Below are 43,786 nucleotides of genomic sequence, written 5' to 3'. Positions count from 1 at the left end.
CAGAAAGATGGGCAGATCCATTTGATTTAATGGGAGCAGTAGTATTCTTAGCAAGTAAAGCATCAGATTATGTAAATGGACATATTCTAGCAGTAGATGGAGGATGGCTAGTTAGATAGAAGGTTGGTATTATGATAGTAATAGATAATACAGTATCAATTCAAGAAACAATAGATAATTGTAATGAAAAAGAGATAGAAATCTACCTAAAAAAGGGGATATATAAAGAAAAAATATATATTAATAAAGCTAATGTAAAACTTTATGGAGAAGATAAAGAGGAAGTTATAATTCAATGGAATGATGCCTCAGATACTGTAAAAAGAGATGGAAGTGATGGGACATACGGTACTACTGGAAGTGCAACTGTAACAATTTCATCAGAGGCTACTGGATTTAAAGCTAAAAATATAACATTTAAAAATAGTTTTGATTATGATAACAGCTTGTTTAAAAATAAGCAAGCTGTTGCATTAAAAAATGATGCTGACAAGTCTCAATTTGAGGATTGTAACTTTATTGGAAGACAGGATACCCTATATGCAAACAATGGTAGACAATACTACTTAAATTGCTATATAGAGGGACATGTAGATTTTATTTTTGGAGGAGCACAAGCATATTTTGAAAAGTGTATTCTCTTTTCTAAGGATAAAAAAGATGATAAAGTCAATGGATATGTTACTGCACCTTCAACAAAAGAGGATAGAGAGCTTGGATATATTATTGATAATTGCTCATTCCAAAGTGATACTAAGGAAAATACAGTATATTTAGGAAGACCGTGGCATCCAGGAAAAAGACCAGGACATAATCCAAGTGTAGTAATAATGAATTCATATTTAGGAAAACATATTAATAATGAAGGTTGGACAATGATGTCTGGTTTTTCTCCAGATGATGCAAGATTTTATGAATATAATAACTTTGGAGAAGGAGCAAAATCTAATTTAAGAAGGCGTATCTTAAATGAAGAGGAAGTAAAAAAATATAGTAAGGATAATTTATTTAAAGATTGGAAAATTTAATAGTATAGATTCAATAGTTTATTGAGTAAAAGGAGATAAAATGTTAGATAGAAAAGAATTAAATTTACCTAAATATCCAGAAAGAGTAATTCAATTTGGAGAAGGAAATTTTTTAAGATGTTTTTTTGATTGGCAATTAGATATTTTAAACAGAGAGCACAACCTTAATGCTGGAGTTGCAGTAGTAAGACCTATTGATTATGATGCAGTACCTCTTTTAAATATTCAAGATGGACTATACACTTCAATTATTAGAGGGATTAATGAAAAGGGAGAAGTTGTAAAAGATTATAGAATTATATCTTCAATCAACAGAGAGATTCCAGTATATAAAGAGTTTGATGAATATTTAAAACTTGCTCACAACCCAGATATTAGATTTATAGTTTCAAATACAACAGAGGCTGGAATAGTATTTAGCGATAAAGATAGATATGATGATAGACCTCAAAATACATATCCAGCAAAATTAACTAGACTTTTACATGAAAGATTTAAAACATTTAACGGAGCAGAGGACAAAGGATTTATTCTAATGCCTTGTGAACTTATTGATTACAATGGTGAGGAGTTAAAAAGAATAGTTTTAAAATATGTTGAACTATGGAACTTAGAGCCAGAATTTAAAACTTGGTTGGAAAAATCAAATGTATGGTGTTCTACATTAGTTGATAGAATTGTTACTGGATATCCAAGAGCTGAAAAAGATGAACTAGAAAAAGAGTTAGGATATGAAGATAAATTTATGGTAACTGGAGAGTATTTCTATCTATTTGTAATTCAAGGACCTAAAGATATTCTAACTAAAGAGTTACATCTTGAAAATGCAGGATTAAATATTCTTATAGTTGATGATCTAAAACCATATAAGATGAGAAAAGTAGGAATCTTAAACGGAGCTCATACAGCAATGGTACCAGTATCATACTTATATGGAATTGATACAGTGAGAGAAACTATGGAAAATGATGAGTTAAGAGAGTTTGTTGAAAAAGCTATTGATGAGGAGATTATCCCAGCATTAGATATGGATAAAAATGAACTTGTAGAGTTTAAAAATGCTGTAATTAACAGATTTAAAAATCCATATGTAAAACATATGCTTATAGATATTGCTTTAAACTCAACATCAAAATACAAAACAAGAATACTTCCACAAGTATTAGAAACATATAAAAGAACAGGAAAACTTCCAAAAAGACTTCTATTCTCTCTAGCTTGTTTAATTAGATTCTACAAGGGTGTAAGAGAAAATGGAGATGCAATCAATTTAAGAGATGATCAAAAATTCTTAGATATGTATAGAGAACTATGGCAAACATCAGATTATAGAAAGATTGTTGAAACAGTTCTAGGAATGAAAGATCACTGGGAAATTGATTTGAATACAGTTGAAGGAATGACTGATTTAGTAACATCATACTTAGAAAAAATTGATACTAAGGGAGTTAAAGAAGCTTTAAAAGAGTTAAAATAACAGAAGAGGTAAGAGAGATGAAGGAATTTATAAAGATCAATGAGTGTGATAATGTAATTATTGCATTGAGAGATTATAAAAAAGATGAAGTTATAGATTTAGAAGATGCAAAGATAACTCTTTTAGAAGATATTAATAGAGGACATAAAATAGCTATAAAAAATATCAATAAAGGAGAAAATATTGTAAAGTATGGACTTCCTATTGGATATGCTCTTGAAGATATAAAAATAGGAAATTGGGTACATACTCACAATACAAAGACAAATTTAAAGGATCTTAACACATATAGCTACACTCCTAAATTTACAGATAGAAAACTTGATTTAGAAGATATTAAAGTAAATGTATATAAGAGAAAAAATGGAGATGTAGGAGTAAGAAATGAACTTTGGATAGTTCCAACAGTTGGTTGTGTAAATGGAATTGCTCAAAGAATAAAGGATGCTTTCTTAGCTGAAGTTGGAGAGTTAGAGATAGATAATATAAATGTACTTACTCACAACTATGGTTGTTCTCAACTTGGAGAGGACCATATAAATACTAGAATTATACTTCAAAATACAGTAAAACATCCAAATGCAGGGGGAGTGCTTGTACTTGGATTAGGTTGTGAAAATAATCAAGTAGCTGAGTTTGAAAAAACACTTGGAGAATATGACGGGGAAAGAGTTAAGTTTCTAATCTCTCAAGAGGTAGAAGATGAGATAAAAGCTGGGAAAAATATCCTATTAGATCTATATAATAAAATGAAAAATGATAAGAGAGAGGAAGTTAGTATAAGTGCAATTAACTTTGGACTAGAGTGTGGAGGTTCAGATGGACTTTCAGGAATTACAGCTAACCCTATGTTAGGATATTTTTCAGATTATATAATTGCATTAGGAGGAACAACTGTTTTAACAGAGGTTCCAGAGATGTTTGGTGCTGAAACTCTTTTAATGGAAAGATGTAAAGATGAGGAGACATTTGAAAAATGTGTTCATATGATAAATGATTTTAAAGAGTACTTTATCAAAAATGGACAAGAGATATATGAAAACCCATCACCTGGAAATAAAAAAGGTGGAATTACAACACTAGAGGATAAATCTTTAGGATGTACTCAAAAATCTGGTACATCAAAAGTTATAGATGTGTTGAAATATGGAGAGGTTTTAAAGGAGAAAGGGCTTAATCTTTTAAGTGCTCCAGGAAATGACTTAGTAGCTACAACAGCTCTTGCAGCAGCAAAATGTCATTTAGTACTATTTACAACAGGAAGAGGAAACCCATATGGTGGATATGTGCCAACAGTAAAAATCTCAACAAATACGCAATTATATGAGAAAAAAAGAAAGTGGATAGATTTTAATGCTGGAAGAATAGTAACTGAAAATATGAGTTTTGAAGAGATAACAAAGGAATTTATAGATTATATAGTTTCAGTTATAAATGGAGAAAAAACTAATAATGAGAAAAATAGATTCCAAGAGATAGCAATATTTAAATCAGGAGTAACATTATAAAGTAGGAGATGATTTTAAAAATGAGAGAATTTATGTGTGATGACTTTTTATTAATGACAGACACTGCTAAAACTTTATACCATAACTATGCTAAAAATATGCCTATTTATGACTTCCACTGTCACTTAAACCCAAAAGAGATATATGAAAATAAAAAATATAAAAATATCACTGAAGTATGGCTAGGTGGAGATCATTACAAATGGAGAGCAATGAGATCTAATGGTGTAGATGAAAAATATATCACTGGAGATGCTGATGATAAAGAGAAATTTATGAAATGGGCTGAAACTATTGATGAATGCTATGGAAACCCACTTTTCCATTGGACACACCTTGAATTAAAAAGATTTTTCGGAATAGATTTAGTTCTTTCTAAAGAAACTGCTGAAGAGGTTTGGAACTTAACTAACGAAAAACTAGCTACTGACAAATTTACAGCTAGAGAGTTAATCAAAATGTCAAATGTAAAAACTCTATGCACAACAGATGATCCTATTGATTCACTAGAATATCATATAGCTTTAAAAGAAGATAAATCATTTGATGTTGTTGTAAATCCAGCATTTAGACCAGATAAGGGAATAAGAATTGAAAAAGATGAGTTTATCCCTTGGTTTAATAGATTAGAAGATATTTATGGAGAGAAAATTGATAGTATAGATAAATATACTTCAGCTCTTGAAGGTAGAATAGAGTTTTTCCACCAAGTTGGTTGTAGAATCTCTGACCATGCTCTTGACCCTGTTGTTTTTGAAAAGGGAACAAAAGAGGAAGTAAACGCTATTTTATTAAAAAAATTAGCTGGGGAAGAGTTAACTGAAAAAGAGGTTAAACAATTTAAAACTTATGTAATGATATTCTTAGGAAAAGAGTATTCAAAGAGAAAATGGGTTATGCAAATTCATGTGGGATGTATCAGAAACAACTCAACAAGAATGTTCAATAAACTTGGAGCAGATACTGGTTATGATGCAATAGATGATGAACTATTCCTAAGAGCATTATCAAAATTATTAGATACTCTTGATACAACAGATGAGTTACCAAAAACAATAATTTATAACTTAAACCCTAGAGATAATGAAGCAATAGGAACATTAATTGGATGTTTCCAAGATGGAAAAACTCCTGGTAAAATTCAATTTGGTTCTGGTTGGTGGTTCTTAGATCAAAAAGATGGAATGACTAGACAGATGACAGCTTTAGCAAACCTTGGATTACTATCAAGATTTGTAGGAATGTTAACAGATTCAAGAAGTTTCCTATCATATACAAGACATGAGTATTTTAGAAGAATACTTTGCAATCTTTTAGGGGATTGGGTTGAAAGAGGAGAACTTCCTAATAATATAGAAAGACTTGGAAAAATGGTAGAGAATATCTGCTATAACAATGTAAATAATTATATAGTTAAATAGTGAATAAAAAATTCCAGTGAGTAATCACTGGAGTTTTTTATATATACCTATTCCTTTAAACTTTCAGCTAATTTGTCAAAACCTAACTTTTGGAATAACTCCTTCTCAGCAACAGATGGAATTTCCTTTTTTTCAATAGCATTTACAACTCTCTTATCAAAAGGAACTTTTACAGAAACTTCAAATCCTTTATCTTTTAAAAATTCCTCTATTTTATTAGCCATCTCAATTGAAAGATCATATTTATTTATAACAAAATATGGTTTTATTCTAAATCTTTCTATTAATTCCAACACTCTTTCTAAATCATGTAACCCAGAAAGTGTTGGTTCAGTGACAATTACAGCTTTTTTAACCCCAGTTAATGAGCTTATAACATTACAAGCCACTCCAGGAGCTCCATCTAAAAGAATATATTTCCTGTTTTCATCTTGAGCTATCTTTTTAGCCTTTTTTCTTACTTCAGCCACTAATTTGCCAGAGTTTTCCTCACCAGGAAAAAGACAAGCATGAACCATTTTTCCATATTTAGTTTCAGAAACATAGATCTCCCCAGCCTCATTATCTACCATTTTAATAGCTCCCACAGGGCAAACATACTCACAGATGCTACAACTTTCACATTTTTTAGGATTTTCTATTGCATCAAATCTACAAACTTCATAACATTTTCCACAATCAATGCAAAATTCTCTATCTAACTTAGCTTTTTTCATACCATAGAAACTCTCTTTTTCACTATTTTGTGGGTTGAAAAGTATTTGAAGATTAGGAGCATCTACATCGCAGTCACCTATAACTATATCTTGAAAATATGGTATTAATGAAGATGTAATTGTAGTTTTTCCTGTTCCACCCTTTCCTGAAATCACTACTATCTCTTTAATTTCCATAGCTTTTCACCCTCTTTAAAATAGTTTCAAAATTCTCTCTATACTCTGATAAAGCATCTGCTATTATCTCACCTTTAGAGTATGTTTCAGCAATTTTTCTATCAAATGGGATTGTTCCAATAATCTCAATTTTCTCATCATCACAATATTTTTTTACAATATTTTCATCTTCATCAAATTTATTGATAACTACTCCAAAAGGAATTTTCATATCTCTTAACAGTTGAACTACCAGTTTCATATCACTTAAGCCAAAAGGAGATGGTTCAACAACAATGATTGCAAAATCTGCCACTTCAACTGCTGAAACAGTAGTACAAGCTGTTCCAGGTGGACAATCTATTAAGAAATCCTTTTCTTCAGTATTTTTATAGATCTCTTTTATTATTTTAACTCCAGACATCTCACCAATATTTAATTTTCCATATTTATTTACAGAGTTAAAATATGTTTTTCCAGTAAAAATTTTTCCTATCTCCCTTTTCTCCCATGAAATAGCTCCATTTTTACAAACTATTTCACAACCACCACAATCGTGACAAGCCTCTCCAAAGACTATTACACGTTTTTTAGCTGGGATAATAGCATTAAATTTACAAAATTCTCCACACTCTCCACAAAGATTGCACTTTTCCATATTAACTTCTGGAAATCTTGTATAAACAGATTTTACATCTTCAATACCACCTTTTAAGAAAATATGTGAATTTGGCTCTTCAATATCTGTATCTATAAGCAACATTTTTGATATAAAGGCAAGGCTGCTACTTACTGTTGTTTTACCAGTTCCTCCCTTACCACTTAACACAGCTATCTTCATAATTCACCTCACTATGCCATTCTCAACCCTTGTGGCTTAGCTGAAAAATCAAATTTCTCAAGTTTATTTTCTTTATAGTTTTCTAAAACTTCATCTACACTTTTTAATTCCCCTAATTTGTATGTTGGGATATCAAACTCTTCTATTAAAACAGCAGCTTTTGGTCCAATCTCTCCAGCTATTATCTCATCTACCCCTAAACTCATAAGATTTTTTACAACTTTAAGCCCTGCTCCAGTAGCCTCATCTTTTGCTTCATTTTCAATGATCTCATAATTATTATTTTCTGTATCTATTAAAATAAAGAAACTTGCTCTTCCAAATCTTCTATCAACTTGTGATTCGTAACTATTTTCCTCTAAACCTATTGCTATTTTCATTTTTCCTCCTAAAATCTCTTTATAGAAAATAAAGCTGAACTCCAAGAAAACTCTTGTTACTCAGCTTTATCTCATCTTATTTAATAAAATTCAGTATTAGTGTTGGCATTTGTGATCATCGTCGTGATCGTGGTGATGATGTGCACAAGCTGATCCTTTAGAGTATAGACTTCCTTGTAGGTAGATTCCTAATACATCATCAATTTTTCCAGCAGCTCCTAATATAACTTGTCCACCATTTGCTTTAATTAGGTCAATAGCTCTTTGTCCCATTCCACCAGTAATTACTACATTGATATTGTTAGCAGCTATAAATCTAGGGAATACTCCTGGTGCATGTTCTGGAGCTTCAAGAATCTCTTTTTTAACTACATTTCCATTTTCTATTGTATATACTGCAAATTTTTCACAGTGTCCAAAGTGTTCCTCTACTGTTATCTCGTCATTTGTTGGGAATCCAACTCTTAAAATTTCATTACTCATTAAAACCATCTCCTGTGTTTTTTAATTTTATTGCTTTTAGATGTAATAAACCATCTAATATCTTTCTTCTTCCTGAATTTAGCAGTCTTTGAACAGTTCCCCTAGATATTCCCATTATTTCAGCTGTTTCAATTTGACTTTTTCCCTCATAATCACACAATCTTACAGCCTCTAATTCATCTATCTCTATATCTATAATCTCCATTTCAGACAATGGAATTCCAGTAGGTTTAAATATTCTCTCATTTTCCAATAATCTACAACATCTCTGTTTTTTACACCTTGGCATATTTCCTCCCTAACTGCTATTCTGTGCATATGCACATTTAAAGTATACTCCTATTTATTTTTCTTGTCAACAAGTTTTTAATTAAATAAAAAAGATTCAAATCTATTTTCTAAATTTGAGCCTTAATTTAAATTCTATTAAACGTGTAAATATCTCCATCTACCTTTTTTAAATACTCTATATGCTGCTATACTTCTAAATCCTAAGTCAATAGACATAACAACCCAAGCTCCCAATAGTCCTGTTTCCATTTTGTAAAGGAAAAGGTAAGTTAAAGGTATTCTTATTAGATACATTCCTATTGCAGTAATTAAAAGAACAGCTTTTGTATCTCCAGCCCCTCTCAAGCAACCACTCATTACCATTGATACAGCTAGGAAAGGTTGACATATAGATACTAATCTTAAAGCTCCAGTTGCTAACTCTCTAATTTGAGGGTCATTAGTAAACATTGCTATAATTGTTCCTGGCAATATAAAGAAAAATAATCCAAAAGTAGACATAGCCAATAGAGCTAATGTTGTTGTTGCTTTAGCATCTCTCTCAGCATTTTTAGGTGAGTTTTTACCAAGTTGTTGCCCTACAAGAGCAGTTCCAGCAACTGCAAATCCAAATCCCATATTAAATGAGAATGATTCAGCAGTAAGAGCTATTTTGTGAGATGTATAAGCTATTGTTCCTAAAGAAATAACCATCATTTCAAAAACTAACATCCCTATTCTAAAGATTCCTTGCTCAATAGCAGCAGGTATACCAACTTTTAATATTCTTTTTATCATCTCTTTATCTGTTTTTAGACTTTTAATTGGTAGAGATACCCAGAAATTATCTGTAAAGAATGTTAGATAAACAAAGAAAACTGTTATTATTCCCCTTGAAATAGTAGTTGCTATTCCAGCTCCAAGCACTCCCATACCTAAAGTAAAGATAAATAAGTAGTTTAAAATAACGTTAGAGATAACACTTATTATATTTGAAATCATAGGAAGTGACGCTTTGTTTATTGAACGATAAGCAGCAAAAAATACAACGTTAAAACAAAGAAATGGCAATCCTAAAACAACTGCTTGATAGTATTGAGCTGTCATTTCCATGTTCATATCATTTGCCCTTCCAACTAATTTCAGTATACTTCCTTCAAAAATTAACAATAGTGCTGTAATCAGTATTGAGATTGGAATTGATAGTATAACACTTTGTGCCATTGAGTTTCTTCCCTCTTTGGTGTTATTTGAACCAAATGCCCTACTTACAATGGCAGTTGTTCCTATACTTATAGCAAAGAAAACTGGTATTACAGCTTGTACAGGAGCATTTCCAACTCCAACTGAACTTATAGCCACAGGTCCTAACCTACCTACCATCACCATATCAAAAAATCCAAGTAACGTTTGAACAAATAGGTCTGCTATTGCAGGTAATGCTATTGTAAGAATTGCTGCAAAAACTTTTTTATTTCTTCTCCACTCTCTCTTAAAATCCATGTGCACTCCCCCCTGTTATAATGTTTTATACCTAATTATATTATAATATATTTAACTGTTTTTTTCATTACTATTAATTAAATTCTTTTAAAACTATTTCCCCTTACATCAACAGGAATACTTCTCACAACCTCATCATCTTCAACAACTGTATAGTAACTGCATAGATTTGCTGTTGAGCAAGAGTGATTTGGTATTATCTCAATCTTATCTCCAATTTTTAGATTAGTTTCCCCATGAACATGAAGTTTACCCACCTCTTCAGAAAGTCCAGCTACTATAATTTCAGGGTGTCCAATCACTTTACCAAAACCAACTATTGAAGTGTTTTCATGAGCCCCTTGATCTAGTCCAAGGCATTTAGCTCCAGCATCACAAATAAATAGATCCTCTCTTGGATGAGAAATTATTGTTGCATAAACAGTAAGAGCACAATCCTCTTCAGTAGCTCTATTTACTGACATTTGAATAGTATCTAAAAATACATAGTTTCCTGGATGAAATACATTGATATTTTCATCTTTTACAGCTTGAGAAAAAGTAGGAGTTGAACCACTTGTTATATACTCAAGTTCATAACCTGCACTGTTCATTAGCTCTTTTCCTCTTTTTAAAGTTTCACACTCATCTATAATATATTTATCTAAATCAGCCTCACAATTTGCTCCATACACATGTCCTGGGTGAGTAGATATTCCTCTTAATTTTAAATTTTTCATCTCTTTTAGTTGGTTGGCAAAATCTGCAACTTTCTCAACCTCTACTCCAAAACGGTGAAGTCCACTATCAACTATAATTGTATAGCTTATAGTTACCCCCTCTGCTCCTGCTGCCTCATCTACCATTTTAGCACTTTCTACACTGTCTAATCTCAAAATAAAATCAGATTTCTTACTAAGTTCAATAACTCTATCTATGCTCTCTCTGCTTGCAACAGGGTAAGCATACATTATCTTATTAACTCCCATATCACAACACATTTCACACTCATCAAGAGTACCACAAAGAACTCCAGTAGCTCCAGCCTCAATTTGCATCTTTAAAATCTCTCTGCTTTTGTGAGTTTTTATCATTGGCCATAACTCTTTTCCATTTTTATCACACAACTCTTGATACACTTCTATATTATTTTTAATAGCCTTCATATTTAATAAAATTGTAGGTGTTTTTAATTCTGCTTTTTTCATTTTCCCTCCTCAAAATTTATAAAAAAATAGCTCTCTATAATATTATTTTACCATAGAAAGCTATTAAAAACATATTGTTTTAATTTTTTTGTTAATCTCCAAGTTATTTGAGCAATAGCCTTTTTCATTAGGTAATAACTTACTACTAAACACATAAGTTCAGCTATTGGAATAGAAAGCCAAATTCCCTTTGCTCCTATTAGATCAGGAAGTATAAATAGTGGAATAGCTATAAATACTATTGATCTACCTAGAGAAACTACAACAGATTCAATAGGTTTTTCTATTGATGTCAAGAAAGATGTTGATATTATATTTAAGAAAGAGATCAGATAAGCAAAGCTAATATAGAATAGAGCAGTTTTAGCTAAGCTCATTAATTCTTGATTTCCCTTTGAAAATATTCCTATTATAAAGCCACCCCAAATATGACTTCCTATATATGCAATAGCTCCCAATGTTCCTCCAGTTATAAGAGAAACTCTCAATACTTTCTTGATTTTATCCAAATGTCTAGCACCTAAATTGTAAGCAACAAGTGGTTGTAATGCTTGAGAAAGTCCATACAAGCTGATATTTAACATCTGATTTATATAGAAAACTATTGTTAAAGCTGAAACTCCTAATACCCCTATTTTCTTCATAAGAGTTAGATTAAATAGATACATAGCAAAAGTTGAAGATACAACAGATAACATCTCTGAACTTCCATTAAAAAATATATTCTTTATATCTTTCAAATATATTCTCAAAGATTTTTGTGGAAGTTTAAAGTGAAGATTTGGCAACAGAGCTAAAAAACCAAACATACAAGCTAAAAGTGTAGCTGTTGCTCCCCCTACCATTCCCCATTGAAATTTTTGTATAAATAGATAATCTAACAGAGCATTAAAAGTTAAACAGACACTTCCACTTACAAAAACTAAATTAGGTTTCTCCTCTATCTTAACAAAAGTTTCTGTAAAAATAGGCGAAGTATAGAAGAAAGCCCCTATCATCATTGGAATCATATAGGCTCTAACATAGGGATAAACTTCCTCATTTGCACCTAAAAAGTTGATAAAAAAGTCCAAATTAAATAAAACTATGAGAGATAGAAACTCCAAAACCCCAACTAAAAGCATCAAAGTTATAGAAGTAAGCTCCCTAGCCTTATTCAACTTTTTCTTACCAAAGTATATACTTGTGATAACTCCCCCACCTACACATATCATAAGCCCTACACTCATCAAAAAATTTATCAATGGCATAGATAGATTTACTGCTGCTAACCCTAAAGGTCCAACATTTCTACCTAAGAACATACCATCAATCATAATCTCCAATGAAACAATAAGCATTCCAAAGATACTTGGAATTGCAAATTTAAAAAATAGCTTAGTTATATTTTCAGTTTCAAGAGCATTTCTTTTTGACATAAAAAACCCCCTTAAAATATTTTATTTTTTTCTTAACCATGGTATTATAATCTATATACTTAACTATACAGTCAAGAGGTGAAATTAAAATGAAAAATAGATATAAAATTTCTGAAATAGCTAAGATTTTTAATATATCACGTCAAACTCTAATTTTTTACCATAAAAAAAATATTCTTATCCCTGATATAATAGATGAAGAGAATGGTTATAGATATTATTCAAATGAGCAAATATGGGATCTTTTCTTTCTTCTTACATTAAAGAAAGCTGGCTTTTCATTGGAAGAGATAAAAGCTTATAGTGAGATTAAAAATAGTGATAAAAGCATAATTTTTTTAGAGAATAAGATAAGTGAAATAGATAAAAAAATATCTGAATTGAAAAAATCTAAAAAAACTATCTTAAAAAAACTTGAAAATATTAGAGATTTTTCCTCTACTTCCACAAAGGAAGAGGAGTTTAAACTAGAGGAGATTGAAGATATAAAATGGTATTCCATTGATATGAAAGATGAAACAGATGAGGGAGAGATGGCAACAAACTATGAAAAATTAAACTCTTTTGCTAAAAAATATAGTATAGATGATATTGAATATATTACAATGACAGAGATAAAAAATATTGAAACTGTTAAAATTGATGGTGGAATTGTTCCAGTAAAAAAAGTTGGGATAGTGATACCTAAAAATGTGGTAATTGAAAAAAGTGAAGATCTAATTTTAGGAAAAGTTATATCTATAAAATATAATAATCCATACAGTAATTTAGTTAAAACATATCAAAATTTAAAAAGTTATATTGAAAAAAATGGATATACAACTTATGGTTATGCTATTGAAATTGCACATGAGTTGACTATCTCCACAGAAAAGGGTATTGGGGGAATACTAAAAATTGTAGTTCCTATAAAATATAAATTATAGTTGAAATATCAATAGAATTTATGATACCATAAATTGTACTAATTATTTAATCGAGGTGTTTTTTATGCACAAAAAAGTTATGATACAGGGGACAGGTTCTTCAGTAGGAAAGAGCATTATAACAGCAGGACTATGCAGAATTTTTGCACAAGATGGGTATAGAGTTTCTCCATTTAAATCACAAAACATGGCATTGAACTCATTTGTTGATATTGATGGTTTAGAGATGGGAAGAGCTCAAGTTGTTCAAGCTGAGGCTGCTAAAGAGTTGCCAAGAGCTTTTATGAACCCTATTCTTTTAAAGCCAAATTCAGATAATAACTCACAAATTATAATTGAGGGTGTTCCAGCTAAAAATATGAATGCTGTTGACTATTTTTCAAATTCTACAAAATTAAAGGAGATAGCAAAGAGAAATTATAAGATTATAGAGGATAACTTTGATATAGGAGTTTTAGAAGGTGGGGGTAGTCCAGCAGAGATCAACCTTCGTCAATGGGATTTAGTTAATATGGGAATGGCTGAACTTATTGATGCTCCAGTTATTCTAGTTGGAAATATTGAAACAGGTGGAGTTTTTGCTTCACTTTATGGAAACATTGCTCTTCTTGATGAAGAGGATAGAAAGAGAATAAAAGGTGTTATAATCAATAAATTTAGAGGGGATGTTGAGCTTTTAAAACCTGGAATAAAGATGTTTGAAGAGAGACTTCAAGGTGAGGGATTTGATATTAAAGTGTTAGGAGTTGTTCCATATATCAATCTAAATATTGAGGAAGAGGATGTTTTAGCTAAAAAATTAACTACTAATACAAATGAAAAAAAAGAGATAAATATAAGTGTAATCAGGACAAATAAGATGTCTAACTATACAGATTTTGATGCTTTAAGCCAATATCCTGATGTTGCTTTAAACTATGTATATGATGTTAAAGAGTTGGGAAATGAGGATATTATAATACTTCCAGGAAGTAAAAATACCATTACAGATCTTGAGATGTTAAAAGCTAATGGAATTTTTGATAAAATTAAGGAGTTGCATAGTAAAGGAACAACAGTTGTAGGTATTTGTGGTGGTTTCCAAATGTTAGGAAAAGAGATTTTTGATCCTCATCATATTGAAAGTAACTTTGAAAAAACAGCTGGATTTGGAATTTTAGATACTGTTACAACTATGGAGAAGGTGAAATACACTCATCAAGTTGAGAAAACTCTTTCTAAAATAGAGTCACCATTGTTAGAGGGGTGTAACGGTTTAGTTGTAAAAGGTTATGAGATTCATCAGGGGATTACTAAGGGAAATGAAGTTAATTTGACTACTGAAGATAATCTTATTTTTATAGCTAAAGAAGATAGCTTTGGAACATATATTCATGGTATTTTTGATAATGGAGAGTTTACAAGAAAGTTTTTAAATAATGTTAGAAGGAGAAAAGGACTTGCTCCTATTGATGAGAGTTTCTCTTTTACCGATTTTAAAGAGAGAGAATATGATAAACTTGCTGATCATTTGAGGGCAAATCTTAATATAGAAGAGATCTATAAAATTTTAGGTTAATTATAATTAGTTTACAAAGCACAATTAATTTTGTGCTTTTTTCTTTTGTAAAATTAAGTGAATTTCTTTAAAACAAGAGAAATTTTTCAAAATAAAAATCAAATTTTCTCAAGTTTTAAAATTGTAAGAAAAGTGAAAGAATTAGAATAAAGTGTTTGAAAAAAGTAAAGTTGAAAGAGTTGTAAAAATAGTAAAAGTAGAATTAGAGAACATAACAACTTAAAAAATGCTTTACTTTTTTTAGAAAATAAAGTATACTATACCAGAAAAAATTATTTTTAATAGGAGAGAAATTATGAATAAGAAGTTAGTACTATTTATAGGAATGTTTTCTCTATTTTTTATCTTTGGATTTAAAGTTCAAAAGAATTTTTTAAATCAAACAAATATTATTGAAAAAGTTAAAACTGAAGAAGTTAAGAGTGAAGAAAAAATAGTTAGCAATGAGATAGACAACCTTGAAATACCAAAAAAAGAAGTTGCACAAGTTACACAAAAGGAAGAAAAAAATAGTGATTATGTTCAAAAGGAGATAGATTTAAGAGAATTATCTTCTGTTGAAAGAAAAAAAGCCTTTGTTGATATGCTTTTACCTGCTATAAATGAGGTGCATGAGGAGATAAAGGAAAATAAAGCTATTGTTGAAAAATTAGCTATAAAAGAGGAATTGACTCCAGAAGAGAGAGAGTTTTGTGAGGGACTTTTCAAAACATATAAAGTTGAATATGGAAACTGGAAAGAACTTCAAGGAAAGATGGTTATATATCCAGCCTCTTTGATCCTAACTCAAGGAGCATTAGAGAGTGGTTGGGGAACATCAAGATTTTTTAGAGAGGGAAATAACATTTTTGGAATGTGGTCAACTAACCCTAATGAGCCTAGAATAGCTGCTAAAGGGGTAAGAGATAATGGATTTGTTCAACATTTAAGAAAATATGATACAATTGAAGAGTCTGTGAAGGATATAGTTATGACTATCTCTGTTTCAGATGCTTATAAGACAGTTAGAAAATTGTTAAATGAAGATAAGTCACCTAGTGAAGTGGCTTATGGATTGATTAAATACTCTGAAGAGGGGACTAAATATGTAGAGAAAGTTCAAAAAACTTTAGAGTACAATGAATTTGAGAAATATGATATTTAATTTAAAGATAAAAATAGAGAAAAGTTAAAAGAGAGTGTAGGTGTGCACTCTCTTTTAGTTTGGAAGGTTATTTCTTACTTTCAAATACAAACTCTTTTTGAAAGTAAACTTTTATTATTTCATTGTTATAATGTATAGGAGCAAATCTCCATTTTTTCAATGCTGATATAACAGCATCATCAAATCCCAATTTCTTATGAGATTGGACAATAGTTATATTTTGCACCTCTCCTTTTTCATCAACTAAAAACTTAGCCTTAACAATAACTTTCTTTCTATATCTTATAGTTTCAGCTTGTTTAGGATAGATAGGATCTACCTCTCTTATAATCTTATATTTAATCCCATTATTAGAAAGTGCTGTGTAAGTTCCATCACCATTGTTTTGTAAAATTTTATCTCCACTTGGAATGCTAGAACCACTAGTTTTTTCAGTAGGGGCACTTGAAGTTTCAGAAACTGAAGTAGGTTCAATCTCTTGTTTTACAACTTCTTTCTTTGCAGCTTTTTTCTTCACACTTTTCTTAGGTTGTAAACTTTCTTTCTTTATAGGCTCTTTCTTCTCTACAACTTTCTTTTCCACAGGTTTCTCTTTTACAACCTCTTGTTTAGGAGGCTGCTCAACTATTGGAGTAACTATTTCAGCAGGTGGAGTCACTGGAGTGGGTGAGGCTTTTATCTGGTGAAACTCTATTGCTACACTATGTTTTATAGGTGGATTTCCCTTTTCAACTCTATTGATAGAGAGTTTAAGAAAAAGCAATCCATGAACAATTAATGCTAAAATAAAATATCTCATTTTCACACCTTAACTTTTACTCATAGAAATTTATCCCTAAATTTTCTATCCCATGATTTTTGACCTTTGAAACAACATCTATAATATTTTGATATTTCAAATTTTTATCCCCAGTAATAGCAATACTTTTCACCCCTGAAGTTAAGTAACTATCTAATTCTTCAAAAGTAACCTCTCTTTTTTTATCCTCTTTGTAGTTAATAAAATATCTATTATCCTTATCAATAATTATTTCAAGAGCCTCATTTTCTTCAGCTTTTACACTTTCCATAGTAGAAGTTGGTAGTTCAACCTTTATACTTCCATATTTATTGAATGTACTGGAAACTATAAAAAATATTAGAAGAAGAAAAACCACATCTATTAAAGGTGTTAAATCTGGAGTTAAAAGTGCTCTTTTTTTCTTATATCTTGCCATCTTATCCCCTTACAATATTGATAACATTTGTTGTTATCTTGTCAATCTCTTCTTCAATCTCTTCAATTTTCTTAGTTAATAAGTTGTAAACAACAAGTGCTGGAATAGCTATTGAAAGTCCTGCTGCTGTGGTAATAAGAGCCTTAGATATACTATCAGCAACAAGTGTAGGATCACCAGCTCCAAATTGTGAAAGATCTTTAAATGCATCAATCATTCCAGTAACTGTTCCTAAAAGTCCAAGCATAGGTGCAATATGTGCTATAATCCCTAAAATATGTAATCTCTTTTCAAGGGGAGAGATCTCGTCCATCTGTATCTCTTTAATCAATTGTTCATATTTATGAAACTCCTTTGGAATTGGAGAGCATATATCCCCTCTACAAACAAATTGTTTGATAGAACAACCAACAGCATTTTTTTCCTTATCACAAAGTTCAACAATTTTACACATATCCTTGTTAGAAACAGCTAAAACTATATCTCTTCTAAAGTTTCTATTTAAAGATTTTTCACTTTTAAAAAAGAAAAACAATCTCTCAAGAATTACAGTTGTTGAAATTATTGATAAAACTAGAAGAATCCACATCAATGGACCTCCCACTTGAAAATAATACATCATCTTTTTTTCCTCCAAAACTCACTAAAATCTTTCAATAAAATTTTTAAAATAGTTATATGCGTTATCTAAATCATTTTGATCTGGGTGAGTACTAGCATCTGACCATCTTTTGATTCTCTCTGGATTTGGTCCATGTGGATGATCAGGAGAGAATTTAGTTCTCATCATCTCTATTAGTTTAGGATCAATAGCTCCTTGACAGTGATAATGTCCTAAAACTTTGTTTCCATTATCAGTAAATAATTTTGTAATGCTATTAATGCAATCTTGAGCATGTTTTGAATCTGGGTAAGCTCCTAATGTAAAGAAAAATGCTGTATTCTTATCTTTTATTCCATTTATAAATTTAAGAGCTTTTGCATCTGCTGTTCCTTTATCAATCCAAGTTCCTACAATTATTAGATCATAATCTAAATTTTGTACATCTGCTATATCCATAATTTCACTATTTGTAATAGCTTTTGAAATTGCCTCTGCTACCTTTTTAGTATTTCCTGTTTTTGTTGAGTAAGTAATTAATGTTTTCATATTAAGTAACCTCCGTTGATTAAATTTAATTCAGTTAAGTTATATCAGAAAAATAATTTAAAGTCAATTGTTTTTATAACAAAAAACTTTGATACAAAAAATATTTCTCTTGACAATGAAAAAAAATAATATTAATATAGTCACATGTGAGAAAAATAAATGTGATTTCTGTAATAACACAGAAAAATAGGAGGAAACATCTGTAATGGAGAATAATTTATTTTTATATGAAAAGAGATTAAAGTCACATCACGACAGTAATAGTTTGATAAACAAATATATAAAAAGTACACCGTTTTCACCAAAAGAGTTTGATGAGATGCTACAAAAAACACCAGATAATAGAAAGAAAGCTATCTATGTTCACACTCCATATTGTGATAAAATCTGTTCATTTTGTAATCTAAATAGAAAGCAAATCGATGGGAGTTTGGATGCCTATGCACAATATATAGCTGATGAATTTAAAAAATATGGAAAGACAAAATACTTCCAAGAGAGTGAATTTGAGGTTATTTTCTTTGGTGGTGGAACACCTACTGTATATAAGCCTCAACAATTAGAGCTGATTTTAAAAAGTATTCAAAAGAATGTAAGACTTTCAGAGGGATATGAGTTTACTTTTGAAACAACACTTCATAATCTTACAGATGAAAAACTAAAGGTAATGAAAAAGTACGGAGTGAATAGATTAAGTGTTGGAATCCAAACTTTTTCAGATGAGGGAAGAAAATTCTATAATAGAACTTATGGGAAAGAGGAAGTTATAGAGAGATTGAAAAGGTTAAAAGAGATTTTACAAGGGGATCTATGTGTAGATATTATCTATAATTTTCCAGATCAAAAGATTGAAGATGTACTAGAAGATGCAAGAATAGTAAAAGAGATAGGATTAAGTAGTGCTAGTTTCTATTCATTGATGGTACATGAGGGATCTAAACTTTCAAAAGATATTGAAAGTGAAAAGGTTAAGATGAAAACAGATGTAGAGAGAGATTATCTTCTGTATCAACATTTTGTAGATGAGATGCTATTAGATAATAGCTATCATATTTTAGAGCTAACAAAAATAGCTAAAAATAATGGGGATAACTATAAATATATCAGAGTTAGAAATACTGGAGGAGACACCTTCCCAATCGGTGTAGGAGCTGGAGGAAGTGTTCAAGGTATTGGTAAGTTTAATATGAGTAAGGAGATGAGTTTCTGCTCTAAACAGACAGAATACCATGAAAGATTTGCTAGATTATCTGGATATATGCAGTTTCCTGTAATAGAAAAGGCAGTTGTACAAGAGATGTTATCTCAAAAGGAGTATGGATATTTCCATGAAAAGATGAAAGATTATGAGGAAAAGGGATTAGTAGTAATTGATGAAACCTCTTATAATCTTACAAAATTGGGAATTTTCTGGGGAAACAATATTTCAAGTGAAATTATTATCTACATAATGGAAAAAATATTTAATAAATAAAAATTTATCCAATTTTTAGCATATCGCTAGAGTTAAAGCAAAGATACCTTTATATTTATAAAGCTAGATTATTGAGGAAAGTAAAAAGATATTATCCCTAACATCAAGTTGATGTAATTTCCAAAAGTAAAGGAGTGTAAACGACTATTACTTTTGAGACACAGGCGAAGTCCTGTGCTACATTAATTTTTTAGAAGCCCTCAGCGAAATGCAGTTAAGAAAATGCAACGTGTTTGAGCGGAGCTTGCGGAGCGAGTTTTGCATTTTCAACGAAATGAGCAATAGGGATTCTTTATTCACTGACATGGAAGCAACTTGATGTTAAAAAGAAATTTAATTAACTAAGATTGACTAATTAACATAAATACCAAAGGAACTTTGTCAAAATGTAACGATGTGCTGAATAAATAATCTTGTTTAAAGAAAGAGTATATAAATAAATTTAAGATAGGAGAAAGAGAATGAATAAAAGAGTTTTGGGATTGATTTGGGCAGGTTTAACCATAGCAGCATATGGTGAAGAATCAGTGGATTTAGGTAAAAGTGTAGTTTATTCAACAACAGGTTTTGCCACAGAGATGAGAAAAACTGCAAGTACTCCAACAGTTGTTACATCTAAAGAGATAGAGGAAAAGAACTATAAAACAGTCAGTGAGGTTTTAGACTCTATACCAAGTATCAATGTTGTAAAGCAGGGAAAAGACTCAATAATTGACTTGAGAGGACAAGGGGACAAGGCTAAACAAAATGTACAAATTTTAGTTGATGGAGTACAGATCAACTCTCTAGATACCTCAATGACTGCAACTCCAATAGACACAATCTCACCAGATAGCATTGAGAGAATAGAGGTTATTCCAGGTGGAGGAAGTGTCCTTTATGGAAGTGGAACTTCTGGAGGAGTAGTAAATATTATCACTAAAAAAGGTAGTGGTAGAAAAGCTATGGTAGGCTTTGACTATGGAGAGTATGGAAGTGAAAAAACAAATGTAGCAGTGGGAGAAAGTTTTGGAAATTTTGATATAAACCTTGCTTATACTAAAAATGATAGAAAAGGTTATAGAGATAATGATGAATCAGATTCAGATTATTTCCAAGGAGATTTAGGATATAGAATTTCTGATACACAAAATATTAACTTTAAATATAGTAAATACAAAGCTGATGAAGATTACCCTAAAATGTTAAGTAAAAAGGAAGTTGAGGAAGATAGAAAACAAGATGGACTTACTCGTTCTAAATGGGGTACAGGAATAAATGGAACAGAGACAGACAAAGATGAGTATGTATTGACATATAATAATAAACTATCTGAAAGTTTAGATTTTAATCTTACAGGGTTCTATCAAAATACAGAGATGAAAATTAGAACTTGGGATTTTGGAACAATAACTTCTCCTATGCCTGGGTCAGCTATTGCAGATCAAAGAGGATTGTTTGAAGATGAAAAATGGGGAGTAAAACCTAAATTTAGATACTCATATGGTGAGGGAAGTAGCCTGATTTTTGGTATGGATTATATTCAAAATAAAGCTAAAAGAGTTAGTGATATGAGAATTCAACCTATAAAAGCTGCTACTGGTGGACTTAGTTCAATGAGCATAAAATCTATTACAACAAATAATTTAGAAAAAGAAACTATAAGTGGTTATGTAATGAATAACTATGTTTGGGGAGATTTTGAATTTGCTCAAGGTTTAAGATATGAAAAAGCTAATTATGAGGCTGATAGAAATACAAATAGAGTTGTAAGTATGAATGGAAGCCCTATGCAAACAAATAATGAAGGTAGAAAAGTAACTACTGATGAAGACAACTTTGCTTATGAATTGTCAGCTAACTATCTATATTCAGATACTGGAAAGGCTTATGTAAGATATGAAAGAGGATTTACTTCTCCACCACCTGCACTTCTTACAAATAAAGTTACAACAAATGGTTTAGCAAACTACTACTTAAATGATCTAAACTCTGAAAAATATGATAACTTTGAGATTGGATTCTCTGATTATATTGGTTTCTCAAATGTAAGTGGATCTGTTTTCTATACAGTAACTAAAGATGAAATAACACAAGATATGGCATCAGGAATGCCACCTGCTTGGATATATAACTATAATTTAGGTAAAACAGAGAGAGTTGGATTTGAGCTTAAAGCTGAACAATATCTAGGAAAATTAACACTTTCACAATCTTACTCTTTTATCAATGCTAAGATAAAAGATGGTAAAAAAGGTGTTTATGATAAAGATGGAAACAAAACAGGATATGTTGATTTAGAAGGAAATAGAGTTGCTAAAGTTCCTAAAAATAAATTTAATATTGGGGCAAACTATGCTTTCACAGATAACTTTAATTTAGGAGCAGAGGTAGTATATGTTGATAAGATCTACTTAAATAATGAAAATTTAGGTGGAAAAGTTAATTCACACACAGTGACAAATATTAGAGCTAACTATAACTTTAACTCTGGTTTAACTCTATATGCAGGAATTAATAATATTTTCAATGAACAATATTATGAGGCTGTGGACTACTCTTTAAGTGAAGGATATACATATGATCCAGCAGCAGAGAGAAACTATTATGTAGGCTTTAAATATAGCCTATAATTGAAAGTGATGCAGATGGAAAAAATTCTACCATTAATTTTAACAGTGGGAATTTTAGCAGTTGGAATACTCTCTATACCATTAGGGAGTGTTCCTATTCCATTAGAATATATATTCTCTCCTGCTAATGCCCCTGAATATATAAAGACAATTATTTTTAATTTAAGATTGCCAAGAATAGTTATGTCACTATTGATAGGTATGATGCTCTCTTCAAGTGGAGCAGTAGTTCAAACAGTTTTCCAAAACCCATTGGCAGATCCCTATATTATTGGAATTGCAGCAAGTGCAACTTTTGGAGCAGTAATAGCCTATGTTTTAAATTTACCAGATTTTATGTATGGAGTTCTTGCATTTTTTAGCTGCCTTACAAGTACACTTCTAATATTTAAAATGGCTAAGAAAGGGGATAGGGTAAATGTTGCAACTCTTTTAATAATAGGTATAGCAGTTTCCTCTTTTCTTGGGGCATTTACATCATTTGCTATGTATCTTATTGGAGAGGACTCTTTTAAAATTACAATGTGGCTTATGGGATATTTAGGAAATGCAACTTGGGAGCAAGTTATTTTAATATTGATTCCTCTACTATTTTCAGTGACATATTTCTTTTTAAAGAGAAATGAGTTAGATGCTCTTCTCTCTGGAGATGAAGAAGCTCACTCTCTAGGGATAGATGTAAATAGATTGAAGATAAGAGCCTTGACAGTGTCAGCTTTTGTGGTGGCATTCTCTGTGGCATTTTCAGGAATGATAGGCTTTGTAGGGCTTATAGTTCCCCACACAATGAGAATGATCCTCGGTCCCTCTAATAGAAAGATGTTTTTAAGTACAATTTTAGCTGGGGGATTTTTCCTACTTGTATGTGATACCTTTGGACGTATAATTTTAGCTCCAACAGAGATACCAATAGGAGTTATTACTGCATTCTTTGGAGCACCTTTCTTTCTATACTTAGCTTTAAAAAATAAGAGGAGAGATTTTTAATGGAGATTATAAATATAGAGAATTTAAACTTTGGATATGGAGAGAGGCAAATATTAAATAATCTTTCCCTTTCAATAGATGAGAAAAAGTTAGTAGGGATACTAGGTCCAAACGGTTGTGGAAAATCAACTTTACTAAAAAATATACTTGGATATCTTCATAGCTCATCTGGAACTATAAAAATAGCTAACAAAAATTCAAAAGAATTTTCACAGAAAGAAAAATCTAAATTGATCTCTTTAGTTCCTCAAAAATCTCAACTTATATCTGCTATGAGTGTAGAGGAGTTTGTCCTTATGGGAAGATTACCACATCTTGAAAATAGTTGGAAAGGTTATAGTAGAGAGGATAGGGAATTAGCTGAAAAAGCTTTGAACTCTTTAGATCTTGAGAGATTTAAAAAGAGAACAGCTACCACTCTATCTGGTGGAGAGTTCCAAAGGGTATTACTTGCAAGGGCAATTACACAGGATACAGAGATTATACTTTTAGATGAGCCAACATCTGCTCTTGATCTGAATCACGCTATTGAGCTTATGGAAAAGGTAAAGGAGATAGTGAGAAAAGAGGGAAAGACAGCAGTTGCAGTATTGCATGATCTCAATCTTGCTGCTCTTTTTTGTGATGAATTGATTATGCTAAAAAATGGAAAACTCTTTTGTAAGGGGACGCCTAAAGAGGTATTGACTAAGGAAAATTTAAAAGAGGTTTATAATTTGAATTGTGATATCTTTTATGGGGAAAATGATTTTCCATATATTATACCCAAAATCAAATAAAAGTTATTTTTAGTTATCTAATACATTGTTAGTTTTATAGCAAAGATTCCTTTGTATTTAGCTAATATTAGAAAATATATAATTGTTACTAACATCAAGTTGACGTAATTTAGAGGTGAATATTAGAATCCCTTAGCGAAATGAAGTTAAGAAAATGCAACGTGTTTGAGACGAAGTCGAGTTCCAAAAATAGAGGAACTTTAGTGACTACTATTTTTGAGATGCAGAAGTGAAAGAATGGAACTTCTGCGATACCCATAGTCAGATGAGTGCTACTCTCTCTTTATTCTACGACATGGAATTTAGCTGATATTTAAAATCTTAGTTTTGATAACTAAAATTAACTAATAAACATAAATAACAAAGGTACTTTGTCAAAACCTAACGATGTATAATAAATTTAACTAAATTTAAAGAAAGGAAGTATATAAATGAATATTAAAAAAAGATTTTTTTTACTACTAACTTTTTGTTTTATCTCAATAGTTTCATACTCCCTTGAAATAAAAGATGGTATGGTAGTTGATAAATACAATAACTCAGTAGAGCTTAAAGAGTACAATAGAATTGTTTTAGCTGATCCTGCTGGAATAGAAATTCTTTATATGTTGGGAGCAGAGGATAAGATAGCAGCTATTGGAAAAACTTTTATGAGTAAGATAGAGCCTGTTGAGAAAACTAATAAACTTCCAAGTGTAGGAAATATAACAAAACCTAGTATTGAAAAAATACTATCTTTTTCTCCAGATTTAGTAATTTTAAACACTATGTCTGTTTCAACAGGGGATAGTTTAAAGAAATTGAAAATACCATTTATTATAAGTGAAACAGAGAAAATAGATGATATATTTAAAAATTTAGAGATCTATGGGGAGTTTACAGGAAAAAAAGTAGAAGCAGAGGCTATCTATCAAGATGGTAAAAAGAGAGTTGAAACTTTAAAAGCTAAGTTAGAAAAAGAACCACTTAATCTAAAAGGAGCTATTTTATATGTAACTACTCCTATGTTGGCTTTTAATGATGAATCACTTCCTGGGGAGATTATGAGGTTTTTAGGAGTTAAAAATATAGCTGGAGATTTAAAAGGAAGCAGACCAATTATATCTCAAGATCTTCTTATTAGAGAAAATCCAGATTTTTTAGCAGGAGCTATGAGTATTAAATCTCCTGATGATCTGAAGAAATCAGCTGTTTTAAAAACTACTGCTGGGAAAAAGGAAAATCTATTTATAGTTGATTCTAGTAAGATTTTAAGAGGTTCTCCAAGATTATTTGAGGAGATGGAGAAGTTCTATAATGAGCTTGTAATTATAAAGAATAAGTAAAATAAAAAAAGTAGACTGTAATAAATTAATAAGATGAAATTATTAAATTTACAGTCTTTTTATTTGTTTAAAAATCAAATTAAAGTTAATGTTAATTTATAAAAATGAACTTTAAAAAATTCTATATTTTTGTTAAAATAAAATTGAAAAATTAAATAAAAGGGAGGTACAAAATGAAAAAAATATTGATCTTTATATTTTTGAATACAGTATTAGTTGCTTACACCCAAAATAACCTTCCTATTATTGAAGAAAAAATAGATGTAAAGGAAGAATTAACAGAGGAAAAACTATTAGAGATAATTAAAATTGCTGAAAACTCTCCAGAGCCAGAGAGTAGTGTAGAGATAGATGAAAATATTCAAGAGCAACAGTTTTTAACTAGCAATGGTGGAGATAGATTGCATTTTGAAAGTGAGTATAGTGCTTTGGTAAAAAACTACTACGATTTTTTAGATAGTTTAAATAGTGAGATAAAAGAGTATGAGTTTGAGGATAAAACAAAGGTTGTCCCTATAAAAAATGAGATTTCAAAGGAGTTGACATCTGAAAAGTTGATTGAGGATTTTGAAATAGGTGTAGGGGTAAAATATCAAGGACAGAGAGATGAAAGATACCGTTTTGATGAGGAGCAAAGTGGTATAGGGCATAAAAATCGAACTCTTTCAGATGAAAATAGTTTTGGAAATATTCCAGTATATGCAACTGGAAAATATAATTTTTCTACCACAGAAACAGGAGCTAAACCATATTTAAAACTTAACTTAGGTTACTATATTGAAGGGGTAGAAAATAGAGAGAGCGAACTTTCTAAAAGTGAATACACCTCATTAAATAGATCAATGGAGTATGAAAATGGAAGATATTATGGAATTGGTGGGGGAGTAGAGTATAAAAATGGCTTAACCTTCGATGTGATGTATCAGATTAATAAAAATAAGGACAGAGAGGAGAGAGCAGGAAAAGAGGATAGAATCACTTTTTCTGTGGAGTATAAATTGGATTTGTGAAAGGATTATTAAAAAAAGATTATGATTTTTGATATATTGATATTTATTGAAATTTTTTAACTAATTATCAATATAAATTTTCTAAATAAAAAATAAAATGAGCATAAATATTGTATATTATGATAAAAAATAGAACTGTTTATGTATTTAAAATACTTGACTAATGTATTAATAGAATGTATAATTGACATAAGATAAAAATAAAATTTTTAAGGTTTGTATTATACAATTAAAAGGGAAGTTAAGTGCAAAGCTTACGCGGTCCCGCCACTGTAAAGATGATGAAAGCAAGAATACCACTGAATTATTTTGGGAAGGCTTGTGAGTAGGGAGAATCTGAGTCAGGAGACCTGCCTTAAAAACTTTACGACTATCCTGCGGGGACGGGGAAGTGTTAGCAACTTCTCTCCAGTAAATTTTATGGAGGAGAAAAAATTGTTCATCATTAGTAAACAAAAAAATATAAAAATAGATTAAGAATGACTATATATTATTACAATCATCAAATTAAAGTTTAATTTTGATGCTTTTTAATTTATCAGTCATTCTTTTTTTATATAATTATATAATAATATAATATCCTAACATCAACTAAGATGAAGTTCATTGACAAATATTAGAAGCCCTCAGCGAAATGCAGTTAAGAAAATGCAACGTGTTTGAGGCGAAGCCGAGTTCCAAAAATAGAGAAGCTTTAGCGACTACTATTTTTGAGATGCAGGAGTAGAACTCCTGCGATACCCATACGAAATGAGCAATAGGGATTCTTTATTTGACAATACGGAAGCGAGTTGATGTTAAAAAGGAAATTAAATAATAAAAATTGACTAATAAATGTAGATGCAAAGGCACTTTGTCGAAATCTAACGATGAATTAGTTAAAATTATAGTTAGTTAAGTATATATTATAAAATTTTGTGAGGAGCATGAGTATGAAACATAGAAATATTATGATAGTTGGAACATCATCTGGAGCAGGAAAGAGTATAACTGTAACTGGACTTTGTAGAGTTTTCCATAGAGATGGTTACAAAGTAGCACCATTCAAATCTCAAAATATGGCACTAAATTCATATATAAGCAAGACAGGTGGAGAGATGGGAAGAGCTCAAGTTGTTCAAGCTATGGCATCAGGAATAGAGCCAGAGGCATATATGAACCCTATCCTTTTAAAACCTACAACTGCTAGAAAGATTCAAGTTATTGTAAATGGAAAATCTATTGGAAATATGAGTGGACTTGAATATGGAAAGTTTAAAACTTCTTTGAAGCCAGAGATTATAAAGTCTTATGACTATATTAGAGAAAACTTTGATATCTCTGTAATTGAGGGGGCAGGAAGTCCAGTTGAGATAAATATAAAAGAGGAAGATATAGCTAATATGGGAATGGCTAAAATGGCTGATGCTCCAGTAATATTAGTTGCAGATATAGACAGAGGGGGAGTTTTTGCATCTGTCTATGGAACAATTATGCTTATGACTCCAGAGGAGAGAGCAAGGGTAAAAGGGGTAATCATCAATAAATTTAGAGGAGATGTAAATATATTAAAGCCTGGATTATCAAAGCTTGAGGAATTAACAGGGGTGCCAGTTGTTGGAGTAATGCCTTACAGTGATATTGATATAGAGGATGAGGATAGCCTTACAGATAGATTTAAAAATTCTAAGGAAAATAAAGGTATAAAAATATCTGTAATAAAATTAAAACATATATCTAACTTCACAGATATTGATGCTTTAAGTATTCAAGATGATGTAACTATCAACTATGTAACCTCTGCTGATGAGCTAGGAAATGAGGATATGATAGTTATTCCAGGTTCTAAAAACACTATTGATGATTTAAAAGATATTAAAGATAGGGGAATAGCTACTGAAATTATAAAAGCATCGAGAAATGGAACTGTAATTGTAGGAATTTGTGGTGGTTTCCAAATTCTTGGTGAAAGAGTAAAAGATCCTTATGGAATAGAAAGTGACATCAAAGAGATTCCAGGACTTGGAATTTTAGATACAGAAACAGTAATGGAAAAGAAGAAAAACACTATTCAATATACTGGTAAGTTAGTAAATACAAAAGGTATATTAGAGGGGCTTGATGGAACAGAGATCAAAGGTTATGAGATACATCAAGGGGTAACTGTTGGAAATGAATTTTCAGTAACAGAGGATGATCATATAGTGGCAGTTGTTAAGGATAATATTTTTGGAACATATCTTCATGGAATTTTTGATAATGAAAAGGTAACAAGAACTATTTTAAATAGAATTAGAGAGAAAAAAGGTATGGAACAACTTGGTGAGGGAATTACCTTTGATGAGTACAGAGAGAGAGAGTTTGACAAGCTTGAGAAAGTTGTTAGAGAGAATATAGATATTAAAAAGATATATGAGATACTAGGTGATTAAGAATGAATTTTTTAGCAAAATATGGAATAGCTTATATAATGGATCTGATTTTCGGAGATCCCCACTGGTTTCCACACCCTGTAAGATTTATAGGAAAGCTTATTTCAACATTGGAGAAGATATTATACAAGGCTAAAAATAAGAAGCTAACAGGTGGATTATTGATGATAATCACAGTGGGAACAACAGCAGTTGTATCTTACTACTTAGCAAAACTATCACAAGGGCTTGAGGTGTTTTTCCTCTATACAACTTTAGCAACTAAAAGTCTTGCTGATGAGGGATTTAGAGTTTGTAAAGTTCTTACAGATGGAGATTTGGAAAAGGCTAAGAGAGAGCTATCTTATTTAGTAAGTAGAGATACTGGGAATATGGATGTAAGACAGATTACAAGAAGTGTGCTAGAAACAATAAGTGAAAACTCAGTTGATGGAGTGATAGCACCTATGTTTTTTGCCTTTGTAGGAAGTCTGTTCACTGTTGGTGGAGTTTCTCTTGCTCTACCTTTTGCAATGGGATACAAGGCTATAAATACATTAGATTCAATGGTTGGATATAAAAATGAAAAATATATGGACTATGGAATGGTATCAGCAAAAACAGATGATGTGGCAAACTTTATACCTGCAAGATTGGCAGGGGGGGTTATAATTCCAATAGCAGCTATGATGTTAAGAATGAACTATAAAGGGGCATGGAGAGTGTTTTTTAGAGATAGATTAAACCATTCAAGTCCTAACTCTGGTAACTCTGAAGCAGCTTTTGCAGGAGCTTTAGGGGTACAATTTGGGGGTAAAACAAGCTATTTTGGAAAAGTCTATGATAAACCAACTATTGGAGATAGATTAAAGTGCTTTGATTTGAGAGATATAAAAAGAGCTATTAGACTTCTATATGTTACATCTTGGGTTGGACTAGCTCTATTTGTTGTAATAAGATATGCTATTGCTTTAATTTTTAGCTAAGTCTTAATTATATAATTAAGATATTAATATTAAGTTATTGAAAAAAATCTCTAATATCAGCTAAAATGGAATTTGGAGAAGAATATTAGAGAGAGTTATGAAATTTGACGCTAAAAATTCCGACGTGTTTGAGACGAAGTCGAGTTTCGGAATTTTAGTCAAATGAGTGCTACTCTCTCTTTATTCTACGACATGGAATTTAGCTGATATTTAAAATAAATTTCGATAACTAAACTTGACTAATAATCGCCAAATACAAAGGTACTTTGTCAAAACCTAGCGATGTACTAGAGAAGTGAAATTATTAGAAATAATTGATTTTACAGCATTTAAGGAGTGAAAAATGGATTTACACGGTGGTAATATATATAGACTTCAAAGAGAGGGAAAGGACAATCTACTAGATTATAGCTCAAATATCAACCCTTTAGGAGTCCCAGAAAAATTTAAAGAGAGAGTGATTAACAGTTTTTACATATTGGAGAAATACCCAGATCCTGAGTATGTGGAATTAAGAGAGAATATAGCTAAATACAATGGAGTAAAATTGGAAAATATAGTTGTGGGAAATGGAGCAACAGAGATTCTATTTTTACATATGAAAGCTATGAAACCTAAGAAAACTCTTATAGTAGCTCCAGCCTTTGCTGAGTATAAGAGAGCTTTGGACACAATAGAGAGTGAGATTTTATACTATCCACTTTTAGAGGAAAATAGTTGGAATTTAGATGTAGAAAACTTTTTAAAAGAGTTACCACAATGTGATTTAGTAGTGATTTGTAATCCTAATAACCCCACAGGAAGCTTTATACCTCTTGAAAAGATTGAAAGAATAAATAGTGAACTTGAAAAAAGAGGGATAAAACTATTTATAGATGAAGCTTTTATTGAGTTTGTAGAGGATTGGGAAAATCAAACAGCTATTCTTTTAAAAAGCAAAAATATATTTATTATGAGAGCTTTAACAAAATTCTTTGCAGTGCCAGGGGTTAGGCTTGGATATGGAATAACCTTTGACAGTGAAGTTTTAAAGAAGATGGAAAGCTACAAAGAGCCTTGGAGTGTGAACTCATTTGCTGAACTTGCAGGGAAAACAATGCTTTGGGATAGTGAGTATATAGAAACAACTGAAAAATGGATAGCTGAAGAGAAAAAGTGGTTTTTTGAAGAGAGTCAAAAAATAGAAAATATTAGAACTTACAAGACAAATGTAAACTTTATTTTAGTAAAGCTTTTAAAATATAACTCATCATATGTGAGAGAAAAGATGATTGAAAAAGGTGTAGTTGTAAGAGATGCCTCTAATTTTCAATATCTAAATGAGAGCTATATTAGACTTGCAATAAAAAATAGAGAGAATAATATAAAAGTTTTAAAAGCATTGGAAGAGGTGATGAGATGAAAGCATTTATGTTAGCAGGAACAAACAGTGGAATAGGTAAAACTACTGTTTCAATGGGGCTGATGTCACTATTTGATAATGTTTCACCTTTTAAAACAGGACCAGACTATATTGATCCAGGATTTCATCAATTTGTAACTGGAAACAGGAGCTATAACCTAGATCTTTTTATGATGGGAGAAGAGGGAGTTAAATATGGTTTCTATACACATCAAAAAGATATCTCTATAATAGAGGGAGTTATGGGGCTATATGACGGGGTGGACAATACCCTTGACAACAACAGCTCAGCTCATCTTTCAAGAGTTTTAGGAGTTCCTGTGATATTGGTAGTTGATGGAATAGGAAAATCAACAAGTATTGCAGCTCAAGTTCTGGGATATCAGATGTTAGATAAAAGAGTAAATATAGCTGGGGTAATTATAAACAAGGTTTCTAGTGAAAAAACCTATGGAATATTTAAAGAGGCTATTGAAAAATATACAGATGTAAAGTGTTTAGGTTATGTGCCTAAAGATGATAGTTTGCATATTGGAAGTAGGCACCTTGGGCTTTTACAAGCTGAAGAGATTGGAGATTTAAAATCTAAAATAGATAGATTAAAAGAGACTCTATATAAGACTTTAGATATAGAGGGAATATTAGAAATCGCCTCACAAGTTGAGATGAAAGAGGTAAAAAATCCCTTTGAAGATAAAAAAGATATGTATAAGGGAATGAGAATGGGAATAGCTAAAGATAGTGCTTTTAGTTTCTATTATAATGATAATATCGAACTTTTTAACCATTTAGGAATTGAAACTATATTCTTTTCTCCTGTAAAAGATAAAAAAATCCCTGAAAACTTAGATATATTGTATTTTGGTGGTGGGTATCCTGAATCTTTTGCTAAAGAGATAGGAGAAAACCAAGAGATGCTAAACTCCATTAGAAAGTTTGCTGAAAATGGTGGGAAGATCTTTGGAGAGTGTGGGGGATTTATGTTTCTATCTAAAGAGATAGAGATGTTAGATGGAACTATCTATCCAATGTGTAATTTAGTTAGTTGTAGTGTAAAAATGGGAAATCGTCTGGATATATCTCGTTTTGGCTATATAAATATATTGAAAGATGGAAAGGTTGTAGCTAGAGGGCATGAGTTCCACTACTCTAAGATAAAAGAGGTTTTAGAGGAGCAAAGGGGATATCTAGCTGAAAAACCTAATGGAAAAAATTGGAAGTGTATATTTGAAAATAAAAATGTAAAGGCTGGTTACCCTCATATACACTTTTTTACAGGCTTTGAATTATTAAAAGATATACTAGATTAATATAAAATATAAGGAAGGTAAAATATGAATAATTATATAAAAGTACCACAAGATATTGAAAAAAGAAGTTTTGAAATTATTGGTGAGGAACTAGGAGAAAAGATCAATCTATTTAATGAAGAAACTCTACCAATAGTAAAAAGAGTTATCCATACAACTGCTGACTTTGAATATGCTGATCTAATTGAGTTTAGAAACAATGCTATTGAAAGTGGAAAAAAAGCTTTACAAGATGGGTGTAAAATCTATTGTGACACAAATATGATAGTAAATGGAGCAAGTAAAATGGTACTATCTAAATTTGGTTGTGAAGCTTACTGTTTAGTAGCTGATAGCGAAGTTGCTAAAGAGGCTAAAGAGAGAGGAGTTACAAGATCAATAGTTGGAATGGAAAAAGCAGCTAAAGATCCTAGAACTAAGATATTTTTAATTGGAAATGCACCTACAGCTCTTTACCAATTAAAAGAGATGATTGAGAGAGGAGAGATTGAAAAACCAGCTCTTGTAGTAGGAGTTCCTGTAGGATTTGTTGGAGCAGCAGAATCTAAAGAGGCATTTAAAGTTTTAGATGTACCATACATAACTATCAATGGAAGAAAAGGGGGAAGTACAGTAGCTGTATCAATTTTACATGGTATTCTATATCAAATGTATAAAAGAGAGGGATTCTAATGGCTGAGGAGCTAAGGAGTGGTTATACCACTGGAACATGTGCAGCAGTAGGAACTAAAGCAGCACTAGAGTATCTTCTATATGGAAAAATATCTAAAGAGGTTGAGATTACAACTTTAAATGGGATAGATTTAAAAATACCTGTATTAGCTTTAAGAGGTAGAAAAAACTTTGCCTCTTGTGCAATAAAAAAGTTTGCTGGAGATGACCCAGATGTTACAAATGGTATAAGTATCTGTGCAAAAGTTGAGCTGGTAAAGGAGTTGCCAAAAGTTGAAAGGGGACATTATTTTGACAAATTCCTTTTAGTTGGTGGTAGAGGTGTAGGAGTAGTTACAAAGAGAGGGCTACAAGTTGAGTTAGGAAAATCTGCAATTAACCCTGGACCTCAAAAGATGATAGCTCAAGTTGTAAATGAGATGCTAGAGGATAGAGATATAAAGGCAGTTGTTACAATATATATTCCAGAGGGAAAGACAAAGGCTCAAAAAACCTTTAACCCTAAGTTAGGAATAAAAGGTGGAATCTCTGTTTTAGGCTCTACTGGAATAGTTAAGCCTATGAGTGAAGAGGCATTGAAAGACTCAATGTTTGCTGAATTAAAAGTGTTAAAGATGGATAAAGATAGAGATTGGGTAATATTTGCCTTTGGAAACTATGGTAAAAACTATTGTGAAAGACTTGGACTTGATCTTGAACAGATGATAGTAATAAGTAACTATGTTGGATTTATGGTAGATTCAGCAGTAAAATTGGGATTTAAGAGAATACTTCTTCTAGGGCATATAGGTAAGGCAGTTAAAATAGCTGGTGGAATCTTTAACACTCACAGTAGAGTGGCAGATGGAAGAATGGAGATAATGGGAGCAAATGCTTTTTTAATAGGTGAGAAACCTGAAAATATTAGAAAGATATTGGAAGCTAACACTGTTGAAGAAGCTTGTGACTATGTGGAGAAAAAAGAGTTATTCACTCTATTAGCTGAAAAGGTTAAAAAGAAGGTAATTGAATATAGTAGAACAGATGATTTAACATGTGAATCTCTACTGTTCTCTTTTAAAGGTGAAACTTTAGGATATAGCAGTGGATTTTATAAATTGGCAGGTGAAGTAGCTAATGAATAAAATATGTGTAGTTGGACTTGGTCCAGGAAATTTGGATTTTTTAACTGGAGCTGGAAGAAAAGCTATTGAAACTTGTGAAGTGGTAATAGGTGGAAGTAGACAGCTAGAGGAGTTAGATGAACTAATTTCAAAAGATTGTGAAAAATATATTTTAGGAAAGCTCTCAGAGGTAGTTGATTTTATTAGAAGTAGAGAGGGGAAAGATATAACAGTTGTAGTATCTGGAGATACAGGGTTTTATAGCTTACTTCCCTTTCTAAAGAGAAACTTTAGAGATGAGGAGTTAAAAGTTATTCCTGGGATCTCTTCATATCAATATCTTTTCTCAAGAATAGGTGAGTGTTGGCAAAATTATACCCTTGCCAGTGTTCATGGAAGGGACTTTGACTATATTGAGGGATTAAAAAATGGAACTGGTGTTGTACTTTTAACAGATGAGAAAAACACTCCATACAATATAGCTAAAAATATTTGTCAAAGTGGAATTGAAGATATAGAGATAGTTATAGGAGAGAGATTATCATATCCTGATGAAAAGATAACAAAACTAGCTGTAAATGAGTATGAAAAGTTAAATAGAGAGTTTAAAATGAATATAGTAATTTTAAGAAAGAGAGCTTAAAGGAGAAGATTATGCATATCTATGATAAAGATTTTATACATGGAGAGCTACCGATGACTAAACAAGAGGTGAGAGCTGTATCAATAGCTAAACTTCAATTGGAAGATGACTCTGTTTTGATAGATGTAGGAGCTGGAACTGGAACTATTGGAATAGAGGCTGCTACATATATAAAAAATGGTAAGGTTATTGGAATAGAGAAAGAGGAGAAGGGGCTAGAGGTAATTAGAGAGAATGTTAAGAAGTTTAACCTAGATAATTACTTTTTAATTCATGGAAGAGCTCCTGAAAATATTCCAGAGATAAACTATGACAGAATGTTTATTGGTGGCTCAACAGGTGGAATGAGAGAGATAGTGGCTCATTTTATGCAATATTCAAAGAAAAATAGTAGATTGGTGATAAATGCTATCACATTGGAAACATTGAGTAGTTCAATGGAAATATTGAAAGAGTTTGGTTTTAAAAATATTGAAGTTGTAAACTTAATGGTAGGTAGAGGCAAAAAAGTTGGACCATATACAATGATGTATGGAGAAAACCCAATATATATAATAACAGTTGTTAAGGAGGAAAAAATTTAAATGGCGAATAAATTTTATGGAATAGGTGTTGGAGTAGGGGATCCAGACCAAATCACTTTAAAAGCGATTAAAACTTTAAAAAAATTAGATGTGGTAGTTTTACCAGAGGCAAGAAAGGATATTGGAAGTACAGCTTATTCAATAGCTAAAGAGTATCTTAAAGATGATGTTGAACTTGTATTTATGGAATTTCCTATGCTAAAAAATCCTTTAGATAGAGTAGAGGGAAGAAAAGCTAATGCAAGATTAGTTGAGAAATACCTAGATGAAGGTAAAAATGTAGGGTTCCTAACAATTGGAGATACAATGACTTATAGTACATATGTATATATTCTTGAGCATTTAGATGGAAAATATGAAGTTGAAACAGTGCCTGGAATCTCATCATTTGCTGATATCTCATCAAGATTTAATCTACCAATAGTTATGGGAAATGAATCATTAAAGATAATCGGATTAAGTGAAACAACTGATATTGAAAAAGAGATCAATGAAAGTGATAACCTTGTATTTATGAAGGTTAGTAGAAACTTTGATAGATTAAAAGAGGCTCTTATTAAAACTGGAAATATGGATAATATTATCCTTGTTTCAAATTGTGGGAAGGAAAATCAAGAGGTTTATTTCGATATCTCTCCTCTAGAAAAAGAAGATATTCACTATTTTTCAACAATGTTACTAAAAAAAGGAGGAATTGAACAATGGAAAAAGTTTATTTCATAGGAGCTGGACCTGGAGACCCAGAATTAATCACAATTAAAGGGCAAAGAATAGTTAAAGAGGCAGATATTATCATATATGCAGGATCACTTGTACCTAGACAAGTAATAGAGTGTCACAAAGAGGGAGCAGAGGTATATAACTCAGCATCTATGACTTTAGAAGAGGTTATGGATGTTACAATTAAAGGGATAAAAGCAGGGAAAAAAGTTGCTAGAGTTCATACTGGAGATCCAGCTATTTTCGGTGCTCATAGAGAGCAAATGGACGTTTTAGACGAGCATGGAATAGAATATGAAGTTATTCCAGGGGTAAGCTCATTCTTAGCCTCAGCAGCAGCAGTTAAAAAGGAATTTACTCTTCCATCAGTTTCTCAAACAGTTATCTGTACTAGATTAGAGGGAAGAACTCCTGTACCTGAAAAGGAATCACTTGAAAGTCTTGCTACTCATAGAGCATCAATGGCTATATTCCTTTCAGTTCATATGATTGGAGATGTAGTAAAAAGACTTGCTACTTCATACCCTATGACAACTCCAATAGCTGTTGTTCAAAGAGCTACTTGGGAAGATCAAAAGATAGTTATTGGAACATTGGAAACAATAGAGGAAAAAGTAAAAGAGGCTGGAATCTCTAAAACAGCTCAAATTTTAGTTGGAGATTTCTTAGGTAATGAGTATGAAAAATCTAAACTTTATGATAAAACTTTCACACACGAATTTAGAAAGGGAATAGAGTAAGATGAAACTTGCAATTTGGAGTGTTACTAGGGGAGCTGGAAGATTGGCAAAGCTTTATGGTGACACTCTTAAAGCTCAAATATATACTTTGAAAAAATTCAATATTGAAGATACAATTCAAATGGAAAATTTCACAGAAACCCTTGAAAAAGAGTTTAATAACTATGATGGGCATATTTTTATAATGGCAACTGGTATAGTTGTTAGAAAAATATCTACTTTAATAAAGAGTAAAGATGTAGATCCAGCAGTTGTAGTTATTGATGAAGGGGCTCATTTTGTGATTTCTCTACTTTCTGGACACCTTGGTGGTGCAAATGAGTTGGCAGAGATAATAGGTGAGAAGTTAAATCTTTTACCAATTATCACTACAAGTTCAGATGTAACTGGAAAGATAGCTGTTGATACACTTTCTCAAAAACTCAATGGAGAGTTAGAGTCTTTAGAAAAGGCTAAAAATGTAACTTCATTGATAGTTGATGGGAAAGGAGTGGATATAAAGCTACCTAAAAATGTTGACTTTGATAAAAAGGGAGATATTGAAGGGGTTATAATAGTTTCCAATAGAGAAAATATTGAAAGTGTAAGAATCTACCCTAAAAATCTTGTTTTAGGTATAGGATGCAAGAGAGGAACAAGTGAGGAGCATATTTTAACTGGAATAGAAATGGCTATGAAAAAGCATAATCTTTCTATGAAAAGTATAAAAAAAATAGCCACTGTTGATGTAAAAGCTGATGAAGTTGGGCTTATAGATGCAGCTAAAACTCTTGGAAAAGATCTGATAATAATCTCAAGAGAGGATATAAAAAAGGTAGAAAATCAATTTGAAGGCTCTCAATTTGTTAAAAAACAGATAGGGGTAACTTGTGTTTCTGAACCTTGTGCATTATTGGCATCAAGTGGAAATGGAAAATTTTTAGAAAAGAAATATATCTATGATGGAATGACAATATCAATTTATGAGGAGAAAATTTATGAATAAAGGTAAAATATATGTTGTAGGAATTGGACCAGGGAACATGGAAGATATAAGTGTAAGAGCTTATAAAACTCTAAAAAATGTAGATATTATAGCTGGATACACTACTTATGTTGATCTAGTAAAAGATGAGTTTAAAGATAAAGAGTTCTATGTATCTGGAATGAAAAAAGAGATAGACAGATGTGAAAAAGTGCTAGAATTAGCTAAAGAGGGAAAAACAGTTGCTCTTATCAGTAGTGGAGATGCTGGAATCTACGGAATGGCAGGAATTATGATTGAAGTGGCTGCTGACAGTGGAATAGATGTTGAAGTAATCCCTGGAATAACTGCATCAGTTGCAGGAGCTGCACTTGTTGGAGCACCTATTATGCACGACCAAGCTGTTATCAGTTTAAGTGATCTTTTAACTGACTGGGATGTTATTACAAAGAGAATAGACAAGGCTAGTGAAGGGGATTTTGTAATCTCTCTATACAACCCAAAAAGTAATGGAAGAACAACTCAAATAGTTGAGGCTAGAGAGATTATGTTAAGACATAAAGCTCCTACTACTCCAGTTGCTCTTTTAAGACATGTTGGAAGAGAGGATCAAAACTATACTTTAACTGATCTTGAACATTTCTTAGAACATGAAATAGATATGTTTACAGTGGTTATTATTGGAAACTCAAAATCTTATGTAAAAGATAATAGAATGATAACACCTAGAGGATATAAGTTATGATATGGGTTATTGGGGGAACAAAGGATTCTAGAGAGTTTCTAGAGAAATTTGCCTCTGATGATAAAGATATAATAGTGACTACTGCCACAGAATATGGGGGAAAACTTTTAGAGGGACTACCTGTTAAAGTGGTTTGTAGAAAATTGACAAAAGATGAAATGGAGAGCTTTGCACTGGAAAATAGGGTAACAACAATAGTTGATATAAGCCATCCTTATGCTGTGGAAGTTTCATCTAATGCTATTGAAGTAGCAGAAAAATTATCTCTTAAATATTATAGATTTGAGAGGGAAGAGATAAAGATCAATCCTAAAAAATACTCTGAATTTTATAGTATTGATGAGCTAATCAAATATTGTGAAACTTTGGAAGGAAATATTTTAGTAACTTTAGGTAGTAACAATATTGAGAGATTTAAAGATAGTGAAAATTTAGAGAAGTACTATTTTAGAATACTTCCTAAATGGGATATGGTAAAGAGATGTGAAGAGTTTGGGATATTGCCAAAAAATATAATAGCTATGCAAGGACCTTTTACTCAAAGTATGAACGAGGCTATGATTGAGCAGATCAATGCTAAATACTTTGTAACTAAAAGGGCTGGAAACACAGGTGGAGAGAGGGAAAAGATTGATGCCTGTGATAGAAAGGGGATAGAGGTTATATTTTTAGATAGACCAGCTATGAGATATCCTAACCAATCAAACACTATTGATGAGTTAATAGAAAAGATAGAAAGATAAATTTAATTAATGGGTAAGAAGTTAGCTATTTTTATAGTGTGATAGATTGCCCATTTTTTATTAGCAAATATACCCATAAGTTTGACAAGTTATAATTGTTATTATACAATAAAATCATATATAAATTGTCCTGAAAACTAAAAAAGCCCCCTTGAGAGTGAGAGCTTTTTTAGTAGAAATTAAATGTAATTCAAGGAAATGTCTTATGACAACTTTATTATAGCATATTTCTATTTAATTTCAACAAATATTTTGTTAAACAAAATATATTTTTTTAAAGATATTTTAATATGATATTAAAATTATCTAAAATTGTATAAAAAATTTTTTGTTAATTATAGAAAAAATATTAATTTTCAAATTGATTAAAGATAGCAAAATAGCTTAGATTATAGAATATAAAAAAGAGATAAGCTCAACAACTTTGCTCATCTCTTTTTTATACGAATAGTTAATTAAAAACAGATTTCACCATAAAGGAAAGGATTAACTTATAGTAACATTTTATATTTAATTTGTCAACAAATATTTTGTATTACAAATAAAATAATATTAAAACATTATGGGAGGGGTTGAAAGATGAATAGAGATTCTTCAATAGGTATTTTCGATTCTGGAATAGGTGGGCTGACGATTTTGCAAAAAATAAGAGAGTTATTGCCTAGGGAGAATATAATCTATTATGGAGATTGGAAAAATAATCCATATAGTGAAAAAAGTAGAAAAGATATACAAGAGTTTAGTGTAAATATAATGGAGTTTCTTTTAAAAAATAATTGTAAAGGGGTAGTTATAGCTTGTAGTATATTTTCTGCTGCCTCTTTGGAGTTTCTAAGAGAGAGATACAGTGTGCCAATTATTGGGATGATAGATGGAGGAGTAAAGGCAGCTATTTTAGAAAGTGAAAATAAAAAGATAGCAGTTATGGGATCAGATTTTACAATAAATTCCAATATATATAAAGAGAGCATTAAAAAATCTTGTCCAGAGGCAGAGGTCTATCAAATCCCTTGTAAAACTCTGTGTACAATGTTGGAAAAAGGTTGGGAGAACTATGAAAATAGATTGGAGATTTTAAAGGGGTATTTAGATGAGATTCCAAAAGATGCAGATACATTAATTTTAGGTGGAACTCACTATCCATTTATATTAAATGATATTAAGAAGTTTTTTAATAAAAAGATTGTAGATTCATCAGTTGAAAGTGTAATAGAGCTATTTAGAATTTTGGGGCAAAAAGATCTATTAAAAGAGGGAAATAAAAAGGGAAGAATAGAATTTTATATAAATGGGGATAGAGATGAGTTTAAAAAAGTTGCTAGAAGATTGTTTGAAGAGAAAGATTTAAGAAATATGTTTTTAATTTTCTAAAAACACTTGTATTACTTTAAAAAAAGGGATAAAATAACAAAGTACATTATTAATTATGGAGGAATCAAGATGAATTCTGAAAAAACAGCAGAGGATAATTTAAAGATGCTGCAAAAAGGAAGTGGAAAACTCTATCTACTTTGTTTAATAGTAGGGGCTTTGACAGGGTTTACAGTTTCTGTGTACAGATGGGGGCTAAATTGGGCAAACCATCTGAGAATGACTCTTTTCGGAAGAGATGAGTTGGATCATCCTATGGTTTTAATAGGAGTATGGGCTGTTTTTATAGCAATAGGATTAATTGTTGATTTTATTGCTAGAAAGTTTCCTAAAACTTCAGGAAGTGGAATACCACAAGTTAAGGGAATAATATTAAGACAGCTAGATTATGGAAAATGGTTTTGGGAACTTATAGCCAAATTTGTTGGTGGATTATTGGGAATTGGTTGTGGACTTTCTCTAGGGAGAGAGGGACCATCTGTGCAACTGGGATCATATATAGGCTATGGGGCTACAAAACTCTTTAATAGGAATTCTGTGGAGAAGAAGTACTTAGTTACAAGTGGAGCTAGTGCAGGGCTTGCTGGGGCTTTTGGAGCTCCTCTGGCAGGGGTTATGTTTGCTCTTGAGGAGTTGCACAAATTTATATCTTCAAAACTTTTAATCTGTACTTTTATGGCTAGTATAGCCTCAGACTTTGTTGGTAGAAGAATGTTTGGCATGCAAACTGCCTTTGATCTGTCTATCGGTTATCCTAAGTCAATTAGTCCATATCTTCAAGTTATATTGTTTGTGCTATTTGGAATTTTAATAGCTTTCTTTGGAAAACTTTTCACAATGACACTTATCAAAGTGCAAGATATTTACAAAGGGGCTAAACTTCCAAGATGGGCAAAAGTTTCATTTGTAATGACAACTTCATTCCTATTCTGTATGTTCTTGCCAGAGGTAACAGGTGGAGGGCATGAGCTTGTTGAGGAGATGGCTGGAGGAAATAGAACAATTCAACTTTTAATAGTGATATTTATTATTAAACTTCTATTTACTGCTATATCTTATGCAACTGGTTTTGCTGGGGGAATTTTCTTGCCTATGCTTGTACTTGGGGCAATTCTTGGAAAGATCTATGGAATGGTATTAGTTGATCTGTTAGGTGTTGGTAGAGAGTTTATACCTCACTATATGGTACTTGGAATGGCTGGATATTTTGTGGCAGTTGTAAGAGCTCCTATAACTGGGGCTGTGCTAATACTTGAGATGACTGGAAACTTTGATCATCTTTTAGCTTTGGTACTTGTTTCTGTAATAGCTTACTATATAACTGATCTTTTAGGGCTTGAGCCAATCTATGAAATTCTTTATGAGAGAATGGCTAAAGATGTTGAGGTTAACAAGGTTGAGGAGAGCAAGAAAACAATTATCTCTATCCCTGTATCTGGTGAGTCTGAACTTGATGGTAAGAAGATTTCAGATGTTAAGTGGGCAGAAGATGTACTAGTTGTGGCAATTATGAGAAGTGAGCATGAGTTTATACCTAAGGGTAACACAGTAATTGAGGCTGGAGATGTGTTGACAATATTGTTGCCTGAAAGAAAGGTTCACTTTATGAAAGAGGAACTTTATAAGATGGGAACAAATTAATAAAAAAATTTAAACCTTTCATTAAAACTTTATTTTATTGATTTTACTTTCTGCAATTTGACTTTTTGAGATAGAGTTGTTATAATTAAAGTACCAACCCGTATGGGGAAACTTATGGTTAATAGATAAAAAAATGCGTTATGAGATAGGCTTTCACTTCGGTGGAAGCTTATTTCATGTTTACAAGGAGTAACGCACTTGTAGACAGTAGAATCTATTAATCATAAGGAGGTACAGAGATGACTGTAACAGTTCAACATCTAACAATTTACCTTGATGGAGGGGTAGTTCTCTTAATTGGATTACTTTTTCTCATTGTTATTTTGTTAGTAAGAAAGTACAGATAGTCAATTTCTGACCTCACACCCTACGGGGTTTGTGTGGAGATTCCATAAAAATTTAATTTTAGTGAATTTATTTTATGTAAATTGACTTTTTGATATATAGTTGCTATAATTAAAGTACCAACCCGTATGGGTAAACTTATAAGTTTTGATGAATCAAGTTCAGAATATCAGCCCTCAATTTTGGGGGCTTTTATTCTGCCCTTGAACAAGGTAGACATCAAAACTTTATAAGGAGGTACAGAGATGACTGTAACAGTTCAGCATCTAACAATTTACTTTGATGGAGGGGTAATTCTCTTAATTGGATTACTTCTTATCATTGTTATTTTGTTAGTAAGAAAATACAAATAGTCTATTTCTGACCTCACACCCTACGGGGTTTGTGTGGAGATTCCATAAAAATTTAATTTTAGTGAATTTATTTTATGTAAATTGACTTTTTGATATATAGTTGCTATAATTAAAGTACCAACCCGTATGGGGAACTTGAATATTTGTTAATTAAGCTTAGAATATTAGCCGTAAATTCGTTTACGGCTTTTATTCTGCCCTTAAGCAAGGTAGAAAACAAATATTCAAGGAGGTACAGAGATGACTGTAACAGTTCAGCATCTAACAATTTACCTTGATGGAGGGGTAATTCTCTTAATTGGATTACTTCTTATCATTGTTATTTTGTTAGTAAGAAAATACAAATAGTCTATTTCTGACCTCACACCCTACGGGGTTTGTAGGAGAAATAAAAAGGGATAACCAGCCCCATTGGTTACCCCCATTCCCCCTTTTTCTATACAACTGGATTATTAGTTATATAGTATTCATAAGCAGAAAGTAGATCTTTTTGTTTAGCAATTG

Annotated in this window: 41 protein-coding genes and 1 riboswitch; of the genes, 29 read left to right on the top strand and 12 right to left on the bottom strand. The window is 31.3% G+C overall.

Annotation, left to right across the window (positions count from 1 at the left end; genetic code table 11):
* From I6E31_06765 to uxaC, 5 genes are all read left to right on the top strand, one after another.
* Positions 1–119 (top strand): SDR family oxidoreductase (locus tag I6E31_06765; GenBank protein ID MCF2639676.1); only part of this gene is annotated, 119 nt, incomplete at its 5' end.
* A gap of 12 nt (positions 120–131) precedes the next feature.
* Positions 132–1,028, top strand: coding sequence for a hypothetical protein (locus tag I6E31_06760; protein ID MCF2639675.1), 897 nt, complete (start codon positions 132–134; stop codon positions 1,026–1,028).
* A 40-nt stretch (positions 1,029–1,068) separates the two neighbouring features.
* Positions 1,069–2,505, top strand: coding sequence for a tagaturonate reductase (locus tag I6E31_06755; protein ID MCF2639674.1), 1,437 nt, complete (start codon positions 1,069–1,071; stop codon positions 2,503–2,505).
* A 17-nt stretch (positions 2,506–2,522) separates the two neighbouring features.
* A complete protein-coding gene (locus tag I6E31_06750) occupies positions 2,523–4,013 on the top strand; it encodes an altronate dehydratase (GenBank protein MCF2639673.1) in 1,491 nt (496 codons plus the stop codon).
* Positions 4,014–4,033: 20 nt separating this feature from the next.
* Entirely contained in the window at positions 4,034–5,434 is a 1,401-nt protein-coding gene (gene uxaC / locus I6E31_06745) for a glucuronate isomerase (protein MCF2639672.1), read from the top strand.
* Positions 5,435–5,481: 47 nt separating this feature from the next.
* Here uxaC and I6E31_06740 read toward each other — a convergent pair whose 3' ends face one another.
* From I6E31_06740 to I6E31_06705, 8 genes are all read right to left on the bottom strand, one after another.
* Positions 5,482–6,327: an ATP-binding protein gene (locus I6E31_06740; GenBank protein MCF2639671.1), complete on the bottom strand. Its 846-nt coding sequence runs from the start codon at positions 6,325–6,327 to the stop codon at positions 5,482–5,484.
* A complete protein-coding gene (locus I6E31_06735) occupies positions 6,317–7,147 on the bottom strand; it encodes an ATP-binding protein (protein ID MCF2639670.1) in 831 nt (276 codons plus the stop codon). Before I6E31_06735 ends, I6E31_06740 begins: the two co-directional genes overlap by 11 nt.
* Positions 7,148–7,158: 11 nt before the next feature.
* Positions 7,159–7,527, bottom strand: a complete 369-nt coding sequence (locus tag I6E31_06730) for a NifB/NifX family molybdenum-iron cluster-binding protein (protein MCF2639669.1) — start codon at positions 7,525–7,527, stop codon at positions 7,159–7,161.
* Between the two features lie 96 nt (positions 7,528–7,623).
* Positions 7,624–8,010 (bottom strand): NifB/NifX family molybdenum-iron cluster-binding protein, encoded by a 387-nt coding sequence (locus I6E31_06725; GenBank protein MCF2639668.1) that lies wholly within the window; start codon positions 8,008–8,010, stop codon positions 7,624–7,626.
* On the bottom strand, positions 8,003–8,299 hold the full coding sequence (locus I6E31_06720; GenBank protein ID MCF2639667.1) for a DUF134 domain-containing protein: 297 nt from the start codon (positions 8,297–8,299) through the stop codon (positions 8,003–8,005). Before I6E31_06720 ends, I6E31_06725 begins: the two co-directional genes overlap by 8 nt.
* Before the next feature lie 137 nt (positions 8,300–8,436).
* Entirely contained in the window at positions 8,437–9,783 is a 1,347-nt protein-coding gene (locus I6E31_06715) for an MATE family efflux transporter (protein MCF2639666.1), read from the bottom strand.
* Between the two features lie 77 nt (positions 9,784–9,860).
* Positions 9,861–10,970: an alanine racemase gene (locus I6E31_06710; protein ID MCF2639665.1), complete on the bottom strand. Its 1,110-nt coding sequence runs from the start codon at positions 10,968–10,970 to the stop codon at positions 9,861–9,863.
* Between the two features lie 47 nt (positions 10,971–11,017).
* Positions 11,018–12,388: an MATE family efflux transporter gene (locus tag I6E31_06705; GenBank protein ID MCF2639664.1), complete on the bottom strand. Its 1,371-nt coding sequence runs from the start codon at positions 12,386–12,388 to the stop codon at positions 11,018–11,020.
* Between the two features lie 89 nt (positions 12,389–12,477).
* Here I6E31_06705 and I6E31_06700 point away from each other — a divergent pair, with 89 nt between their 5' ends.
* The 3 genes from I6E31_06700 (at position 12,478) to I6E31_06690 (ending at position 16,016) form a co-directional block, all read left to right on the top strand.
* Positions 12,478–13,314 (top strand): MerR family transcriptional regulator, encoded by an 837-nt coding sequence (locus tag I6E31_06700; protein ID MCF2639663.1) that lies wholly within the window; start codon positions 12,478–12,480, stop codon positions 13,312–13,314.
* A gap of 64 nt (positions 13,315–13,378) precedes the next feature.
* Positions 13,379–14,872 (top strand): cobyric acid synthase, encoded by a 1,494-nt coding sequence (locus tag I6E31_06695; protein MCF2639662.1) that lies wholly within the window; start codon positions 13,379–13,381, stop codon positions 14,870–14,872.
* A 325-nt stretch (positions 14,873–15,197) separates the two neighbouring features.
* Entirely contained in the window at positions 15,198–16,016 is an 819-nt protein-coding gene (locus I6E31_06690) for a glucosaminidase domain-containing protein (protein MCF2639661.1), read from the top strand.
* Positions 16,017–16,083: 67 nt separating this feature from the next.
* On the opposite strand, the gene I6E31_06685 is transcribed toward I6E31_06690, so the two are convergent.
* The 4 genes from I6E31_06685 to I6E31_06670 are packed head-to-tail and all read right to left on the bottom strand — an operon-like array spanning position 16,084 to position 18,383.
* The gene (locus I6E31_06685) at positions 16,084–16,815 is read right to left on the bottom strand and encodes an energy transducer TonB (protein ID MCF2639660.1); all 732 of its coding nucleotides are present in this window, start codon (positions 16,813–16,815) and stop codon (positions 16,084–16,086) included.
* Positions 16,816–16,831: 16 nt separating this feature from the next.
* A complete protein-coding gene (locus tag I6E31_06680) occupies positions 16,832–17,233 on the bottom strand; it encodes a biopolymer transporter ExbD (protein MCF2639659.1) in 402 nt (133 codons plus the stop codon).
* Position 17,234: 1 nt separating this feature from the next.
* The gene (locus I6E31_06675) at positions 17,235–17,855 is read right to left on the bottom strand and encodes a MotA/TolQ/ExbB proton channel family protein (GenBank protein ID MCF2639658.1); all 621 of its coding nucleotides are present in this window, start codon (positions 17,853–17,855) and stop codon (positions 17,235–17,237) included.
* Between the two features lie 21 nt (positions 17,856–17,876).
* Positions 17,877–18,383, bottom strand: a complete 507-nt coding sequence (locus I6E31_06670) for a flavodoxin (GenBank protein ID MCF2639657.1) — start codon at positions 18,381–18,383, stop codon at positions 17,877–17,879.
* A 205-nt stretch (positions 18,384–18,588) separates the two neighbouring features.
* Here I6E31_06670 and I6E31_06665 point away from each other — a divergent pair, with 205 nt between their 5' ends.
* The 21 genes from I6E31_06665 to I6E31_06565 all read left to right on the top strand — a co-directional run bounded on the left by I6E31_06665 (position 18,589) and on the right by I6E31_06565 (position 42,584).
* Complete coding sequence (locus tag I6E31_06665) at positions 18,589–19,857, top strand: coproporphyrinogen III oxidase family protein (GenBank protein ID MCF2639656.1); 1,269 nt, start codon at positions 18,589–18,591, stop codon at positions 19,855–19,857.
* Between the two features lie 461 nt (positions 19,858–20,318).
* Positions 20,319–22,469, top strand: a complete 2,151-nt coding sequence (locus I6E31_06660) for a TonB-dependent receptor (GenBank protein ID MCF2639655.1) — start codon at positions 20,319–20,321, stop codon at positions 22,467–22,469.
* Positions 22,470–22,484: 15 nt separating this feature from the next.
* Positions 22,485–23,456, top strand: a complete 972-nt coding sequence (locus I6E31_06655; GenBank protein ID MCF2639654.1) for an iron ABC transporter permease — start codon at positions 22,485–22,487, stop codon at positions 23,454–23,456.
* Entirely contained in the window at positions 23,456–24,235 is a 780-nt protein-coding gene (locus tag I6E31_06650; protein MCF2639653.1) for an ABC transporter ATP-binding protein, read from the top strand. Before I6E31_06655 ends, I6E31_06650 begins: the two co-directional genes overlap by 1 nt.
* Positions 24,236–24,666: 431 nt before the next feature.
* Complete coding sequence (locus tag I6E31_06645) at positions 24,667–25,560, top strand: ABC transporter substrate-binding protein (protein MCF2639652.1); 894 nt, start codon at positions 24,667–24,669, stop codon at positions 25,558–25,560.
* A 173-nt stretch (positions 25,561–25,733) separates the two neighbouring features.
* The gene (locus I6E31_06640) at positions 25,734–26,570 is read left to right on the top strand and encodes a hypothetical protein (protein ID MCF2639651.1); all 837 of its coding nucleotides are present in this window, start codon (positions 25,734–25,736) and stop codon (positions 26,568–26,570) included.
* A gap of 195 nt (positions 26,571–26,765) precedes the next feature.
* A riboswitch (cobalamin riboswitch) is annotated at positions 26,766–26,943 on the top strand.
* Between the two features lie 559 nt (positions 26,944–27,502).
* The gene (locus tag I6E31_06635) at positions 27,503–28,981 is read left to right on the top strand and encodes a cobyric acid synthase (GenBank protein MCF2639650.1); all 1,479 of its coding nucleotides are present in this window, start codon (positions 27,503–27,505) and stop codon (positions 28,979–28,981) included.
* A 2-nt stretch (positions 28,982–28,983) separates the two neighbouring features.
* Positions 28,984–29,946, top strand: coding sequence for a cobalamin biosynthesis protein CobD (cobD, locus tag I6E31_06630; GenBank protein ID MCF2639649.1), 963 nt, complete (start codon positions 28,984–28,986; stop codon positions 29,944–29,946).
* A 343-nt stretch (positions 29,947–30,289) separates the two neighbouring features.
* Positions 30,290–31,348 (top strand): threonine-phosphate decarboxylase, encoded by a 1,059-nt coding sequence (locus tag I6E31_06625; GenBank protein MCF2639648.1) that lies wholly within the window; start codon positions 30,290–30,292, stop codon positions 31,346–31,348.
* Entirely contained in the window at positions 31,345–32,658 is a 1,314-nt protein-coding gene (locus tag I6E31_06620; protein ID MCF2639647.1) for a cobyrinate a,c-diamide synthase, read from the top strand. The genes I6E31_06625 and I6E31_06620 overlap by 4 nt, the downstream gene beginning before the upstream one ends.
* Positions 32,659–32,682: 24 nt before the next feature.
* On the top strand, positions 32,683–33,330 hold the full coding sequence (locus I6E31_06615; GenBank protein MCF2639646.1) for a precorrin-8X methylmutase: 648 nt from the start codon (positions 32,683–32,685) through the stop codon (positions 33,328–33,330).
* A complete protein-coding gene (gene cbiD / locus I6E31_06610) occupies positions 33,330–34,454 on the top strand; it encodes a cobalamin biosynthesis protein CbiD (GenBank protein MCF2639645.1) in 1,125 nt (374 codons plus the stop codon). Before I6E31_06615 ends, cbiD begins: the two co-directional genes overlap by 1 nt.
* Positions 34,447–35,076 (top strand): precorrin-6y C5,15-methyltransferase (decarboxylating) subunit CbiE, encoded by a 630-nt coding sequence (gene cbiE / locus I6E31_06605; protein MCF2639644.1) that lies wholly within the window; start codon positions 34,447–34,449, stop codon positions 35,074–35,076. Before cbiD ends, cbiE begins: the two co-directional genes overlap by 8 nt.
* 11 nt (positions 35,077–35,087) lie before the next feature.
* Positions 35,088–35,660 carry a precorrin-6Y C5,15-methyltransferase (decarboxylating) subunit CbiT gene (gene cbiT / locus I6E31_06600; protein MCF2639643.1) on the top strand — a complete coding sequence of 191 codons (573 nt, stop codon included), beginning with the start codon at positions 35,088–35,090 and terminating at the stop codon, positions 35,658–35,660.
* The gene (gene cobI / locus I6E31_06595; GenBank protein MCF2639642.1) at positions 35,661–36,383 is read left to right on the top strand and encodes a precorrin-2 C(20)-methyltransferase; all 723 of its coding nucleotides are present in this window, start codon (positions 35,661–35,663) and stop codon (positions 36,381–36,383) included.
* Positions 36,362–37,120, top strand: coding sequence for a precorrin-4 C(11)-methyltransferase (gene cobM / locus I6E31_06590; protein ID MCF2639641.1), 759 nt, complete (start codon positions 36,362–36,364; stop codon positions 37,118–37,120). The genes cobI and cobM overlap by 22 nt, the downstream gene beginning before the upstream one ends.
* A gap of 1 nt (position 37,121) precedes the next feature.
* Positions 37,122–38,105 carry a cobalt-precorrin 5A hydrolase gene (cbiG, locus tag I6E31_06585; protein ID MCF2639640.1) on the top strand — a complete coding sequence of 328 codons (984 nt, stop codon included), beginning with the start codon at positions 37,122–37,124 and terminating at the stop codon, positions 38,103–38,105.
* Positions 38,098–38,829 carry a precorrin-3B C(17)-methyltransferase gene (gene cobJ / locus I6E31_06580; protein MCF2639639.1) on the top strand — a complete coding sequence of 244 codons (732 nt, stop codon included), beginning with the start codon at positions 38,098–38,100 and terminating at the stop codon, positions 38,827–38,829. The genes cbiG and cobJ overlap by 8 nt, the downstream gene beginning before the upstream one ends.
* Positions 38,826–39,572, top strand: coding sequence for a precorrin-6A reductase (gene cobK, locus I6E31_06575; GenBank protein ID MCF2639638.1), 747 nt, complete (start codon positions 38,826–38,828; stop codon positions 39,570–39,572). Before cobJ ends, cobK begins: the two co-directional genes overlap by 4 nt.
* A gap of 579 nt (positions 39,573–40,151) precedes the next feature.
* Entirely contained in the window at positions 40,152–40,943 is a 792-nt protein-coding gene (gene murI, locus I6E31_06570) for a glutamate racemase (GenBank protein MCF2639637.1), read from the top strand.
* Positions 40,944–41,012: 69 nt separating this feature from the next.
* On the top strand, positions 41,013–42,584 hold the full coding sequence (locus I6E31_06565) for a ClC family H(+)/Cl(-) exchange transporter (GenBank protein ID MCF2639636.1): 1,572 nt from the start codon (positions 41,013–41,015) through the stop codon (positions 42,582–42,584).
* Positions 42,585–43,786 lie beyond the last annotated feature (1,202 nt).

The sequence above is a fragment of the Fusobacterium varium genome (assembly GCA_021531615.1).
Taxonomy (GTDB): Bacteria; Fusobacteriota; Fusobacteriia; order Fusobacteriales; family Fusobacteriaceae; genus Fusobacterium_A; species Fusobacterium_A varium_C.
The sequence above is the reverse complement of the archived record's forward strand: the minus strand, read 5'-3'. Positions and strand labels throughout refer to the sequence as shown.

Bases quoted from the DNA above. Each gene is read 5' to 3' on its own strand.
- I6E31_06760 (MCF2639675.1), top strand. From the start codon at position 132: ATGATAGTAATAGATAATACAGTATCAATTCAAGAAACAATAGATAAT.
- I6E31_06755 (MCF2639674.1), top strand. From the start codon at position 1,069: ATGTTAGATAGAAAAGAATTAAATTTACCTAAATATCCAGAAAGAGTA.
- I6E31_06750 (MCF2639673.1), top strand. From the start codon at position 2,523: ATGAAGGAATTTATAAAGATCAATGAGTGTGATAATGTAATTATTGCA.
- uxaC (MCF2639672.1), top strand. From the start codon at position 4,034: ATGAGAGAATTTATGTGTGATGACTTTTTATTAATGACAGACACTGCT.
- I6E31_06740 (MCF2639671.1), bottom strand. From the start codon at position 6,327: ATGGAAATTAAAGAGATAGTAGTGATTTCAGGAAAGGGTGGAACAGGA.
- I6E31_06735 (MCF2639670.1), bottom strand. From the start codon at position 7,147: ATGAAGATAGCTGTGTTAAGTGGTAAGGGAGGAACTGGTAAAACAACA.
- I6E31_06730 (MCF2639669.1), bottom strand. From the start codon at position 7,527: ATGAAAATAGCAATAGGTTTAGAGGAAAATAGTTACGAATCACAAGTT.
- I6E31_06725 (MCF2639668.1), bottom strand. From the start codon at position 8,010: ATGAGTAATGAAATTTTAAGAGTTGGATTCCCAACAAATGACGAGATA.
- I6E31_06720 (MCF2639667.1), bottom strand. From the start codon at position 8,299: ATGCCAAGGTGTAAAAAACAGAGATGTTGTAGATTATTGGAAAATGAG.
- I6E31_06715 (MCF2639666.1), bottom strand. From the start codon at position 9,783: ATGGATTTTAAGAGAGAGTGGAGAAGAAATAAAAAAGTTTTTGCAGCA.
- I6E31_06710 (MCF2639665.1), bottom strand. From the start codon at position 10,970: ATGAAAAAAGCAGAATTAAAAACACCTACAATTTTATTAAATATGAAG.
- I6E31_06705 (MCF2639664.1), bottom strand. From the start codon at position 12,388: ATGTCAAAAAGAAATGCTCTTGAAACTGAAAATATAACTAAGCTATTT.
- I6E31_06700 (MCF2639663.1), top strand. From the start codon at position 12,478: ATGAAAAATAGATATAAAATTTCTGAAATAGCTAAGATTTTTAATATA.
- I6E31_06695 (MCF2639662.1), top strand. From the start codon at position 13,379: ATGCACAAAAAAGTTATGATACAGGGGACAGGTTCTTCAGTAGGAAAG.
- I6E31_06690 (MCF2639661.1), top strand. From the start codon at position 15,198: ATGTTTTCTCTATTTTTTATCTTTGGATTTAAAGTTCAAAAGAATTTT.
- I6E31_06685 (MCF2639660.1), bottom strand. From the start codon at position 16,815: ATGAGATATTTTATTTTAGCATTAATTGTTCATGGATTGCTTTTTCTT.
- I6E31_06680 (MCF2639659.1), bottom strand. From the start codon at position 17,233: ATGGCAAGATATAAGAAAAAAAGAGCACTTTTAACTCCAGATTTAACA.
- I6E31_06675 (MCF2639658.1), bottom strand. From the start codon at position 17,855: ATGATGTATTATTTTCAAGTGGGAGGTCCATTGATGTGGATTCTTCTA.
- I6E31_06670 (MCF2639657.1), bottom strand. From the start codon at position 18,383: ATGAAAACATTAATTACTTACTCAACAAAAACAGGAAATACTAAAAAG.
- I6E31_06665 (MCF2639656.1), top strand. From the start codon at position 18,589: ATGGAGAATAATTTATTTTTATATGAAAAGAGATTAAAGTCACATCAC.
- I6E31_06660 (MCF2639655.1), top strand. From the start codon at position 20,319: ATGAATAAAAGAGTTTTGGGATTGATTTGGGCAGGTTTAACCATAGCA.
- I6E31_06655 (MCF2639654.1), top strand. From the start codon at position 22,485: ATGGAAAAAATTCTACCATTAATTTTAACAGTGGGAATTTTAGCAGTT.
- I6E31_06650 (MCF2639653.1), top strand. From the start codon at position 23,456: ATGGAGATTATAAATATAGAGAATTTAAACTTTGGATATGGAGAGAGG.
- I6E31_06645 (MCF2639652.1), top strand. From the start codon at position 24,667: ATGAATATTAAAAAAAGATTTTTTTTACTACTAACTTTTTGTTTTATC.
- I6E31_06640 (MCF2639651.1), top strand. From the start codon at position 25,734: ATGAAAAAAATATTGATCTTTATATTTTTGAATACAGTATTAGTTGCT.
- I6E31_06635 (MCF2639650.1), top strand. From the start codon at position 27,503: ATGAAACATAGAAATATTATGATAGTTGGAACATCATCTGGAGCAGGA.
- cobD (MCF2639649.1), top strand. From the start codon at position 28,984: ATGAATTTTTTAGCAAAATATGGAATAGCTTATATAATGGATCTGATT.
- I6E31_06625 (MCF2639648.1), top strand. From the start codon at position 30,290: ATGGATTTACACGGTGGTAATATATATAGACTTCAAAGAGAGGGAAAG.
- I6E31_06620 (MCF2639647.1), top strand. From the start codon at position 31,345: ATGAAAGCATTTATGTTAGCAGGAACAAACAGTGGAATAGGTAAAACT.
- I6E31_06615 (MCF2639646.1), top strand. From the start codon at position 32,683: ATGAATAATTATATAAAAGTACCACAAGATATTGAAAAAAGAAGTTTT.
- cbiD (MCF2639645.1), top strand. From the start codon at position 33,330: ATGGCTGAGGAGCTAAGGAGTGGTTATACCACTGGAACATGTGCAGCA.
- cbiE (MCF2639644.1), top strand. From the start codon at position 34,447: ATGAATAAAATATGTGTAGTTGGACTTGGTCCAGGAAATTTGGATTTT.
- cbiT (MCF2639643.1), top strand. From the start codon at position 35,088: ATGCATATCTATGATAAAGATTTTATACATGGAGAGCTACCGATGACT.
- cobI (MCF2639642.1), top strand. From the start codon at position 35,661: ATGGCGAATAAATTTTATGGAATAGGTGTTGGAGTAGGGGATCCAGAC.
- cobM (MCF2639641.1), top strand. From the start codon at position 36,362: ATGGAAAAAGTTTATTTCATAGGAGCTGGACCTGGAGACCCAGAATTA.
- cbiG (MCF2639640.1), top strand. From the start codon at position 37,122: ATGAAACTTGCAATTTGGAGTGTTACTAGGGGAGCTGGAAGATTGGCA.
- cobJ (MCF2639639.1), top strand. From the start codon at position 38,098: ATGAATAAAGGTAAAATATATGTTGTAGGAATTGGACCAGGGAACATG.
- cobK (MCF2639638.1), top strand. From the start codon at position 38,826: ATGATATGGGTTATTGGGGGAACAAAGGATTCTAGAGAGTTTCTAGAG.
- murI (MCF2639637.1), top strand. From the start codon at position 40,152: ATGAATAGAGATTCTTCAATAGGTATTTTCGATTCTGGAATAGGTGGG.
- I6E31_06565 (MCF2639636.1), top strand. From the start codon at position 41,013: ATGAATTCTGAAAAAACAGCAGAGGATAATTTAAAGATGCTGCAAAAA.